Genomic DNA, 56188 nt, shown 5'->3' on the forward strand with positions numbered 1-56188 from the left:
GCTTTACCTTCGTTCGCGTTCCGGCCGAACGGGCGGGCGCCACGCGGCTGGAGCTGCGTGCCGGCGACGCCAGCGCTTCCCCGCATCTGCTGATGGCGGCCATGCTCCACGCTGCCTCCGACGGCATTCGGCGCGAGCTGACCCCGGATCCCATCGGCCAGCCGCTGCCGCGCAGCTTGGCCGAGTCCATCGATGCCCTGGAGAAGAACGAGGTCATGCGCGCGGGATTCGGCGACGAGTTCACGTCCATCTACGCCGCCCTCAAGCGCCGCGAAGTGCAGGCGTTCGAGTCGCACGTGACCGACTGGGAATGGAATCTCTACCGCCATCACGTCTAACCCGTACCCACACGCGCCGGAGCCTCTTGTCCCGGCGCGAGCATACTCTCCCGGGAGCCTCACGAGCTCCTGCCCCGCCCTGCCCCTGATTCGAGAGGTGATCGCTTTGCCAACGCCTGCTTCCACCCTGCCCGCCAGACTGATGTCCCCGACCGATACCGCGGACGTCGGGCGGCTCACTATCAAGTGCCCGGACCAACCAGGGATCGTCGCCAATGTCGCCGACCTGCTCAGGAGGCACGGGGCCAACATCGTGTCTCTGGACCAATTCACGACGGGCGTCGAGGACGGCACCCTGTATCAGCGCACGGTTTTTCACCTGCCGGGCTTCGAAGCCAAACGGGACCGGCTTGGCGCGGAAGTCGAGGCTGAACTGGCCGTTCCGTGGGGAATGGAATGGCAGTTGACCGCTGCCGGAAAACGCAAGCGGGTGGCCATCTTTGCATCCAAGACCGATCATTGTCTGCTGGACCTGTTGTGGCGTCACCGCCGGGGCGAAATCCCCATGGAGATCGTCATGGTCGTCTCGAACCACGCCGATCTCGCCCACCAGGTCCGCCCCTTCGACATACCGTACTTCCACGTTCCGGTTGCGGGTGACAAGAAGGATGCCGAGCAACGGCACCTGGAGTTGCTGCGGGGGAACGTGGACTTGGTGGTACTCGCCCGCTACATGCAGATCATCTCCGCCGAATTTCTCGACGAGGTCGGCGTTCCCGTCATCAACATCCACCATTCATTCCTGCCTGCCTTCATCGGCGCCGGCCCCTATCAAAAGGCCAAGGACCGGGGCGTGAAGCTGATTGGGGCGACGGCGCACTACGTGACCAAGGACCTGGACGAGGGCCCCATCATTGAACAGGACGTCATCCGGGTTTCCCACCGGGACAGCACCGCGGAGCTCATGCGCTTTGGGGCCGACGTCGAACGGAGCGTGCTCTCGCGTGCGGTCACGTGGCACTGCGAAGACCGCGTGATGCGCGACGGCAACACCACGGTCGTCTTTTGATGCGCAAGGGCCCGCAGTAGGGCGTTGGCTGCCCGGGATGGCGACCCCCGGTCGATGAGAAGGGCAGAGCGGCCCCGGCTGATCCAGCCGGGGCTGCTCTGCCCTTGGACCTATTGGCGTTCGTTAAAAGCTGCGGCCCGGGGGAAAGTATGCACGATCCACACAGAAGCGTCGCCGCCCTCCGCTTGCCACCGGTGCGTTCTGTCCGCAGCGTAGGTCGCGTAGTCCCCCTCCCCCAGGAGGACCTCATGGCCGACTGGCCCCAACCGGATTTTGCCGGAGCGCACGAAGACATGCTCGCGGGCACCGGCGCCGTGCGAAGGCGACACCTCGTCGGCACCCTGCTTGAAGGATTGGGCGTGGATTTCCAACGTGCCGGCTCCGATAACCTGGCTTCGCAGAATGTGCCCCAGCGAAGCCGAGTCCGAAATATCTTCGCCCTCGCCATCGTGAACCACCTCGACCGGAGCGCGCTCGGGCAGTGCGATCAGGTCGGGCAGCGGCACGTCAAACGTGCGGGCGATAGCCAGCATGGTTTCCAGCGTCGGATTGGTCTGTCCCCGCTCGACCTTGAACAGGGTCGCCTTTGCCACTCCGGAGCGTTCGCCTAGCTCGGTCAGCGAAAGACCATGGGTTTCCCGCAGGCGCCGCACGTTGGCCGAAAGCGCCTCTATATGGTCGTTCATCTGTCCATCCTCGATCCCGCTGGGTTTCGCTGCCGCAATATCAAGCTCTGATGAGAGTAACTTTATCCTCCTGAAGTCGCCGGGATTTCGGACCTTTGAGCAGAAACGAGTAGCGCTTCCCCCGCGCTTGGCCCGGCGATGGTGCCCATGAGCACGCTCACAACCGACGTAAGCACGTGCGCGCGCTGCCATGCAGCCCCGACGCCGGGCATCCCGCAGCCCGCCCCTTGTGTTTTTTAGAAGGCTTTATATACTCTTAAAGTAACCAAACGCCCCATATCTACCGGAGGTCTCCCATGACTCAGGCAATCCGTTTTGCAACAAGCGCCGGCGAGGTTCGGCTTGGACGCCTAGACGGCGAAACCATTGTTGACGCAGGCGCCGCACCGGCTGTTGGCTTCGACGGCTCGGCTGAAGCTTGGAACACCATCAACAATGCGTCCGGGGCGAAGCATTCGCTGCAGGATGTCAAGGTTCTCGCGCCGACCAACCCCGGCAAGCTGATCGCCATTGGCTTGAACTACCAGTCGCACGTCGAGGAAACCAACCTCAAGCACCCGGATGCACCCGTGGTCTTCGCCAAATTCCCTTCTTCCATCACCGGACCCAACGACACCATCGTGATTCCCCGCGAGGAAACCCGCCCCGACTTTGAAGGCGAAGTCGGCATCGTCATTTCCAAGCGCGGCTACCGCGTGGCGAAGGAGGATGCCTGGGACTACGTCGGCGGCTTCACCGCCCTGAACGATGTGTCCGGCCGCCGTGCCCAGCTTGAGACCCCCATGAAGCAGTTCACCTTGGGCAAGAGCTTTGACACCTTCACTCCCCTCGGCCCGGTTGTGGCGAGCGTGGACTCCGTGGACAAGGACGCCCTGGACGTTCAGACCGTCATCAACGGCGAGACCATGCAAAAGGGCAACTCCCGGGACCTGATCTTCGACATCCCGACCCTGATCGAGTACCTGTCCCGCGGGATGACCCTGGAGCCGGGCGACGTCATCGCTACCGGCACCCCTGGCGGAGTCGGCGACGAGCGCAAGCCTCCGCGTTACCTGCGCGACGGCGACGTCGTCGAGGTGACTGTTGCCGGTGTCGGCACGATCAGCAACCCTGTTCGCGCCGAGGCATAATGCCATGAAACTCATCGCCTCAGGAAACAAGGACTACGTCTACGGCGGGAAGTTCACCGGGCCGGTGCAGCTGGAGATGATCCTCGAAGCCGCCCAAGACGGTGATCCCGACATCGCCCGCGTGCATTTCAACGACGGCGCGGTGACAAACTGGCATTCCCACCCCGGCGGGCAGCTGCTCTATCTGGTCAGCGGCACCGGCAGGGTGGGAAATAACGACGGCGAACACACCGGCATCGCCCCGGGAACCCTGATTGAAACCCCGGTCGATGAGAACCATTGGCACGGCGCGGACGAAGGCGCCGACGCCGTCTGGCTAGCAACCACTTGGGGAGTCACCTGCTGGCACGACCTTTCCCCGCTGGAGCATGCCACGCTGGGGGCGTCGTGAACGGCACCCCTCCGGTGATCCTGGTCGTGGCGGACCGCAAGTCCGTCACGTCCGGAGCCTGGTCGGACATCCCGAACGATGCCCTGCCGCACACGTATATCCATGCCGTGGAGCAGTCGGGCGGCATGCCACTGCTGCTGCCGCCCACCGAAGTGCTGCGGGACAACGCCGAACGGCTGCTGGAGCTGGCCGACGGCGTCTTCCTCGCCGGCGGCCGGGATCTCGACGCCGGCCTGTACGGTCGCTCGAACCACCCGCTTAACGACAAGCCGCTGCGGGTCCGTGACGAACTCGAAATCGCGTTGGTCCGCGGAGCACGCCGGCGAGGCATGCCGGTGTTTGGCGCCTGCCGCGGCATGCAGGTGTTGAATGTTGCCTGCGGCGGCACCTTGGAACAGCATCTGGCCGACCGGCTGGACATGACCCCGCACCGCAACGTCGTGGGCGAATTCACTTCCCACTCGGTGTCCGTGGTCCCCTGCACCCTGCTGGAGAATGTCTTGGATTCGGCTACCTTCGACATTGCCTCGCACCACCACCAGGCGGTGGAAACTCTCGGAGACGGACTCGTCGCTTCGGCGCATTTCGACGACGGCGTCATCGAAGCCATCGAGGCTCCCGGCGATGCCTTCACGCTGGGGGTGCAGTGGCACCCCGAGGAACGTCTCGACCCGGAAGGCCTCAAGCTGCTTACGGCTCTTGTCCGAGCAGCTGACCGCTTCCGGCAGCACCGCCAGGAACCAGCGACCGCGCTTCAACACTGACAGGTCCGCGGGCAATGCGTCCGGCGATGCCCGTCCGCCAGACCGCTTTCACATCGAAAAGGATCCCATGACCCACACAGCTACCGCTGCCACGAAGAACAGTTTCGCAGTAACCAACCCGGCCACGGGAGAGGTTTTGCAGAGCGTGCCTACCGTATCGGACGCGGAAGTGGTGGCGGCAATTGCGGCGGCCCATGAGGCATACCTGCAGTGGCGGGACGTGCCGGTGGCCGAAAGGGCACGCAGGGTGAAGCGCGCGGGCGAACTCTTTGCGGAGCGCACCGACGAGCTGGCAGCCATCATCACCCAAGAGATGGGCAAGCGTCTGGTGGAGGCGAAAGGCGAGTTGTCCATTGTCGCCAGTATCTTCGACTACTACGGGACCGAAGGCCCGGCGCTGCTGGCTGACCAGGAGTACCTCCCCCGCAGCGGGGGCCGGGCGCTGATTAAGAAGCGGCCGATAGGTGCCTTGTTGGGCATCATGCCGTGGAACTACCCGCTGTACCAGGTGGCGCGCTTCGCGGCGCCGAACCTGGTGCTGGGCAACACCCTGCTGGTCAAACACGCGTCCAGCTGCCCCGCCTCCGCCCAAGCGATTGAAGAAGTCCTGCTGGATGCGGGGCTTCCGGCCGGCGTGTACAGCAATCTCTACGCCGCCACGACCCAAACCGAACTGATCGTCGCCGACGACAGGATCCAAGGCGTCTCGCTGACCGGCAGCGAACGCGCCGGCGCCGCCGTCGCCGAAATCGCCGGACGCCACCTGAAGAAAGTGGTGCTGGAACTCGGCGGATCGGATCCACTGATTGTGCTGGAAAGCGACGACGTGGCGGCCACCGCCCGCAAAGCCTTCCGCGCCAGGCTCAGCAACGCGGGCCAGGCCTGTAACTCCCCCAAACGAATGATCGTCGCGGAGGGCATCTTCGACGATTTCGTGCGCGAGATCTCGGCCTTGGCCCGCGGCCTGGTGCCCGGGGACCCCTCCGACCCGGCGACGACGATCGCGCCGATGTCCTCGGCGGCAGCGGCAGACGAGCTGGCCGAACAGATTGCCGATGCGGTGGTGCAAGGAGCCACCCTGCACACCGGCGGCCGGCGATTGGAGGGCCCGGGGGCCTTCGTAGCGCCCGCCGTGCTGACCGGCGTCGTGGACGGCATGCGTGCTTTCCGTGAGGAACTCTTCGGCCCGGCCATCGTGGTCTATCCGGTGCGGGACGAAGACGAAGCCGTCGCTCTGGCCAACGACTCCCCCTACGGGTTGGGGGCCTCCATCTTCACCACCGATGAACAGCGGGCGCTGGATCTCGCGGAGCGGTTGGAGTGCGGCATGGTGTTCATCAACCAGGCCCCGGACTCCGAACCCGACCTGCCCTTCGGCGGGGTAAAGAAGTCTGGTTTTGGCCGTGAGCTGGGTCCGTGGGGCATGGACGAATTTGCCAACCTAAAACTGGTTCGCCTCTGACGTTTTCCCCACACCAGCGGGAAAACACGCAACATGACCCCCGGGCTCCGGCAGCACCATTGATCGCGCCGGCTGCTATTCGATAGCAATGGCAGCCGGCGCCGTCGTTGGTGGAGTACTTCATTCCGATACATCTTCTGCCTGGGACAACAAGGAGCCATGAAACCCGACCTGAGCGCCAACCTCGCCCGCAACGTCCGCCAATTGCGCGAGCGGCACAGCTGTCGGAGCGTTCGGACATCGGGAAGGCCACGCTGTCGCAGATAGAGTCAGGCTCCGGCAACCCGACCCTGAGTACGCTCCGGGATCTGGCCGCGGCTCAAGGACCACTCCAGACAACGGCCCTCCACCGTCTAGCTCGGCTCAAGCGCGATTCCAAAGGTCTGGTCCCGCCAGCTCATGTGCTGACGGGACCAAGCCGTTTCCGATCGCCCTTGAACAGTCAGGCGGCGACGATACGTCCGATGGACTGCCGATGGTAGACCATGGGCGGCTGGTCTGCGGTGCCCAGGTGATGCACCGAAAACAAGACGAGGGTGTGGTCTCCAGCCGGAATCTCTTGATGGATGGAACACTCCATCCAGGCGGCTGCGCCATCGATAAAGAGGGCACTGCCCGAGGAAGCCCGGGTCTGCACTCCGTCGAAACGGTCCCGGCTCCGTGATGACAACTGCCAAGCCAGCGGACCCTGGTCTTCTGACAGGATGGAAATCCCGATCCGTTCACTGGACCGCAAAGCATTCCAGGTGTTGTTGTCGTTCTGGACGCAAATGGAAACCAAGGCTGGGTCCCAGGACACCGCCTGGAAGGATGAAGCGGCGAAGCCGGCGTTGCCCCCCTCGAGGACCGCGCAGACGGCCACTACGCCGCTGGGGAACTGGGCAAAGACCTGCTTCGCGTCCGCCCTCAAGGCATCCTGTCGGAAGTTAATGCTCTGATCGGTCATGCTAGCTGTCATGGTTTACTCCTGCTCCTCTGACTGAGGGACGTGCTTGCTTGTTATCTCAAGTTTGTACTTGGCGGCTATGCCAAGCGATGTAGCCTTCGACAGATAAACCCCTGATCGTTGTGCCCCGTGCACAAGCTCAGAAACCCTGGGGGTTATAGCCCATTGATGTGTGGCCGGTAGCGCCTGCTTCCCGTGCCGGTGCGGCTAAATCCGGTTTGGCATACTCCGGGTCCGGGCCACCGTCCACTCCAGCTCGACGGGATCTGCCTCTCCGGCGGCTGGTGCTGCTTGATCGCGATCGCCGGCGGTCATGTGATCGGCTGGCAGTGGTGCGACACCGAGAAAGCCGCAGCCTGGACTGCACTTTTGGAAAAGTGTCCAGCACCGCGCGCCGTGATCGTCGATGGAGGCACCGGCCTTGCTTCAGCACTGAAACGGACCTGGCCCGAAACCAGGGTCCAGCGTTGTCTGGTGCATGTCCCGCTTTCGTCCGCGTGCTGCTGACGTTGCGTCCGCGGAATCGGTCCCGCGCCCCGGCACGCCTCGACGAACCAAACCTGGTGGTATACCCACTACCGGCTCCGCCGCGCCTACCAGTTGATGGCCCGCTGCGTCCGCCAGGAAGTGCTTTTCACCTACCTGCACGCCGACCCGGCCACCCTGCAGATCGCTTCCACCACCAACCGCGTCGGGGGCGGCATCAACGCCGGAACCCGCCACCTGCTGCGCAACCACCGCGGCCTGCCGGCAGAGCACCGTAAACGCGCCGTCGAGTGGTACCTCTACCAGCGCAGCGAGAACCCTGGACCGCCCTGGAAACTGATCCGGCCGAAACGAACCGGTGACAACCACAATGGGAGAAATCGAAGAACGACCGCTCGGACCGGCCCTATTCGATACCGCGGCCATTGCGGAAGAAGGCCTCCGTGCACGCTCAGGATGAGCCATCAGAACATGACACACCCGAGCCCGACACACTTTTTGGCCTATAACCCAAACTTAGGATGACCGGTCAGTCAGCCCGTTAAACGCGTCTTGTCCCGCCCAAGGAGCAGGGGCGGGACAAGACAAAAGTTGGCTGGGCTGGTCAGGCGCGGAGGTGCGAGGTGCCCGTGTTGACGGAGAACAACTCGAAGGTGTCGGTGCGGGTTCTGGTGGTCAGTATGTCCCGGAAGTAGCGCTGCAACGGGGCGCCATCCGCGCTGTTCTGACTGCCGGCATTGCGCAACATCAGTTCGACGGCCTTCCAGACCAACTCCTCAACCACGAAGTACACGCCGTTCAGCCTCATCGAACGTGATTCATCAAATGCTTCGATGCCGGCGGCCGACCGTGCAGCATATTCCTCGTATAGCCGGGAGCTGTTGACCAGAATGGACTGCGCCCCGTCGACGTACGAGATGGCCATACCCAGGACGCGCTGCCATTCCTCATAATCTCCGCGTATGGACCCGTCTTTGATCCACGGATGCCGGGTCTTCATGATGATTTTTTCGAACTCGTCGACCGCCGCGTAGCCCAGCCCGACGGACGTGGAGGCGACCTCACCCTCGGCAAACCCGAAGAACGTCCCGGCATAGACCGGGTTGTTGTGCAGCTTCGACCCGGCGGTTTCGCCCAGGTTGGAGGCGGTCCACTTTTCCTCCGAGATGCAGTAATCGGGGACGAAGGCTTTCTCCGCCTTGATGCTGTTCGATCCCGAACCGCGCATTCCGATGACACGGCCCCAGTCGTCCTGGACTTCGTAGTCCTCTCTCCGCAGAATCATCCAGACCCGTCGTTCGGGGTCGTCAGGCTGCAAGCCGGGAAGGAAGGCCGTGGCCATGAAGTGGGTGGAGTACGGCGCCCCGGAGCAGTACCGCCAGAACCCGGTGACTTCCCAGCCGCCGTCCACGCGCTCCACTGTTGTGTTCTGACTGTTGCCGCTGGCCGGACAGATGATGTGTCCGTGGGCGCCGAACACCTCGCGCTGAGCCCGCTCTTCGAAGAATGATCCCAGAGTCAGAGCATGGCCCGAGGACAACGAGAGGCACCAAGCAGTTGAAGGGCAGCCACGCGCTACCTCGGCGATCACCTGGTAGAAGGCCGAAACCCCCAACTCCAAGCCCCCGAACATTTGTGGCTGGAGCATCCGATAGAAACCATGCTCCAGAAAGTACTCATGCACTTCCTGCGAGTATTGTCCATCGACTTCCGTTTGGGCCTGCGCTTCCCGCAGCTTTGAGCGAATCTCACGGGCGCGTTCAAGGAGCCGTTCGAGCTCGTACCGAATCCGCGGGTCTTTCTCTGTTGGAACTTGAAGGCTGAACGGTCCGGCCAAGCCCGGCTCGACCGATGCTCCGGTGGCCACTGCTAGTTTGGCAGCTGTTTGCTCCGATGCCGACTGGGCGGGGGCTGTGGCGACAAATGCTCGTGTCATAGCGATCTCCTTGCGCATCACGGGATGTGACTTTCCCTCAAGTCTGGGAGTGCGCGACGTCACAAACAATGTCCGGCGCTGACAATCATTGACTCCGAGATGGTGCCTGAAGCACAATTTGTTCGACGAGGTGCTGCCCTGGCAGTGCGTGGAACACAGAAGATGGATGCGTCGGTGTCTGGAAAAACTGAAGACCCTCCTGCTGACCTAGGCCAACATGCCGTGCGTCCTGCCCAGCAGGCGAGTACAGCTTTGGACCAAGGCGCGGGCGAATCCGGCGTCTGGACTCTGATCCGTGCCGCGCGTCAGGGCGGACTGCAAAGCATCGTCGCGGCGCTGCGGCAGGCCCTGGGTGCCGACAGTGCGCTGTTCGATATCAACGGCAACACCCTGGCTGCTTCACCGTCACGTACCATCTGGAATTACCCCCTGGTGTTGGAGGCGAGCCTCGGTCCCGATTCCGCCCTGCCGGTCGCAGCGGCGCGTGTCTTCGTGGACAATGAGGCAGTCGCGATTCTTGCCGTCCACGAGCCAACACCCCCGAGACGACTCCTGGCAGCGGCCGTTGACCTGGTGACCCTGGAGATTGGCCGGTTGCGCGCCCGCCAGGACGGGAAACGCGAACTCACGCAGCATGTCATTGACGACCTGATCCAGCACCGCGTCTCGGAAGCGGAAGCCCGGAGCCGGCTCCGCAGCATTGGTTTTGATCCCGAATCCCGTTACCGCGTGCTACTGGGCCAAGCGAACATGCGCCGCGAACGACTGCTCTCCGTGCCCTGGAACATACATACTCTGCTGAGTAACCAGCATGAGCCCTTTGTTCGGGTCGTCGTCGACGGTCGCATCCTCATGCTCGTACCCGAAGATCCCATGGTGGACCGGATTGCCGCGTCATTATTAAGCCACATGCAGGAGGTGGGCTCCGACGGGTCCGTGGGAGTCAGTTCTGTCCATACCGGCGCTGCAGGCATCCGGGCAGGCTACTTCGAGGCTTTGTCGGCAGCGTCCGGTGGAACGGGAGTCCGGCGGCCCGAGATCGTGGACCTTGGCCAACTGCTCGTGCTGACCAACACCACACTCCCGTTGTCGGATTTAGCCGCGTCCTCGCTAAAACCATTGATCGACTACGACACCGGTCATGGAACGCAACTGGTAGCCACGCTGCAGGCCTTCCTGTCCTCGAACCGTTCCTTTGCGGAGACTGCTGAGGCGTTATTCATACACCGCAACACGCTTCGGTACCGCTTAAGGCAGATCCATGACCTGCTGGGTTACGACGTCGCGTCGACTCGCCACATCACCAACCTGTGGCTTGCGCTTCAGGCCCTGACCGGCCTGCAGGAACTGTAGTCCCTACCCAAGCCCGCCCAAGTCGACAAAGTCGTCAAGCAAACCCCTGATACCCCCAGCTTCCACCGTCACCGGGATCCTGTCATCGGGCTCGTAGTAGCGGCTGAGCCCGAACGTCTGGCCAAAGGGATCGCGTAGCACCGCATAGCGGTTCATCGTGCTGTTGTTGGCGGGCACAATGATCCGGGCACCTGCCTCAACCGCCCTTGCGACGGCGAGGTCCACATCGGCAACATCGAAGTAGACGAGCCAGCCCGATTCTCCCGCCTCCATGAAGTAGCCGCCGAACTGTACGAAACCTGCCACGATCCGACGGTCATCGTAAAGCAGTCGGAAGTCGTAAGGATCATCGACCACGTCCAACCGGTCCACACCCAGAACAGACTGGTAGTAGTCGGCGGCTGACCGTGTGTTTTTCGTCGAGTAATCCACGTTCGTTTGGCCGACGCCCGACCCGCTCACTGAACCGGCGTCTGCAATACCCGTCCACACCTGCTGGCCGTCCACCACGTAGGTACGCTCATCGCCGCCGGGAAGAACGATGCTTCGCACCGCTCCCCCGGCTGCGGCGGAGCGGCTTCCTGCCGCTACGGCGTCAGCCAAGTGAAAGAAGGGGATCCAACCGGAGTTCGGTCCGTCCGCATGCTGCTCCGTCACAGCGAAGATGCCACGCCCCCGCAGCATTGCGGCCGCGTCCCACGCACCGGCATCGACGTCCGTTGAACCGATCAGCCAGGCATAGAAATCAGAACTGGCGGCCGGGTCGGAGCTGACCAACTCCAGCCCCGCCAATCGGCAGGTTGAGATCTTTGTGTGCACAGTTCGAGTATGCCGCATCTTGATCCGGCTCCGCAGAAGTGGGCCTGGACTAGGAACCGGCATCTAAGTTTTCGCTGGGCAAGGACCGCATGATGTTCTGCACCGTCGCGGCGTCGGAAGGACCGCGTGATGGTCTGCGCCTCCCGTGGCGGCGTCGGAAGGACCGTACTGGACGCCTTGGTCAGGGGCGTCGCCGACCGGCGGCCCAGCCTCCAGCAGCAGCGACGAGCGTGCAGGCGAGCAGGCCGACACCCAGCGAAATCTGCAAGTCGTCTCCGCCGAGGCCCACGAGCGGAGCAGCCGCCGCGCCAATTGAGTATTCCGCTGCTCCGATGACCGCCATCGCCGTACCCGCAGCGTGCGGGATCTGTTCGACCGCGAGCGCCGTGGCGTTGCCCAACACAAGTCCCAGGCTGCTCACGACGAGGAAAAACAGCAGCACCGTGGCCCAAAGACCCGAGCTGCCGGTGAGCGCCAGGAAGGCATAGATCATCGACCCTCCCAGCATGAGCGCCAGCCCCAGCAGCATAACCGTGGCAGGGCTGAACCGGCTGACAAGTTTGGCACTTATGAGGCTTGCCAGGGCAAGACCACCGGAATTGGCGGCGAAAATGATGGAGAACCAGCCCGCGCCGAGCCCGAACGTCTCCTGGAGTATAAACGGCGACGCGGCGATGTAGCAGAACAAGGCACCCAAGCCACAGCCCACGGCAAGGCAATACCCCATGTAGGCGCGGTTCTGCATGACTGTTTTAATCAGCGACACCAACTCGCTTACGCCTCCGGCCCGCCGCTGCTCGAGCGGCAGGCTCTCTCGGATGAACAGCAACGCCAGCAGCCACAGCACCACGGTGAGGACCGTGAGGATCCAGAACACTCCACGCCAACCAAGGACCGGGACTACCGCTCCCCCCGCCAACGGCGCAACGATCGGGGCCAGACCTTGGATGGCCATCATCAGGGAAAATAGCCGGGCGGCTTGGCGCCCGGAAGAACGGTCTGCCAGTACAGCCCTGGCCAGGACGACGCCTGCCGCTCCGGACACCCCTTGCAGAAACCGTGCGGCGATCAGCAACTCGACGGTGGGTGCCAGGGCGCACATCGCCGTCGCCAGCGCACAGACTGCCGAGCCTGCCAGCAATAATGATCGTCGACCGAACTGGTCGGACAGAGAACCAATGATCAGCTGTCCGCCGGCCAAACCAATCAGGAAAGCCGTGAGTGTCAGTTGCACGGCAAACGGCGCCGCATCCAGCTCCCGGGCCAGCTCGGGAAACCCGGGAAGATACATGTCGATCGCCAGCTGGGGCACGGCGGAGACTGCGGCCAACACAACCACGAGGAACGGGGTCGGCGGAAACGTAAGGGACCCGGCCGTGGTTCTTCCAACGTCCGGGCTACCAGGCGCCACCTCCCGCGCGGGTTCGCCGACTGCAGGAAGCTGCGGGTTTTTGGGCACGACTGATCGTCCTTTCTGCTCGTAAAACACCGACGGCGGTGCCGCGGCCGGGGTGAAATTCCCTCGGCGGCACCGCCGTCTTCGCATCCGCTGTCATGCCTCTTGCGGCCGGGGCCGGAGGAGGCAGCTGGCTCAGCGCTGGCTGATGAAGTTCACATCATTGGGCGAGAAGAGCTTGTCGCTGGTCCAACCATTGAGGTCGTACTGGTCCATGCACCTCTCTACGAGTGAACGCGCATGATCGAGCGTGCCGTCTTGCTGTGCCGACTCGTTGAGTGTCAGGTGGCAGAGCTCGGGCTGGCCCCAGTAGTTGTGCTCATAAAGTTCGTGCCGGGCGCCAAACTCCGAGCCGATCGAATCCCACAGCAGCTTCATGGTCTTGGAACGGTCCAAGGCGGTCTTCCCGTTGGAGCCGCGCAGGTAGCGGTCCAGGTACGGGCGCATCTCGGGGGTCTGGAAGTCCACCGCGTTTGAGTTCAGGTAAATCAGACCGGAGGCAACCACCGTCTCGATGATTTCGCGGATGCGCCGGTTCATGGAGGACGCCATGGAGGCGTAGGCCCACCCGTATGCCCGGTTGGGAACAAGGTCATCGCCCCAGCCCTGGGTGGCGTTCTCGATCATGCCATCGCGCAGGGCGTTGACGGCATGGCGGTAACCGATCACTTCGCCCAGGGCAGCCTGCACGCCGCGGAATTGACCGGCGCCGGTGATTTCCAGCGCCTTGCTCAGTGCGCCGACGAAGAAGTCGAGCTTGACGCCGAAGCGGGTGGAGGCCTGAAGGACGGCCCGGCCTTCCCAGCCGGAGACGGTGTCGAACTCGGCCATCCGCTGCGTGTCGTAGATCAACACGTTCTCCCAGGGGATCAGCGCCTGGTCAAAGATGAGTACGGCGTCGTTCTCATCCAGCCGGGAGGACAGCGGGTAGTCGAAGGGGCTCGCGGCCCGGGCCGCCGTTGATTCGTAGGAGGCGCGGGAAAACATCTTGATTCCCTTGCCGTTGGTCGGTGCGAGGAAGGTGATGGCGAGGGATTTGTCCTTCAGCGGGGCCCCGGCGTGGGAGACGTAGACATACTGCGTGGTCGGGGATCCGGTAGCCACCACCTTGGCCCCGCTGACAATGATGCCTTGGTCGGTTTCCCGTTCCACGTGGACGTAGACGTCCTTGACTTCCTCGGCGGGGCGGGAGCGGTCTACCGGCGGATTCACGATGGCGTGGCCGATGTGCAGCACGCGTTCCTGGGTTTCCTTGTACCAGTAGCGGGCGTTGTCGGCGAACTCGCCGAAGTACTCGGGGTTGGCGCCCAGCCCGGTGATCAGCGAGGCCTTGTAGTCCGGCGTGCGGCCCATCCAGCCAAAGACCAGTTCCTGCCAGGTCCGGATGGCCTCGCGGCTGGCGCGCAGGTCATCCTTGGTGCGGGCGTACTTGAAGAAGGGGTGCGTAAGTCCCCCGTTTCCAGTGTCTGTCGGCGCGGTGGTGCGGTCGCGGGTCTCGGGGTCATGCAGTGCATCGAACAGTGAAGCCAGCGACCGCGCCGAGTTCCGAAAGGCCGGGTGGGTGGTGACGTCGTCGACACGCTCGCCATAGATCCAGACCTCGCGTCCGTCGCGGAGGCTTTCGAGGAACTCGTCGCCCGTCTGCATCCGTCCTGTCGAGGCCGGAGCGACGGCGGCGGTTTCGGTGGATTCGTTGACGATGGTCATGAAGTGGGTCCTTTCGCGAGGGCGCCGAACTGGCCGGCATGGAAGGTGAGGGGGGCGCCGCCGTTGTGGCTGTGTCGATGGACGTGCCCGATGAACAGGGTGTGGTCGCCGGCTCGGTGACGGTCCACGATGCTGCAGGACAAGTAGCCAACGGCTCCGTCAACCAGGGCCATGCCGTCTTCCCATGTGAACTGCGGCAGCGTCTTCCCGGGTTTGCCGGCGAAGTGGGAGGCAATATCCAACTGGTCTTCCGCCAGCACGCTGATGCCGTAGCGCGGGCGGTGGTTAAGGTGCCCATGCATCTTGGCTCTTTCTCCCACTGACACCAGCACCAGCGGTGGGTCGAGTGAAACTGACACGAAGCCGTTAGCGGTCATGCCGTGGACTTCACCGTCCTCAGTGACCGTGGTGACGACTACAACACCACTGGCGAAGCTCCCCAGCGTGCGGCGGAATTCCATCGGGTCCAAGACTTTTTCCCTGATTAGCGTTTGCGTACCTTTGTACATACTTGAAGATGTTAGGCACCTCACAGAGTTAATACAAGAGGTTTGGGATTTATTTTAAGGAACGCGTAATGATGCAGATTACTGGGCCGGATGGTCAGCTAGAGAACCCGGAAACGGTCCGTCATCTCGCCAGTTGCTTGTACACACTTTCCGGAATGCGCGTGATTCTCCGACGTAGGGGGCGCAGGTATGTACAGTTACCATGTGACTGTTTCTTCGACCACGGGGCGACGCCGCCCCAATGACCCCGCGCGACGGCAGCGAATCATAGAAGCCGCGGCCCGGGTCGTCGCCGAGCACGGCGTGGACGCACTGACCTTCCGAGCGGTTGCCGATACAGCGAAAGTCCCTCTGGGGTCCACTACGTATTACTTCACCGATAAGGACGACCTGCTGGTCTCGACCATCCGGGTGATCCGCGAGCGCAACGAGCGGTCTTTCCACGAGATCCTCAAACCCCTTGTCGGGGCGCACGGACTCGCAGGCGGATTGGCTCGCCTTATAGAGGAAGTCACCGTCCGGCAGCATCAGCAGCTGGTGCTGGAGTACGGACTGTACCTGAGCACGCTGCACCGTGCGGCACTGCGGCCGGAAATCCGGGAGTGGCGGATGGACCAGGTCGTTGCCCCGTACTGCGACCGGCAGACGGCGGCATTGCTGGGTTACACACTGGAAGGCATCCTGCTGCAGTCGGTCATGGAGGACGCCATGTTCTTTGCCTCTGACGTGGAGCCACTTCTGCGCCGGATCATCGCCCCGGCTTAAGCGGCAAGCACCGCCGGAAGCCGCGCAGACGCGCTCCCGGCGTTGCCGGCCACCCAATCTCGGGCGGGGTCGCTCTACTAACCGGCCGACGCTTGGAAGGCCAGCGGGGCCCGAAACCTCAGGATTGGCAACTTCTCCGCGCGCAGATATCCGGCCGGAGCGGAAAGAACATCGGGGACCCGGCTTAGCGCAATGCCTGCAGTGCATGCCACCCCGGGCAGTGGGCTGATTCGGAGCGCGATGGGCTCGGCCAGCAAGGGAGCGTGTACGGTGGCCAGCGCATACTCCTCGTCTCCCGCTTCGAACACCTTCCCGATTAAGCGGACTTCGATGTCAACACCGGCAACAGTGGCAACGGCAGTCTTTTCCAGTGATCCACTGACCACCCCGGCCGGGAAGTCGCCCCCCAGCGCTGCTACTCTCATCGGCGAAGCCGCAACTGTCGGTTCCACGGAGATACTCTCGGTCACCACCTCCGTACCGATGACGCCGGCAATCATGTGGGCACACTGTCGGGAAATGACGTCCTGGCCACCACCGGTCCCCGGCTTGAAATCAGCCGGGTCGACTCCGATTTGCAGGAAGGACAGCAGTTCAGCTCCGAAAGCTCCAAAGTCGCCTACGCACTCGACTTCTATCTGGTTTACGCCCGGAACGATGCCCGCCAACATCGCCGGTATCTGAGCCATCGCGACTTCATTGACACCAGTGCCGACCAGGGTGGCGTTCCCAGCGATGGCTGCGGCGTCGAGCTCGGCGGCCGTGGCTGCGTCAAAGTCCCACGGGTACATTGCATCTTCAGCGATGGTCAGCACGTTGATGCCGCTGGCCAAGCACTCTTTCGCCGGGCCGAGCAGGTCGGTGAGCGCCGTCGTCGTAAAGAACAACGCGATGTCAGCCATGCCGGGCACTGCCCGGAAGTCCCCCGCCGCTTGCACCCGCACGCCGCAGGGCGGCATTCCAAGGACTTCGGCCACGTCCTCCCCCACATGGCTGGCGCGCGTGAAGGCACCAACAATTTCGGCCCCATCCCGAAGAAGTGAGCTCACTGCTTCTGTGCCGACGGCCCCGAGGCCGAAAACGAGATAGCGAGGATTGTCCACTGCGTCCATCCAATCAGTCGATATTCAGTCGGTCATGCTCAGCGCCGGGACAAGGACGTCTCACATCTCATTAGCTCCGGAGCACAACCGTGCTGAGGGTTGCAAGCACTTTAGGCAATCGGTGCGGCACGCCATATGTCCATCGGAGCCAGAAATCGCTGATTCTTCTGTGCTCGGTGCACTAGTACTGCAGGCCCCGGCGAGGAGCAGACTAAAGCGTGCGGCTTACCCCTATACACTTTACGAGCACCTGTGTCATATTAAAACGAAGGATGATGCCCGATCATTGGATTGGGTTGATCGAAAGCAGTCGCACCAACCTTCTGAAAAGGAACGTAAGCCATGATGACCGACAACCTCCGCCGCACGGCGTTCAGCCCGCTGTACGAAGAGGACGTGACCGAGTGGGAAGAGGTCATGGGCTACAGGATGCCAACGGCGGTCGCAGGCCTGGACACCGAGTACCGTGCGCTCCGGAACACCGTCGTCGCGCAGGACTACTCCATGCTTTACAAGTGGTTCGTCGAGGGCCCCGAGGCGCGTACCGTTGTCGACTCGCTCTTTTCCCGCGATGCGCACGCGATCGGTGTGGGCCGGGTTGCCTACGGCGTCATCGTGGCCGATGACGGCGGCATGGTGGATGACGTAACTGTGAGCGTGCTCGACGCTGACAGAGTCGTGGTCATGGGCGGCAACCCGGACGTCACCGACGCACTCCGGGCTGCCGCACCGGCGGGGACCACCGTGCGGGAACGGAGGGAGGACTTCGCCGTCCTCTCGGTCCAGGGGCCCAACAGCCGTGCGCTGCTCCAGCGGCTCACCGACTCTGACCTGAGCAACGAGGCACTCCCTTACTACTCCCTGTTGTCGGACGCTAAGGTGGCAGGCGTTCCGGTCGACATCTTCCGCTTGGGTTTCACCGCCGAACTCGGCTATGAGGTGATGGTCTCCGCCGAAAACGCGGAGACGTTGTATGAGGCTGTGTTTGCCCAGACAGATCTGGGGGTTGTGCCTTTTGCGGGCGAGACGCTCATGGTGGCCCGAATCGAGGCCGGCCTTATGCTGGCCGGCGTCGACTATAACCCGGACATCACGCCGTTCGAGTGCCGGTTGGGATGGACTGTTGACCTCGATAAGTCGCCTTTCCGCGGCCAGGAAGCATTGCGGGAGCGGAAGAAGACTGCACCCCTGCGCGTGGTGAGCGTGGTGTCCGATGCCGCGCCGGAGGAATTGGACGGTGCAGCCCTGTACGCCGAGGAACAAGCCATCGGCAGCGTCAACATGGCGGTCTCTTCTCCTGCCTTGGGCGGAACCACGCTCGGCCTCGCCCGGCTGCCAAAGGACTTCGCCAAAGTCGGCACCCGCCTCACCATACGTGTCGGTGAGCGCAGGGTTGCCGTGGAAGTCCGCCCCACCCCCGTGCACGACCCGGAACGCGTGCGAGTCAGAAGCTAAGTGGAGGTAAAGGCCTTCGCTCCCGGTCAGTCACATCCATAAACCGTTTCCAACCCGTTCAAAGGAGGACAACGATGTCCATTCCCACCCACTCGGGCGAAGTGCCGCAAACAACGCACTCCGCAAAGCGGACGTTAACGTCCACGAAGATCATCGTCCTTATCGTCGCAGCCCTCACACCGTTGTCCGTCGTCGTCGGCACGCTCCCGCTGGGCTTGGCCTTCGGCGGACCCTCAACAGCGCTTTTGTACGTTGTCGCCGGACTGATCATCGGACTGTTCTGTGTGGGCTACGTCCAAATGGTCCGCAGAATCACGCGTCCCGGGGCGTTCTATAACTACATCGCCCGGGGGCTCGGCCGGCCTACAGGCGTGGGATCCGCGATGATTGCCGTAGTCACATATTCGACCTTGCTCATCGGCATCTACGCGGTGACCTCCGTTGTGAACCAGGAGATCCTGGCTGGCTTCGGCATCAATGCCCCGTGGCAGGTTTGGTTCGTTGCCCAACTTTTGATTGTCACCGTGTTGGCATACCGGAAGATCGACCTGAGCGCACGGGTTACTTTTGTAATTGTCGGCCTCGAACTGCTGATTCTGGCCGCCCTGGTGATTGCCATCGTCGCCAAGGAGGGCTTGCCCGGGGCGTTCCCGGCGGAAGCATTCTCCCCGAATGTCCTGAGCGTTGGGCAGTGGACGATCGCGTTCGTATTCGCCATGCTCTGCTTCCAGGCCTTCGAAGCCGGAGCCCTCTATGCCCCCGAAGCGAAGAACCCGGAACGCACCGTTCCCCGCGCTCTCTACGGGGCGCTGATCATCCTGGTCGCCTCATTCGCGCTCGTAGCCTGGGCCTTGACCGGCGTGACCGGCGTCGACGGATTGCAGGAGGCGGTGGGGGCCGACCTGGCCGGCTTCGTTTTCACCACGACGGCTGCGTACCTGGGCGAGGCTGGCGTGTGGGCGCTGAGCCTGCTGGCCCTGCTGGCACAACTGGCCTGCGCCCTCGCGACCACGAACTTTGTGGCCCGCTATCTCAACAGCCTGGCCCGCGAGGAACTGCTGCCGGCTATTCTTGGCCGGAAGAACCGCCACAACTCGCCCGGTTCGGCCATCCTCATCCTCGCAGCTCTTGCTGTTGTGATCATCCTTGGCTTCTCCGTCGTGGGAATCGACCCGTACACGGAGATTGCCCCCATTGGGTTTGGGTTGGGAGCGGTCGGAGCAACTACCTTGCAAGCCCTTGCGTCCGGCTCCGCCGTAGGTTTCTTCCTCCGGCTGCCAGCCTCCGAGCGCCATTGGTGGAAAACGACCGTCGCGCCGATCCTCGCCACTGTCTTGCTGGTGGCCGCCCTGATCATCGAGCTGAGCGCATTCAGCTACATCACGGGTAAGGACTCTCCGGAGATGCTCGCCGTGCCGTGGATCATCCCCGTGGCGGGCGCGGCCGGACTGGCCTTCGGTTTCTGGCTTCGCAAGAACCGGCCGCTCCACTACCGCAGCCTCGCCGCCGGAGACACCGCGGAAGAAGCAGAAGAACTCCAGGAGCTGCGTGACCACGAGCAATCCCTGAGCTCGAAATCCGCAACGATGGAGATTGCCCGGGAGAAGTAGCACCGGAACTTCCTCCCACTCGCAAGAGGTGCGGTCGATCGTCGAGCTCAGCGCGACAATCGGCCGCTCCTCCTGTTAAGACTCGAGTCTCGCGGAAACCGTCGGGCAGTGCGGCTCTTCGTACCTGCTGAGACAAACTCGCCCTTCACCGATATCATCGCCGTATGACGATGCAACGGGAACGGGCCGCGGGCCGAACAGGCGACTTGGCGCCAGCGGCCGCTTTGTTCCACAGCCTTTCGGACCCCACCCGGCTGACCATCCTGCAGCACCTGACCACAGGCGAGCACAAGGTCCGGGAGCTGACGGAACACCTCGGCCTTGCCCAGTCCACGGTCAGCGCCCACCTGTCGTGCCTGAGCGACTGCGGCCTGGTCACCTCGCGCCCGGTCGGGCGGGCGTCGATGTACTCGCTGACCACCGAGCCCGAACTGCTCGCCGCCCTGGCGTCAGCCGAGCAACTCTTGAAGGCCACCGGCTACGCCGTCGAGCTGTGTCCGACTGTGGCAGGGAGCCGGGGTGCCGTGGAGGAGCCTGCCGCGGAAGCGGCCCCAGCGGCGACTTCAGCGGAGGCGTCGGCGTGAGCGGACACCACCACCATGCCGGGCCCACGCACCGCGGCCGGCTGGCCATCGCCTTCGCCATCACCGCCTCCATCCTCGTCGCCATGGTGGTCGGCGCCTTCCTGACCGGGAGCCTTGCGCTGCTGGTGGACGCCGGACACATGCTGACCGACGCCGGCGGGCTGCTGATCGCCCTGCTCGCCGCTTCACTCATGGCCCGCCCGCACACGCCGCGCCGCACCTGGGGGTACCTCCGGATGGAAGTCCTGGCCGCCGGAGCCCAGGCCGCGGTCCTGCTCGCGGTCGGAATCTACGCGCTGGTCGAAGGTTTCCAGCGGCTGTTCCACCCGCCCGAAGTCAGTTCGGGCGGCCTGCTGGTCTTCGGCGTCATCGGCCTGCTGGGGAACATCGCTGCCATGCTGGTGCTCAGCGCCGGCCGGAATGCGAACCTCAACCTGCGGGCGGCTTTCCTGGAGGTGGTCAATGACGCCCTCGGGTCGGTGGCCGTCATCGCCAGCGCCGTCGTCATCGCCACCACCGGGTGGACCCAGGCCGACGCGCTGGCCGCGATGCTGATCGCCGTCCTGATCGTCCCGCGCACTGTCAAGATCCTCCGCGAGGCGGGCAGCATCCTGCTGGAAACCGTGCCGAAGGGCCTGGATCTCGAGGACGTTCGCCAACACATCCTGGAAGTGCCGCACGTGATCTCGGTCCACGACCTGCACGCCTCGCGGATTTCCTCCAACATCCCGGTACTCAGCGCGCACGTGGTGATCGAGGATTCCTGCTTTGTGGACGGTCACGCCCCGCAGGTCCTGGACCAACTCCAGCAGTGCGTGGCCGAACACTTCGAGCTGAGCGTGGAACACTCCACCTTCCAACTGGAGCCCGCGGGCCACGTGGAGCACGAGCACCCGGGCCACGACTGAGCGGCACGGCCGGCGCGGCACCGCCCTCACGCCGGCCGGGCCTTCCCGGACGGGGCGAGCTACTGCGCCGGGACGAACTCCCCTGCCACCACGCGGCCCATCAGCTCCGTCAGGAGATCCACGCCGGCGAGCAGATCGTCGTCGTGGGTCAGCTCCTTTTCATTGTGGGAGATGCCGTCCACGCTGGGCACAAACAGCATGATGGTGGGGACGACGTCCTTCAGGTTGGTCGAATCGTGCCCCGCGAGCGTGCGGACCGTTCCGTAGGTCAGGTCCAGCGCCTCCGCGCACTTGGCGGCCAGCCGCATGCCCGCCTTGTCGTAGGACTTCGCCGCCCAGACGTGTTCGGCGCCGCGTTCGATCCGCACACTTGCCCTTCGCTCGATCTCCGCGACCCGGCGGTGCAGTTCGGCATCGGCGGCGGCCAGCACATCGGGGTCCGTGCTGCGCACGTCCACGAGCAGCTCCACCCGGTTGGCCACCACCACCGGCGAGTTCGGGTAGACCGTGAACTCCCCGCAGGAGGTGATGACGGAATGCTCGTCCGTGCTGAACTCGTCTGCAACCTCCCGCGCTGCGACCACCAGCGAGGAGGCTCCGAGCAGCGCGTCGTGCCGGTCGGCAATCACCGTGGCGCCGGTGTGCGCCTGCTCGCCGTGCACGATGAACTCGTATTTGTTCGCGCCCCAGGTGGATTCGACCAAGCCGATGGTCAGCCCGGCGTCCTCCAGGGACCGGCCCTGCTCAATATGGATTTCCACGTACGCCGAGATATCCAGGGAAAAGTCGCCGATGGTGCCGATCGCTTCCAGCGCCTCGCGGACGGTGGTGCCGTTCGGATCGGTGGTGGCAAGGACCTTCTCGGCGGGCAGTTTGCCGGTGAACACGGAGCTGCCCATCATGGAGGGCTTGAACCGGCACCCTTCCTCGTTGAACCAGTTGACGACGGCGATGTTGAACGCCGGTTTGGTGCCCTCCGCCGCCAGCCGCTGCTTGAGCCGGATCGCCGCGTGGGCTCCGGCCAGCACGCCGTAGGCGCCGTCGAAGCGCCCGCCCAGTGGCTGCGAGTCCAGATGCGAGCCGACGGCGATATAGGGAGCACCGGGCACCAGCTCGAGCAGCGCGAATTGGTTCCCCACCGCGTCGTAGCGGACCTCGAAACCGTGCCCCTCGACCAGCCCGCGGAACCAGTTCCGGGTCTGCCCGTCCGCAACGGTCCCGGCCTGACGGTCCACTCCCCCGCCGGCCGTGGCGCCGAACGTACTCATGGAGCGGAAGTCGTGCAGGAAGGACCCGGCGTCGTCACTGGACTTGCCGGCCTGCTGCGGGGCAGTGATGGTCATGATGGCACTCCTAGGGTCTGATTGTTCAAGAGGTACTCAGCGGACGACGTCGGCGCCGGGCTCGGGGCACGGACGGCGGCGCGGCTGGGGGCCGGAACCGAGGCGTTGCCCGCAGGGTTCGGGGCCGGAAGCGAGGCGTTGCCCGCGCCGGGAGCCGTGCCCGCGTCCAAGGTGTCGTAGGTGAATTCGCCGCCGACGATCGTGGCAAGGACCTCGAGCGCGGAGATGTCGGCAGCGTCGAGCGGGGAGCCGGACAGCACCGCGAAGTCCGCCAACTTGCCCCTGCGCAGCGTGCCCTTCTCGTTGGCCGCGCCCGTGGCCCGGGCGGCCCAGTCGGTGTAGGTCCGCAGCGCTTCTTCGGCGGTGAGGCCCTCGGATGCCCCGCCGAGGATCCGTCCTTGTTCGGTGCGCCGGTCCACCCAGGACTGCATGGCGCGCAGCACGTTGTTATCGGCCACCGGCAGGTCGGAGCTGCCAGCCACCAGGATGCCCGCGTCCACCAGCGAGCGCCCCCGGTAGAGCCAGCCCTCGCGCTCGGGGCCCACCAAGGCGGCAAACTGGTCGCCCAGCGGGCCGATGAACGCGGCCTGCGGGGCGACCGCGATCCCGGCCGCGGCGACGGGCGCCAGCTGGTCGGGCCGCGAGATGCCGAAGTGCTCAATCCGGTTGGGCAGATGGTTCCGGCCGTAGCGCTCCTGGCAGCCGATGATGATGTCGGTGGCCAGATCGATGGCCGCGTCGCCGATGGCATGAAGCGCAATCGGCCAGCCGGCCCGGTAGGCCGCGTCCACGCGTTCACGGTAGGCCTCGGGTGAATCCAGCAGGTAGCCCCTGGTGTGCTGGTGGCCGCAGTAGTCCTCGGTCACGGCCGCCGTGACGCCCAGCAATGAGCCGTCCATAAAGACCTTTACCGGCCCCAGGGACACCCATTCGTCGCCGAAGCCCGCAACCGCCCCGAGGTCCAGGCCCCGTCCGTTGCCGCTGCCGTGCATGTCGGCGGCGTTGGCCTCAAGCGGCCGCAGCGAGTCGAGCGCGGGCATCAGCTGGGCGCGGGCGTGGAGCTTGCCGGCCTGCTTGGCCTTCAGGTACGCCTGCACTTCCACCGGGCTGTGCCCTATCCAGCCGCCCCCGATGCCTGCCTCGGTGAAACTGGTGATCCCTTCGGCCGCGTAACGCGTGGTCGCCGCGTCCAACGCCTCGACGATCCGCTCCACCGGATACGGCAGCAGCAGGTTCTGGATCAGCTGCTGCGCGGATTCTTCGACGACGCCGGTCGGGTAGCCGTCCGGGCCGCGGAGCACGGCGCCGCCGGTGGGGTCGCTGAAGCCGGGATCGAAGACGCCAGCCAGGCGCAAGGTGGCGGAGTTGGTGATAGACAGGTGCCCCGAGACATGCCGTAGGTACAGCGGCCGGTCGCCCGTGATCTCGTCCAACCGTCGGATGTCCGGAAAGGCCCCGCCGTGGTGCTTGTGGTTGAAGCCGGTGCCGTTGACCCAGGCGCCCGGCCGGTCCTCCAGCCGACGGACCTCGGCGTCCAGCAGCGCGTACAGTTCCTCAAGGCCGCGCGCCTGTTCCAGCTCGACGGCGCCCAGGCCCAGCCCCCACCAGGTGGTGTGGCAGTGCGCGTCAATGAAGCCGGGCACCACGGCGGCACCGTCCAGCGATACTTCGCGGGCGGCGGTGCAGCCGTCAAGCTCCTCATCGAAGCCGACAATCCGGCCATTCAACACTCCGACGGCGCCGGCGCGGGGACGCTCCGATTCCAGGGTGAGGATTTCGGCGCCGCGCAGGATGAGGTCCAGTTTCATCGTGTCCCCTCCACCGCCGCCGCCAGAGGCTTGGCCCCATCCTGCGCAGCCAGCCCGGGTGAAGCCAGGCCTGCGATTTCCTCCGACGCATTGGCCGTGCCCGGCGGCATCGTCTGCGGATCCGTGACCAGGTGCAGCAGCGCCAGCCGGCCGCTGGCCAGGGCACGCTCCAGCGCAGGCCCAAACTCGGAGGTCGCTTCGACGCGTTCCCCGTGCCCGCCGAAGCTGCGGATCCAGTCGGAGAAGTCGGGGTTGACCATTGAAGTGCCGGACGGCCGGTCCGGGTAATGCTTGCGCTGGTGTTGGACGATGGTGCCGTAGATGCCGTTGTCCACCACGATCACCAGCGGAGCAGCGCCGTGCGCCGCCGCCACGGCCAGTTCCTGCGCATTCATCATGAAGTCACCGTCGCCGCAGACGGCCACCACCTGCCGGTCCGGTTCTATCAGCGACGCGGCGACGGCCGCCGGGACGGCCAGTCCCATGGCGCCGTTGCGCGGTCCGATCAGCGACCCGGCGCCGTGGTGGGTCAGGTAGCGGTGGCCCCAGAGGGTGGCGTTACCGGCGCCGTACGTCACCACCTTGTCCGCCGGCAGCCGGTCTTCCAGCACGCCGAAGGCCACTCCCAGGTCAACCCCGGGGCTGTGGTCCGGACGAGGCGTGGCGAACCGGTGCTGGTCTGCGGCGAGCGCGTCCATCCAGCCGCTGCCCCGGGTGCCGCGGACCGCTGCGGCAGGAGGAAGCGCGCCAACGAAGGCCGACGGCGAGACCGCCAGATGCTGGTCAATCCGGCCGGAGTGCATGGCTGCATCCGGATCCGGCAGCACCAGCACCGTCGTGGCGTCGAAGCCCTTGGTGTAACCGTCGCTGAGCACATCGCTCCGGCCGCAACCGATGAACAGCAGCAGGTCTGCCTCGTCCAGTCTGGCGGCCAGGGTGTCCGCCCGGCCGTAGCCGAGCCAGCCGGACCAAGCCGGCGAACCGTGCGGAACCACGTCGTAAGCCCGCCAGTCGGCGGCCACCGGTACGTGGGCCTCGGCTGCCCAGGCAGCGAGCTTGCCGCCGTCGTCGCCCCAGCCCTCGCCGCCGGCAATGATCAGCGGGCGCACGGCAGCGGCCAGCCGGCCGGCCAGTTCCTGCATCGCGGCCGGAGGCGGGACGGCTGTTGCCGACGCACGCGGCTGGACTACCCCTGCGTTGGTCGCTCGGACCAGCACATCTTCAGGCAGGCCGATGACCACTGGTCCGGGCCGGCCGGACACCGCCAATTGCATCGCCTCGGCCACCGTTTCCGCGGCGCGGTGCTCGTCGTCGAGCACCACCACGCGCTTTGCCGTCGTCGCGAACCAACCCTCCAGGCTGAACTCCTGGAACGAGTCCCGCCCCCGGTCCGCCACCGGGATCAGGCCGACAAAGAGCACCAGCGGCGTCGCGTCCTGCCACGCGGTATGCACGGCAATCATCGCGTTCGCCGCGCCCGGTCCGCGGGTGACCATCGCGATGCCCGGGATGCCGGTCTTGCGCCCCTCCGCCAGCGCCATGAACCCGGCGCCGCCCTCCTGGCGGCACACCACGGTTGAGACCGGCGAGTCGTGCAGCCCGTCCAGGACATCGAGGAAGCTTTCGCCCGGTACCGAATACACGCGCCGGACGCCGTGCGCCTCAAGTTGTCGAACAATCAGGTGGCCTGCGGACATGGCCATAGGGTGGTGCTCCTTCGTCAGGAAATTCGTCGTCGAACGTTGGAATCAGTGCTTGAAGCCGGGCAGGTTCACGCTCATGCGCGGCGCCAGCGCACCGGCCACGGCGGTGAACAGGCTCAGGAACACCAGCAACGCGGCGGCCGGCCACCAATGGTTTCCGGCGGCGGCTACGGTACCGGTGGCCAGCAGCGGAACGAAGCCGGAGAGCATGCCGGCGGTGTTGGAGGCGAACCCCACTCCGGTGTAGCGGGTGCGTGCCGGGAACAGACCGGTCAGCACCGTGCCGGAAGCCGCGTACGGGAAGGAGAGCGTCGCCACGGCGAGCACCATGCCGGTGACCACAAGCGCGTGGTTGCCGCTGTCCACCAGCAGGAAGGACGGCACCGCGGCCACGGCGGAGGCGATGCCGCCGAAAAGGATGACCCGGCTGGCACCGAACCGCTCGCCCAGTCGGCCGCCCAGGATGAGCACGGGGATTTCGACGATGGCGGCAATGATGCCGCCCAGCAGCATCAGCTGGGCGGGGTAGCCCAGGATGTTCACGCCGTAGTAGACCACAAACGCGGTGACTAGATAGAAGCCGCCGACGCCGAGCAGGGCCGCGGCCATGCCGATGATGATGTGCTTCCAGGACTCTCTCAGGGTGGTGCGGATCGGGGCCTTCTCCACCTGGTCGTGCTCCAGTAGCTCGGCGAAGACCGGGGACTCTTCCAGCCTGCTGCGAATGTAGAGCGCGATCAGCAGCATCGGGATGGCGGCCAGGAAGGGGATGCGCCAGCCGAAGGAGTTGAAGGTTTCCTGCGAGAAAAACAGCGTCATCAGGAAGAAGCCACCGGAGGAGAGAATGGTGCCGATCGGTGAACCGATCTGTGGCAGCGCCGCGTAGCGGGCACGGCGCTCCAGCGGGGCGTTCTCCACCACAATCGTCATGGCGCCGGACCACTCGCCGCCCACAAACAGTCCCTGGGCCACGCGCAGCAGCACCAGCAGCACCGGAGCGGCAATGCCAATGGCGGCGTACGTCGGCAGCAGGCCGATGAAACCGGTCACCACGCCGATGCCCACAATGGTGACCATCAAGGTCTTGCGGCGGCCGATTCTATCGCCCATCGCCCCGAAGAACATGCCGCCCAGCGGACGTGCCACCAGTCCGACGCCGAAGGTGGCGAAGGAGGCCAGCGCCGCCGCCGTTGCGTTCTCGTTGGCGAAGTACTGGACATTGAACACCAGCGCCGCCGCCGCGCTGAACAGGAAGAAGTCGTACCACTCCATGGCGGTGCCGATGAGGGCACCGATGGAAACCTTCATCGCCTCCTTGTCCGTGATCTGCCGGGTTGCCCCGGCCTCGAGGTTCAAGGTTTCTGACATGGTTCCTCCGTGTTGGGTGTTCAGGTGTTCCGCTGTGCCGGACGCCACAACGCGCCGATGACGCACACCAGCCTCCCAGAGTGCGCCGCGTCACACCCGCACGAAACGTTGCGGCTTTTCGCGGCTACGATGTGCAAAAGCACACGATAGGGGTAAAAACGCCATGGAAGCACCGCTCATGGAAAGGCACGACGATGATGCCTCCGCAGCCCGCTGGAACTACCTGCTGGACCAGCTGTCCGTGGACAGGCTGACGGACCTCTTCATCGAACGCATCCTCCAACTCGACGACTACCGGGACGGGGTGCTGCCGGCCAGCGAGATCCGCCGCACGGGGGCGGCCTCGTTCAAGGCGCTGATTGAGAGCCTTCGCCCCGGCGACGACAGTGAGCGCCTTATCGCCGAGCGGCAAGGCATTTCATTGGATGTTGGTGTCTCCCGCGCGAGGACCGGCATCCCCGTGGAGTCCCTGATGACCGCAATCCGCATCGACTTCACCGTGATCTGGGGCGAACTCATGGCGCTGGCGGATCCGGGCGATGCCGAGTTACTGGTGCGCCGGGCCGAAACGGTGTGGCAGGTGGTGGATTCCTACGCGGCGGAAACCCAAGCCATTTATATGGCGGAGCGGCAGCGCATGGCCCAGGAGGAATCGTCGGTGCGGCAAGGACATGTCGCGACCATATTCGGGCAGGTCGACCCGCCGCCGGAAACGCTCACCCGCATCGCCGACGAGCTCGGCATCGATGAAGCTGCTCCCCTCGTTGTCGCGGCAGCCACAACTGACGACGCCGCCGCGCTTCGTGTGGAGGTTGCCTCGGCTTCCCGCCGTGGCACGGAAATATTCACGCATCCCCTGCCCGACGGACTGGTCGCCTTCTGGGCAGACGATGACCGCCCGGGCAGCGCCGCACGCGAAACCACCGAGCACATCAAGAACATCCGCTGCGGCCTTGTCGCTCAGGTTGGCGGCCTCACGGATTTACGCGTCGCCGCTCAAACCGCCCGCGCCCTGGCGTCCTTGGCCGAAGACAGAGATCGGCAGGCCCTCACGATGCAAAACGCCTGGGCCAGGCTGGCCCGGCACCGCCTCTCGGAAACCGGGGTTCCCATCGTCCCCGACGTGGACGCCGCGCTGGGCCGGTGCGGAACGGTGGAACGGGCCCGGCTGGTGGAAGCGGTACGGTCCTACCTTTCTACGGGCAGCATCGCCCAGTCCGCAGACCAGCTCTTCTGCCACCGGAATACCCTGATGAACCGGCTGCGTCGCTTCACGGAATTAGTCGGTGTCGACGTGACCATCCCCCAGCAGGCCGCCCGCCTCGTCGTCGCTTGGTCCTGATCGAGCGACACAGCCAATATCGTTGGCCGGGCGCGCGCCACGCCTGGGATACCTCCGGATGGCTGGAGCCCTCAGGCCACGTGGAGCACGAGCACCCGGGCCAAGGACTGAGCGGAACGGCCGACGCGGTTGGCGCAGCAGCGCTGCCGGCAGCTTAACCCTGTGCTGCTACAGGAGCGGTGTCTTGATCAGCTTCTTGATAACGATTCCGTCCATGCCGAAACGAGCAAGCTCGCGGCCGACGCCGGAGCGCTCGACCCGCCGAAGGGCAAGTCAGCTTGAGGGTCCGGAGTGGAGTTGATAAACATCAAAGGACGCCGGCACGGTCCTGCACCATAGTATTGCGCCATGGCTCGAAGGCGCGTGAGCACTCTTCACTGCCTCCGCGACATCCTCATCACTTGCAGCCGGTATTTCTAAGAGAACTTCGCCCGTTGTCGGATTGATTGTCCTGTAGTAGCTCTTAAAGATTGAGCATACCCATCATCGACTTCGGTATTCCAGCACTCCCCGCCAACCTCAACCATCGATCATTGCTGTCGCCAATTAATGTCATTCCTGAGTCGAGCGGGTAGAATATTAATGTTCGAGATCAGACCGGAGATCCCGGCGTCTCGATTGAATTTCTAGGAGAAGAACCCGTGGCTTCACCAATGGCGCTGCAGTCTCAAATCTATCGATCGCTGCCGGACATGGAACGATCGGAGGCCATCGTCCGCCGGATCTCTACGGCAATCTCCTTAGGCATGCTGCGGGTCGGGGAACGCCTTCCGGTTGAGGCTGAGCTGTCAGAGATGTTCGGCGTCGCTGGCGCGACCCTTCGGGATGCCTTGGCAGAGCTGCGGGACCAAGGTGTGGTCGAAACCCGGCGGGGGCGCAACGGCGGCACTTTCGTGGTGAAGTTCCCTGCCACGCAGGAGGAGAACCTGCGCCAGTACCTGCGCGAGACCTCCATCGCCGACCTTCGCGATCTGGGCGACGAACAAACAGCCGTTGCTGCCGCCGCCGCCCGGCTGGCCTGCGACCGGGCAGATCCCAAGGACCTGGACCGGTTGGAACAATTGGCCCGCGGGCTTGAGCAGGCGGCTACCCCCGAGGTCCAAGCGCGGGCCGACAGCCGCTTCCACATCGAATTGGCGGTGGTAGCCCAATCGCCGCGGCTGACCAGCCAGGAGATCAGGCTGCAATCGGAAGTCGGGCAACTACTGTGGACTCCGCTGGCAGGCGTGTTCGATGCCCAGGCCGCCGCGCGTGAGCACTTGGGAATCGTGGCCGCAGTGCGGGAGGACGACCCCGACAGGGCGCAGCGCTTGGTCTTGGAACACATCCGCCGTAACACCTACCACTTGATCGATACCAAGCTGACCCTCACCCATGCCGGCGAAGAACAGGAGATTTCATGACCGCGCCAGCAACTTCTCAGGCCGCCGAGAGTGCCGCCGCCATCGAGGCATGGCTTAACGGGCTTTACCAGGACCTCCACACGTCGTCCAAGAAGGTGGGACAGCGCCTAGAGGAAAAAGTCTCCCCCGGCAGCAAAATGTCGCCCACTAAAATTGTGGGCATCGGCGAGATGGCGGAATCTTTCCTAAATTCGCATGACATTGCTGTGGGCGCCGGCGAGATATTCTCCTTGTCCGCCATAAAGGACTCCCAAGGCGTCCTGGAATGGTGGATCCGAAACAATTCCGGAAACATTGAAAAATTCGGTTTCGACCTGGCCCCGGAAGGTGATCGTTTCTACGATTACGAGAAGCTACCCTGGTTCTCCATTGCCGCTAAAACGGGACAGCAATCGATCGCCGGACCCTACGTCGACTATCTGGGGTTCGACGAATACATCGTCACCTGTGCCGTTCCCACCTACGTCCATGGCACGTTCATCGGTGTCACGGGATGCGACATCCGGGTCCGGGACCTGGAAAACAAGCTGATCCCGATCGTCCGCCGCATTCCGGGCGATGCAGCCCTCCTCAACGACCAGAACCGCGTAATCCTGGGCAATTCGGGACGCTTCATTGTCGGTGAACGGATCAAGTCCGCGCCCGCAGGGTTCGGGTTCCTTCCGCTGGAGGTACCTAACCTGAACTTGCGGTTGATCTGCGCGACCGAGTAGCCGCGGAGATCAACGCTCAAGCATCTACTCGATCAGCCGATCGTCCGAGGGCTCTGGCACCTCCGTTCCGGCGCTGTTCGTGCCTGCTCTGGCGGACGAACTCGGCAAACAACGCCATCCGGTCATCGGCGTTGCCGCCCGAATCCTCCGGGTGCCACTGCACGCCAACCACCCAGGTCTTGCCCGGATGCTCGGTTCCTTCAACAACACCGTCGTCGGCAACGGCCGTCACCGTCAGTTCCGCGCCGACCTGCCCTACTGCTTGGTGATGCCCCGACCGGACCGTCAGCCGTTCACAGTCCATAATCGAGGCCACCTTTGAGCCGGGGAGCAATCGGATGGACTCATCCAAAAACATCGGTTGCCCTGGTCCCCCGCGGTGCAGGTGCCACGGGTCAAGATCGGGAATCAGGGTACCGCCGCAAGCCACGTTCAGCAGCTGCGAGCCGCGGCAGATGGCCAGCATCGGCTGGTCCCTCTCGAGTACTCCCTGGATCAGCTCCAGGCAGTACTCGTCCGCTCGGCGGTCCACGCCGTAGGAGTTCGGCACCGGATCATGGTGGCCGTACAGCTTGCCGTCCACGTCTCCGCCGCCCAGGAAGAGCACGCCGTCGAAGTCCGCCAGCTTCGCGGCCGGCATGAATTCCGTGGCCGCGCTGTCCACCAGCTCGGCGCGCGCACCGGCGGCCAGCAGCGTCTCGAAGGCTGTCCGGGTGAACCGCTCCATGAGTTCCAACGTCTGGTTCGTCATCCCGGGAAAAGTCAGGGAAACGACGACGCCGATGCGCGGCGCGTCCGCCGGCAAGTCGGCGAACCCGGCCGGCAGCACGGCCGCGGGGTCAACCCGGAGCTCCTCCCCGCTCACCGTGCACCCGCCCCGGTCAGTCCGCTCTCGGCGGTAGCACGGCGCCGTGCTGCCGCTTGAACCACCCAATGGAACAACGCGTGGTCGCTGGCATTGGTCTCCGCGATGTCCTCCGGATGCCACTGGACGGCCAGCATCGGCGCTCCTGCAACTTCCACCGCTTCCACCACACCGTCCGTTGCGGTGGCGGTGACGGTCAGTCCCTCGCCCAGTACTCCAATCGCCTGATGGTGGTAGGAGGAGACGTCCGCTGTCGCGCTCCCGACGACCTCGGCCAGCAGTGAACCTGCGGCGACCCGGACCGGATGGACCGTACCCTTGTGCTGCACCTCCCCGGGTGCGAGGTGCTGGATCAGAGTTCCGCCGCGACCGACGTTCAACAGCTGCAGGCCGCGGCAGATGGCGAGCAGCGGCACGTCCGTGGCGAGGCAGCCTTCGATGATCCCGGTTTCGTAGTCGTCCTGTCCGTCGTAGTCGGTGGGCCAGTAGTGCTCATCGGGCTCGGCACCATACAGGGACGGCGCCACGTCGGCTCCGCCGGGCAGTACGACCCCGTCCAGCCGGGCCAGCTGTTCCGCCGGGCTCTCGCCGGTACCCGGAAACATGATCAGCGGCTCGCCGCCGGCACGAACAATGCAGCGGAGCACCGCGGCGGCCACGGCGACGCCGTCGTAGCGCAGTCCGTGAACGGAATTGGACCACATGCCCGGCACTCCAATCAAAGGCCGTCTCATGCCGGCACCTCCGTGCTCAGCGGGAACGGCAGGTGCGGCATCCACTCGGTCCACACGGCCTCCAGCCTGCCGTCGGAGACGACAACGCCCAGTGCGCGGTTGAGTTCGGCCAGCAGCTGCGGGTTGTCCTTCGCCACGCCGATGCCCCAGCGGTTGCCGGTCCGGGCGGTGAAGGCCACGTCGTATGCCGGGTCCTCCCCCAGCGGAACGGTCACGACGTCGTCGTCCACCATGGCGTCCACCTCGCCGTTGCGCAGCGCCGCGAGCATGTCACCGAAGACGTCGTCGCTGGCGCCGAACGCTACCGGAATGATCCCTGGGAAAGTGGAGGCGAGCCGCATGTTTGCGCTGCCTTCGATGGCCGCGACCCGGTATCCGGAGAGTTCCTCCGGTGAACGTGCCGGATCGCCCTTCCGGACCAGGACGGTCTCGTCGAACACCGCGTACGGCTCGGTGAAGTCCACTATCGCCTGGCGTTCGGGGATGATTCCCTGACCGCACCAAACGGCGTCGACCCGGTGGTCCCGCACCGCCGGGAGCATGTCGTCCCAGGCCATGAACGCCCACTCCACCCGCAGGCCCATGGCGGAGGCGACCAGTTCGGCCGCTGCCGGTTCGTATCCGCGGCGGTTGCCCTCACTGTCCGCCAAATTGAACAGCGGCGGCGCCTCGGAGTCGATGCAGGCCAGGCGCAGGGTCCTCGGGGTCAACGTGCTGACGGCGCTCACGGGATGGTCTCCCAGTACATCTCGCGGTCCCACTCGGTGATGGCACCGCAGTAACGGGCCCATTCCTCCTGCTTCAGCTGCGTGTAGATCGCCACCAGGTCCTCGGGCAGCGCCGACGTGAGGTAGGTGTCGGACACGAACGCATCGATCGCGTCACCCAGCGTGAGCGGCAGTTGCCCGCCGACCGGGCCGCCGGCACCGCCGTCGGGCATTCCGGGATCAAGCTGGCGGTCCAGCCCGTCCTGCATGGCCGCGATCAGCAGTGTGTGGGACAGGTAGGGGTTCACGGCCGCATCCGGCACGCGGTACTCCATCCGGCCGTTCGAAGAGATGCGGATCAGGCAGCCGCGGCTGTCGAGTCCCCAGTTGGCCAAGCTCGGCGCGAACTGGCCGGCATCCCAGAACCGCTTGTAGGAGTTCACCGTGGAGGCCATGACGGCCATCGACCCCGGGGCGTGGGCGAGCATGCCGCCGATGGCGTGCCTGGCCGTCTGTGAGACGTGCAGTTCCACCCGGCCGGCGTCCTCGGTAACGTTTGTGTCGCCGTCCCACAGGCTCAGGTTGTGATGGCAGCCGTTACCCATCTGGCCGTTGTAGGGCTTGGGCATGAAGCTGGCGGTGACGCCGAATTCGCGGGCTACCTGCTTGCAGATCTGCCGGTAGGTCACCAGCCGGTCGGCGGTGTTTTCCACCCGGTCGTACATCCAGTTCAGCTCGAGCTGGCCGTCGTCCTCGTAGTCGCCTTCAATCATGTCCAAGCCCATGGCCTTGGCGTAGGTGACCAACTTTTTGTAAATGGGGCGCATCCGCTCCAGGTTCTCCACCTGGTAGGCGGGGCTGGTGCCGGGCTTCTTGACAACCTCCAGACCGGGTCCCTCCCACGTCATCTCCGGTTCGGTCCCGGAACGCACCTCGAAGCCGGTGCGGGCGGTGAACGCCTCGTGTGAGCGGATCAGCAGGGACCGGGTGTCGATCGGCATCAGGCGGCCACCGACCTCCGGAAGATGCGGAGGCTCGTAGGCGGTGCAGAAAATCCGGGCGACCGAGGTGTCCCAGGGCAGGACCACGAAAGTGTCCGGCTCCGGCAGCGCCCAGAACTCGCGGGCCTCGATGCCGCCGCCGATCAGGTTGCCGTGGCGGTCATTCTGCAGGTCCGACAGCGCGGTGCGGTGGAAGCAGATGCCCTTCTCCAAGTTGCGGCGGAAGTGATTGGCAGGAACCATTTTCGCTACCATGCGCGAGCCAATGGTCGGCAACGCATAGTAGACGTATTCAACACCGGCTTCTTCGATCTTGCGGCCAAGTTCGCGCACCGTTTCGGGGCGCAGGTTGCGCTCTTGGTGGCGGGCAAAGGCATCGCGGTCGCTCAAGACAGCCAGCATCTCGGTCGCGGCCTCGTCGGGGCGTACAGGGGTTAGTGTCATCTCAGTTTTCCTTCGGGTCTGTGGCCAGTCCGTTTTAGACGGCGGCGAGCTGGGAGGTGGCAGGCAGGCCGGCCTCGGTCACGAGCTTCCGGTAATGCAACTGGCGGTCGGCGGGCAGTGCGGAGGTAACGGCACCGATCAGCCGGCCGCCGAGGTAGTAGGCAAGGGCAGCACCGTCGGCGGGCCGGGACGGGTCCCCTTCAAGGACCTCGATCCGGTCTGCGACGGCTGGGCTGCCTACGCCCTGAACGCGGATACCGAAGATGTCCGTCCAGAAGGAGGGCAGCGGCACAGTCGGTTCCGGGGTTTCCATTCCGTTCAGTCCGGCAACCAAGGCCGGTGCGGCGATCTTGGCGGTGTCGGCAGGTGTGGCCCAGTGCTCAACGCGGCGTGGGCCGGTGCCGGCGCGGCGGTCCGGGTAGCGCGCCACGTCGCCGACCGCGACCACGTGCACGGCCCCGAACACCCGCAGGTGCTCGTCGCAGAGCACGCCGTCAGTCAGGTCCAGGCCGTTGCCAGCCAACCAGTCGACGTTTGGCTTGGAACCGACAGCCTCGATTACGGCATCGGCCGGCACCTCTCGTCCGCCGGTCAGGCGGACCCCGGTGCAACGCTGCGGCCCGTCGGCGCCGTCGTCGTGCCAGGTGAATGAGGAGACGCGTTCCCCTGAGACGCACTCGACGCCGCGTTCGGTCAGGAAGTTGCGCATGCCCTCGCTCAGCTCGCGGCCGAGCGTGTGCTGCATCGGCCCGCTGCTACCTTCGATCAACGTCACCCGGCAGCCCAGCAGCGTGGCCGTGGCAGCTGCCTCGCAGCCGATGAATCCTGCGCCGACCACCACAATCCGGGCATCCGGGCGTAATTCCCGGTGCAGGCCCAGCGCGTCCTCCAGCGTGCGGATGACGTGCCGGCCATACAGCGGCCCGGGAACCCGGACGCGTGCCGGCCGCAGCCCGGTGGCGATCACCAGTCCGTCGTAGCTCACGTGCTCGCCAGAAGCGAGGGCGAGGGTCCGGTGCGCGAGGTTTGCGCGAGTGACCGGTGCTCCGAGCTTCCAGTCAATGTCGGCGGCGGTGCGGCGCTGCCGCAGAGTCACGGACGCCAGGGCTTCCTGCATCGAGCCGGGCGACTTCAGCAGTTCCTTCGAGAGCGGCGGCCGGTTGTAGGGAGGATGGACTTCTTCGCCGATCACGAGGATCTCCTCCTCCCAGCCGGCCGACCGCAACTGTTCAGCGGCACGTAAACCTCCCATCGAGGCTCCGGCGATGGCGATTCTGCGGGCCATGATCAGTCCTTGAGGAAGATCGCTTGGACGGGGCAGACGTCGATGGCTTCTTCGACCTCGTCCAGAAGGGAATCGTCGAACGTCGGCTCGTACTCGAGGACGCCGTCCGGGTTCATACGGAATACTTCCGGCGCGGCGATAGCGCACTGGCCATGGTTGTCGCACAAGCTGCGGTCGACATCAACGGTCTTCATGGGGTCCTGCTTTCTGTTAGTGCTGAAGTGCTGGGTGGTGCTGAAGTGCTAGTGGTGCTGTCTACGGTTTAGGTGCGCTTGGTGAAGCCGATCGGCAGGCGGATGGGCCCGGTGTTGCCGGAATCGGGCAGCCACTCGTCCCCCCCGGCCAGGTACGGGGCAGCGATGCGGCTGGCCAGCAGCGGCAGGGCCTCGCTCATATCCGCTCGTGCAACGAAGTGGCCCAGACAGTGGTGCACGCCGCCGCCGAAGCCGTAATGCGGCGCATGCTCGCCGAGCAGATCCATCTCCGGGTTGGGGAAGGCCTTCGGGTCGGTGCCGGAAGACTGGGTGAAAAGGTGTACCGTCGTGCCCTTCTCAATGAAGAGGTCCTGATAGGTGAAGTCCTCCACCGCTTCCCGGGTGACCCAGGTGACCGTCGGGTTAATCCGCATGACCTCTTCGACGGCCTTAGCGCCCAGTTCCGGGCGCTCCGCCAGCAGCTCCCACTGCTCTGGGTTGCGGATGAAGGACTGCATCGCCAGTCCCAACTGGTTGCGGGTGGTGTCCATGCCGCCGAAAATCAGCAGCACCAGAGCGTTGCGCAGCTCTTCATCGCTAAGCCGGTCTCCGTCGCGGCTGGCAAGTACCAAACGGCTGACAAAGTCCTCGCCCGGGTTTGCCTGGCGATCCTTGATCAGCTCGTCGGCGTATTCGTAGAGCTCCGCGACTGCCGCCTCCACCTTGTCCAAGTCCCGCTTGAACGTCACGCCGAGGGCCAGTCCAACAGTGGAGGCCAGCCGGGCGATCGTCGGCCACTCGCTCTCCGGAATCCCAAGAAGGATGGTGAGCACCCGAGTGGCATAGGGCTCGGCGAAGTCGCGGATAAACTCGCACTCGCCCTTGTCGATAAACGCGTCGATCAGTTCGTTGGCTAGGGCCTGGAACCGCGGCACCAGGTCCTTGATCAGCCGGGGCGAGAATGCCGGGTTAAGCAGTCGGCGGATGCGGTGGTGGTCCTCGCCTTCCAGCACCAGCAAATTCTTGGTCCACCAGTCGTAAAACAAGCCGCCGTGGACCCCGTTGTGGGCCGGCCATTGGGCGCTGCCCTGCTTGAGCTTGGGGCTCTTGAGCAGCTTGCTCACCTCGTCGTACCGCAGCACGGCGATGCCGTAATTGGTCCTCGCGTACCAACTGGCCTCGCGTGCGTTGCGCAACTCTTCGGACTGCATAGCGAACGACGGATCCGAAATGTTCAGGTACGGGACGTCAACAGTGGGCGTACTCATGGATGGAACCTATTCCTCATCTTGCTATCGGTGAATTGCTGGGCTGGAAGGCCCGGGCTGTAGTGCTAGGCAGACAGGGCCGCGGAGGGTATGGCATCTCCCGCGGGTGCGTCCCCCTTCAGATATGGCTTCTTCCACGTCATGTAGAGCAGGCCGATAACCACGACCCCGACCGCCGAAATCAGCACAATGTAGTTGGCGAACCAGCCCGCTTCCGGAGTCCTTGGCCAGGCCATGTTGATCATGCCCAACACACCCCACGCGAGAGCCGCGATGTTGACCGGGATGCTCCAGACCCCGAGCCGGAAGGCCCCGTTGGGCTTCCACCCCTTCAGATGGGCCCGCAACGACGCCAGGACGACCATCTGGAAGCCCATGTACATACCCATCGCTGCGAACGAGATGATGGTGACCAGCGCGTCTTCGGAGACTTTGGAGCCAACCACGATGATCGCCGGGACCAGGCCGGCCAGCAGCAGAGCGTACGGCGGCACGTGCCGGGTCTCGCTGAACTTGCTGAGCAGTTTGCTGCCCGGCAGAATTCCGTCGCGGGCCATCGAGTAGGCCAGCCGTGAGGACGCTGCCTGCAGGCTCAGCGCGCAGGAGACAAAGGAGATCAGCACGACGGCGAGCACCACCTTGAAGCCAACCGGTCCGAAGGCACCCAGCAAGGCGCTACCGATAGGGTCGGAATTTTCCCCGGAGATCACGGCGCCGAAGTCCGGCACGGCCAATATCAGCGACAGACAGACGAACATGGCAGCGAAACCGCCAATGTAGATGGTCATGCGCATGGCCTTGGGGATCCGCACTCCGGGGTTCGGCACCTCTTCGGCCACGTCGCCGCAGGCTTCAAAACCGTAGTACTGGTAAATGCCGATCAACCCGGCAGCGGCGAAGGCGATGAAGTAGTTGCTGCCTTCACCCGCGCCGAAACTCTGGAACAGCACGCTGAGGTCGTGCTCTCGGGCTGTTGCCAAGAGCCAGACACCGACGATGAGAGCCCCGCCGAGTTCCGCCAACAGGCCCAGCATGGCTACCTTGCTCAACACCTTGGTCCCGCCGAGGTTTAACACGGTAGCCAAGGCAATGACCACCAGTGCCGAAACGATCACTGAGTCGACGGTGCTTTCCATCCCCAGCAGCAGGCTGAGGAACGGCCCGGCCCCATACGAGACGCTGGCGATGGTCGCCAGCAAAGCACAGAGGTAGACCCACCCGTTCATCCAGCCCCACTTGCGGCCCCACAGACGGCGAGACCACGGGTAGACGCCGCCTGCGACGGGGTAGTTGGAGACAACTTCCCCGAAAACCGTGGCAACCAGCAACTGGCCGATGCCTACGATCACCAGGGACCAGAACATCGGCGGGCCTGCCATCCCGAGAGATGCCGCGAACAATGAGTAAATCCCCACCACCGGGGACAGGTAGGTGAAGCCCAGGGAGACGTTCCCCCAGAACGTCATTTCGCGCTTAAATTGCTTCTCATACGAGTAGCCAAGGCTGGCAAGGTGCTCCGCGTCTTCATCGACGTCCGGGCCTCCAGCGGGTCTCGTCATTTCGGCTGACATTGCGCTCCTTCAAAAACGAATGGTCAGTGCGGTGAACGGGTCGTGAGAGCTGCCTCCGCCGCGGTGATCGACATCACAGTGAGGGCGATCACAAAAACCCTACAAATGAATGTTTTATTTGGCAAGCACTTGACCGAAAGTGATGCTGGAAGCCGCGCAGCCACGAAAAACGGCCCCCCAAAAAGGGCTCCAACCAATACATCCGGTAGCGAGAGATATCTCCCCGCGCGCGTACCGCACCCGGCAGCGGCTATGTTGTGCAGACCAACTTCCGCGAGGGGGCGCCGCCCGTTGTGTCGTGACCTAGGACCTGGTGTGTCCGACGTAACATCTAAAACATCTGAATTTTAACGTTTAATTCCCGCAAAGATCGTGAGTTCATGGTGCTTCAACCTGCCGCGGATGCCGAGACATCCCAGCCAATAACCCGGCCCCGAATTCTTGTCACCTGTTCCCTAAGCGGACCTAAGAACGACCAATGGTTGACCGAATCCTTAACCGACTACGCCCGGAACATCGGCCACGAACTGCACATGCAGGAGGCAGACTTCCTACTCCTCGACGTCGGGACTCCTGCTGCGCAGGCGATGGACGCGGCAGCCAGTCTCGACGGGTTTGATGGCCTACTGGTTCTTGGGGGCGGGGATATCCACCCCTCCCTCTACGGACAGCCACCAGCCGCAGCGCCGGGATATGGGGTGGATGCACGGGTCGATGAAGCAGAGATTGCGCTGGTTCGAAGCGCGGCCGCTTCGGGGCGGCCGGTGATGGGGATTTGCCGAGGCCTGCAGGTCATCAACGTTGCCTTCGGCGGCAGTTTGATTCAGGATCTGGGCCCGGATTCCATTCATCAGGTACACACGGAAGCTCCAGGCATGATCGGCCATGACGTCAAGGTCAAGCCGGATACCCTGCTCGCCACCGCCTTGGGCGCGGAAAGCATACCGGTCCTCTCCGGCCATCATCAGGCAGTTCAAAATCTCGGCACCGGGATGGTCACCGCTGCAGAGGCCCCAGACGGGATAATTGAAGCCATTGAACACCGGGAGCACTGGATACTGGGAGTGCAGTGGCACCCCGAAGACCCCGGGACGATCTCGGGGCAACTCGCCTCACTGCTGCGCCTATTCATAGATCGGTGCCGGAGCGGCTTGCCGCCAGCGCCCGAGCCGGGCGGGCACACACTCGTCGCCTGAAGTCCTCGCCTTAAAAACACCACTCCCTCTCCTTGAGGTATCGAAAGGTGAAGATCGTTGAAGCGATCCGAATCTAGAGAATGACGAATGCGTACTCGGGCCGTTCGGACTGCCGCGGCCCGAGTACGGACACGAAAGCGCAGGCCCTGCTCATCGGCCTCGCTCCTTCCGACGGCCTTGTCCTCTCGATGTTGCGGGAAACGTGACGGATCTCTCCGCTTTTGACTTGCCACACCCGACCTGATGCTATTGAGGAAGGCCAACCGGTGTTATTGGATCTTCGGTTGGCCGCTCCGAATCGCTCGCGCAGGCATCCTCGCCTGCCCGCGGACACGGTGCCCGTCTCCCCCTCGGGATTGATTATTCAGGGCCCGGCGCCTTCCTGCGCCGCCAGTGTCATACCGCTGCGCACCTAGCGCCTTTGTGCACCGCCACCGGTGCGCCGATACGGCCGTTCCGTGGATTCGGAGTGTCGAGCCTGACGGAAAGATCCAATGAATGAGGAGATGCATTTAATATGCGAGTCGGAATCATTGGTGCAGGACCCAGCGGCATGGCCCAACTGCGCGCGTTCGAATCAGCCCGCAAACTCGGAGCCGAAATCCCGGACATTGTGTGCTTCGAAAAGCAGTCCGATTGGGGCGGACAGTGGAACAGCAGTTGGCGCACCGGCCTCGATGCCGCCGGTGAGCCCGTGCACAGCAGCATGTACCGGCACCTGTGGTCGAACGGGCCCAAGGAAGTCCTCGAGTTTTCCGACTACACCTTTGATGAGCACTTCGGCCGACCCATTTCCTCTTTCCCGCCGCGGGAAGTCTTGTTCGACTACATCGCCGGACGCGTGGAGAAATCCGACGTCCGCAAGTACGTCCGGTTCAACACCGTGGCCCGCTGGGTCTCCTACGACGAGGAGTCCCAGGAATTCACAGTCACGGTCGAGGACCTCGCGGCGCACCGCACCGAAACGCACGTTTTCGACAAGCTCGTAGTCTCCACCGGCCACTTCTCCTACCCGAACGTGCCGGCGTTCAAGGGCATCAACAGCTTCCCGGGTGAAGTACTCCACGCCCACGACTTCCGCGGCGCCGAGCGGTTCGCCGGCAAGAACCTCCTCATGATCGGCAGCAGCTACTCCGCCGAGGACATCGGCATGCAGGCCCACAAGATGGGGGCAAAGTCCGTCACGTTCAGCTACCGCAGCGGCCCGATGGGCTTCGACTGGCCGGAGTCGGCGGTCGAGCGCCCGCTCGTGACCCGCTTCGAGGGCAGCACCGCGCACTTCAGCGACGGCACTGACGGCGAGTTCGACGCCGTGATCCTGTGCACCGGCTACCTGCACAAGTACCCGTTCCTGCCCACCGAACTGTCGCTGCAGTCGCCGAACCTGCTCTACCCCGGCAACCTCTACAAGGGCGTGGTCTGGCAGCAGAACACCAACCTGTTCTATCTGGGCGCGCAGGACCAGTACTACACGTTCAACATGTTCGACGCGCAGGCATGGTTCGCCCGCGACGTGATGCTCGGCCGAATTGAACTGCCGTCGCTGCAGGAACGCCAAGCGGACATCCAGGCCTGGCTGGACCGTCAGGACGCACTCCCCGACCACGAGGCCGAGGCCGATTTCCAGACCGACTACCTGCGCGACCTGATCGCCCTGACGGACTACCCCGAGTTCGACCTGGACGCCGTCGCGGTGCTGCTCAAGCAGTGGATGAAGGACAAAGAAGAGAACATCCTCGGCTACCGGGACATGATCCACCGTTCCGTCATGACCGGAACCATGGCCGCCCGGCACCACACCCGCTGGATCAACGCCATGGACGACAGCATGGCGCGCTACCTCAGCGGCCCCTCCGAGGACATGGACACCGGAGCGCTGGCAGCCCTAACCGGGGACACCAGGCAAGCCGCCGGCAGGTAAGACCCGCCAATAACCGCGGACGACGGCGGGTGGCCCGGGAGCGTTGCTCCCCGTCACCCGCCGTCGTCACCTCCAGTGCCCCCACTAAACCCGGGGCACAAGTGTTCACCCCGGTGGCCCAGCGCCTAGGGCCCGTTCCCGCCTGTTCCGTAGATGAACTCCTCGGCGTGGGCCACGGCCTTCTTGAACGAGTCGTTGCGTAACGCCGCCTGTTCCGGGCCGCCGTTGACGCTTTCGGTGTAGTTCGTGAAGCCCGGCCGCAGCGCCCAGATGCCGCCGGCCGGCGGCAGGTAGAACACGGCGAACGAGCGGTGTTCGCCGTCGTCGTCTTCCCACACCGGGACGACGGCGACGGCGGCGCCGGTATCGACGTTGATCCACTGCGCGCGCGGCCGCGGCTGGCCTTCCTCGAAGACGCTCGGGTCCAAGAACGGCGCGGTCCCCGGCCCCCAGCGCTCCTCGAACCGTTCATGGAAAACGGGAAACAGGTGATGGTCGTACCGACGCCAGCTGGAAACAGGCATTGATCCTCGCTTTATCGAAAGGGAAATAGCAGCCACTCAGGCCACACGGTATCCTCGGGCTCCGGTCGTGGGAAGCCGAGGTAGACCGGATCCGCCACCTCGGTGGCCGGGCGCACTCGCGGGACAGGGCGCGGACGCGTCCTGGGCGTCGGCGGCCGTCCAGGCGAAGCCGCCTGCCCGGCGCCGGGCGAAGCCGCCGTTGGGTCGCCGCGGCGGCCGCCGGACGACGCAGACGCCGTTTGCCCGCGTCCGCTGCCCACCCGGCGTCCGCGGTCGTAATCCGCGCGGCGGCCCACGTCACCCAGGACGGAGTAGGCCTGCAGGATGGTCCCCATCGCCAAGCCGTCAGCACGCGACCGCGGCGCATCGCCGTCGTGGTTCAAATCAGGATGATGCAGGCGGAGCAAGGCCCGGTAGGCACGCCGGATGTCCGCATCGCTGGCGTCGGGCGCCACACCCAAGATGGCGTAGAAGTCGGCGTCACCCATGCTGGCCTCCCTCCTGCTGCCGGAAGCGTTCGCCGCTCATGGCCAGCCGGTGGCTCCGCCCGCGCCCGGGCGTCACCACCGGCTGCGATCCCACAGGTCAGGCGTCGATCATCTGCTTGGTGTCTCCGCCTTTGATCTCGATCTTACGCGGCTTGGCCTGCTCGCGGATGGGGATCCGGAGGGCCAGCACGCCGGCTTCGTAGTTCGCCGTGACCTTGTCCGTATCCAGCGTGTCGCCCAGGATCAGTTGGCGGCTAAACGTGCCGCTTGCCCGTTCGGCGGCAACGACTTCCTTGCCGTCCTCGATCTTGGACTTGCGCTCCGCAGCAACCGTGAGGACATTGCGTTCAACGTCCAGGTCAATGGTGGACGGATCGACGCCGGGCAGGTCGAGTTCGACGACGAACTCCTCGCCCTCGCGCCATGCATCCATCGGCATCGCCACCGGGCGAGCCTGGTTTCCGAAGACCTGCTGGGTCAGGCGGTCCAGCTCACGGAAGGGATCAGTTCTCATCAACATGGCAGCCTCCTTCAGTTCTTCTTCTCGGCGCTCACTAAATCTATGTTCGAGCGCATAGATATTATGACTCTGCGCTACTATGTTTGCAAGTCGGTTTTGGGAGGAATTTTGGCACGCGAGAAGAAGCAGCAGCCGCGGACGGACAAGGGCGTCTACGGCATCTCCGTGGTCTCCGACATCGTGGGCGTGGGCGAGCAGACCCTGCGCCTGTACGAACGGCGCGGCCTGCTGGAACCGGAGCGCACGGCGGGCGGCACGCGGCGGTACAGCCAGGACGACGTTGACCGCCTCCGCCGGATCGGCGAACTCGTGGACGACGGCGTGAACCTGGCCGGCGTCGGCAAGGTCCTGGAGCTGGAAGAGGACAACGCTTCGCTGCACCGGCAGCTCAAAGCCGCCAAGGAACGTGCGGCCGGACAGGAGCAGCCCGAGGAGCCGGAGGAAACCACGCGGCCGGCCTGAACGCCTCCCCTCCGCCGGGCACCCGGAGTAGGGTCGACACCGGGGACTACTGCGGAGCAGAACCGAACAAAGGACCACGCTCATGGGACTGCGAAGCGCGCTGTTCGCCGCGCAATACGATGCTGCCATTCGCCGCGAGCCGGCGGAGCTCGCGGCGCACCGCAAGGCCTTGCTGTCCGGCGTGAGTGGGATTGTGTACGACGTCGGTGCCGGCACCGGCGCGAACCTGCCCTACTTCCCGCCGGGGTGCTCCGTGACGTTGGTGGAACCGGACCCGAACATGCGCAAGCGGCTGGAGTCCAGGGTGGAGTCCCACTCGGCAGCGGTGCGCGTCGTCAATGCGTTGGCCGAGGACCTGCCGGCCGAGGACGCGAGTGTGGATGCGGTGGTGTTCACCCTGGTGCTGTGCAGCGTCCCCGACCAGGCCGCGGCCCTGGCCGAAACCAAGCGCGTGCTTAAGCCAGACGGCAAGCTCCTCTTCCTGGAGCATGTCCGCGGCCCGGGCGCGCACGGCAAGGTGCAGGATTTGCTGCGGCCGGTGTGGTCGTTTGCTGCACAGGGCTGCGAGCCCAACCGGAATACCGCGGCGGCGATCACTGCCGCGGGCTTCAGCGTGGCGATGCAGGATAAGTTCGCCGTCGGCCCGGCCTGGCTCCCTATAAATCCAATGGTGGCGGGCACGGCAACGCCCGGAGCCATCCGCTAGGGAGTCTCCGGGCGCAGCGCGGCGCAGCCGCTTAGGCGGAAGATTGGTTACCCGAAGCCGCCGAGCTTGTCCTTCATGCCGCCAAGCTTCTCGCCCAATCCCCCGGGGAGCTTGCCGAGGAGCGCGTCGACGTCGATGCCCAGCTTGGACAACAGCCCTGAGTCGCGCTCGGTGTCCACCTTCTGCGGCAGTTCGGCATCTGCCGCAACTGCCTGGTCCTCGTTTCCCTGCTGCTTGAGGAAATCGATGATCTGCTGCTTGTCGATCTGCATGGGTTTTTCCCTTCGCTAGCGTGTCAGCGTACTGTCCACTCTCCTCGCGGCGGGCAGGTGTGGCAAGGGCTCGAGACGGCAGCCAACGCCGGATGGCATACTGTTTGGACTCCATAGCGCCGTGGAAATCTCGTGGACAGGCACGCTAGACATGGCAGGGCATTTCGAAGTGATCAAGGCGCCCGACGGCGGCTACCGGGTCAGAATGCTGGACGGCAAGGGGAATCTCATGGCCGAATCGGTGACCTATCCGTCCCTCCAGCAGGCCAAGGACGGCATCGAGCTCGCACGGGAAATCGCCGGCACCGGCCGCGTGATCGACCGAACGGACGGCACAGCAAATACTTAGACGGCGCAGCTGACGGCTTCGTTGCTCACCGTGCCACCGCCCTCCCTGCCGCGTAAACGTCCGCGGGCATCGCCCTCTGCAGCTTCCAAGTGATCGCGATCGGCTTCTCACCCGAGTGCTGCACGTAGTCGACCTGGCCCAGACACGTGTAGGGCATAGTCATCCCGGCATCATCTTTTGCATGCTCTCGTGTAAACAGAACAACCTGTGACCCGTGCGCCTTGCGGTCGAGGTACCGCCGCCCGACCGGACTCGTGGTAGACGCCGAGTTCTGTGATTCCCAGTGGAACAAGTCCTCGCTTAGCGCGTAGTCCTTGTACATGGTGGTGGCCGAGTGATTCTTCTCGTCCTTGTTCAAAGTGACGAAAAAGGCGTCGGTAGCTATTTCCGGGCTCCAGGCAACACCCTCTCTGTGCTGCGCGTTCCTCCCGCCGAGCTTGGCGATGCCGAGGGCAGCCAGAACTTCTTCGCGGCGGTATGTGGCATGCGAGTACATAGGTAGGTGTTGCAGGCCTAGTCCGAGCCCCTTAGGCATGTGGCGAGCAGCTTGAACACCGAGCTTCATCAGTTGGCTAATCTCGGAGCAAGCGTAAGGATAGGCCCGCAACTGCTCGAAGGCGTCGTCGTACTCTTCGAAGTCTCCACCATCGGGCCAGAGGGTAAAGAAGAGCATCCGGGCCAGGGTCTTCTCTCGCTCCCCCAAGTCTTCGTAGGGCGCGGCGGCTGGGGAAACGAGCGCGGTGTATGTCTCAGCCCGTTCCGGATCATCGACATGCATCAGCGCGGTCATCTTTTTGAGTACAAGCTGCTCCTCGAAAAGTGACCCACCAGCGCGGTGGATGGCCGGCGGCATGCCGGCATCGATCAGCCCAGCCTCACGGATCAGCGACGTCCAAGAGTCACCGGTTCTGCGGTATACCTCCGTCGCATCCCTGCCGGACTCGCGCAGGTAGTCCTCCAGCAGGACCTCGGCGTGTGACCGTACGTCGGCGACCAGCTGACTGCGGTTGAACCTTAGCTGGGATCTGATGTTATCCAGCACAGTCCGCTGCGCCACCCGATGCAGGATGATCTGGCAGCCGGAGGGCAAGAGCGGAAACTCCTCCTCGATCTGTTTCACGAGGCCTGCTCTGGTGGTTCCGGTCAGTGCCCGGAACTTGGGAGCGAAGCGGAATTCGCGGCGCTGCTGGCCGATGAAGTCCAGAACTGTCAGGACGGCCTTATCCTCGGCTCGCCGGAGGCCGCGGCCGAGCTGCTGGAGGAAGATGGTCGAGCTTTGCGTCGGGCGCAGCAGCAGGATCGTGTCAACTTCCGGCACGTCCAGGCCTTCGTTGAAGAGGTCGACGGCGAAGATGCAGTTGATCTCCTTGCTCCGAAGACTGGAAAGGGCTGAGGCTCTGTCCTCGCTGGTCGTATCGCTGGAGACGGCCACCGAAGCGATCCCGGCGCCGTTGAAAACCTTGGCCATGTAACGTGCGTGCTGGACGGAGACGCAAAATCCTATGGCTCGCATCTCAGTGGTGCTGAGCACTTTATCGCGCAGTTCCTTAATCACCTTGGCCGCGCGGGCGTCGTTGCCCGTGTACAGGACGCTCAGTGCCTGGAGATCGTAGTTCCCCCGCTTCCATTCCACCTGGCTTAGGTCGACGTCGTCCGCCAGTCCGAAATAGTGGAATGGAACCAAAAGGTCGGCTTCCAGCGCGTCCCACAGGCGAAGTTCGCTTGCTGTGCGGCCGCCAAAGAACGCCTCCGCGACGTTGACGCCGTCGCCGCGCTCCGGCGTGGCGGTCAGGCCAAGCAGCTCCCGCGGGCGGAGGTGGTCAATGATCCGGCGGTAAGTCGGCGCTTCCACGTGGTGGAACTCGTCGATGACAACGACGTCAAAATGCTGGGGGGCGATCTGTTCGATGCCCTTGGACGCTAGAGACTGAACGCTGGCGAAGACGTGTTCCCATTGCGTCGGCTTATCCTCCCCGACGTAGAGTTCGCCAAATGTTCCGCTCTGCATAACCGCTCGGTAGGTGCGCAGGGCTTGCTCCAGAATTTCCTTCCGATGGGCGACGAACAGCAGAGTAAGCTGGCGGCCGGCTTGGTCGCAGAGCTGCTGGTAGTCCAAGGCAGCGACAACGGTTTTGCCCGTACCCGTAGCGGCCACGATCAGGTTTTGATGGTGGCCGTGGATCCCGCGGACCGTTTCAAGCTCCTCCAACATCTCAACCTGGTGAAGATGTGGCCGGACCTCCAGCCCAGTGGTACCCATGGGCTGCATCGCGGTGGTGCCGCCGTTGCGCAGCAGGGCGGCATTGAGCCTTTCGGCGTCGGAATCCGGGTCATAGGGGACGAAAGCCCGCTGCTCCCAATAGCTGTTAAACGTGACTTCGAACTTGTTCAGCAGTGCGGGTGTTGTGACAGACGATAAACGCACGTTCCATTCCAGACCGTCCAGGAGGGCTGGCCTGCTCAGGTTGGAGCTGCCGACGTAGGCCGTGTGGAATCCAGTGTTGCGGCGGAAAAGCCATGCCTTGGCGTGGAGTCTGGTGGCTTGGGTTTCGTAGCTGATCCGCACTTCTGCCCCGTGTCTGCGGACCAGTTCATCAACCGCACGGCGTTCGGTGGCGCCCATATAGGTAGTGGTGATAACGCGGAGGGGGACACCACGTTCTGCGAGCTCATCGAGTGCCCTCTCCAGAAGACGCAGACCACTCCACTTGATGAAAGCACTGAGCATGTAGACCGCATTGGCCGAGGCCATTTCGGCACGGAGCTCTGCGGCCAGATTCGGATCGTCCTTGCCATTCGTTAGAAGCGCAGACTCTGATAGTGCGGTGAGTGGACGACGAAGGTTTCGACGTCGCAGTTTCTCCGGTGCATGAAGCGAGAGAAGCTGCTGCGGGCCGTCTTTGATCGAATCTTCTGCCTGGATAACTTCTAACATCCTGTTGGCAAGGGTCAGCCGGTCCTCGGGCTTCGCCGCTACTAAAGCATTCCTTGCGGCGTCACCAATATGTCTTGAAAGGATCTCCGTGACGCCAGCCCCGTCTAGTGTCTCGAAGTTCGCCTGGTACTCCGGCAAGTCCTCCAGTCGACGGGCCAAAGATTCCGTGTGCAGGGCCTCATATAGACCCTCGTGCAGGGCTTCTGCCTCTCCCCCAATGAATGCGTTCACCTGACCAGGGTAATCGAACAACCCGGTAATCTATCTGGCCCGGAGTTGGCTTGCCAGTAAATCTAGCGGTGTGTACTCAGTGCAAGTAGTGCAGACCGAAGGTGCTCATTATTCCTCGTAACCCTTGTAAGCATTGTTTGCCGTTCAGATTCCGCGGCCAATGCGCCCAGGCAATGGCCGAGTCACGGTCGGTGTCAACGCGGCTGATCATCACGAGCTCCCCTGCGCCCGCGCATGGTCACGCCGGTAACGCGGCATCGGCAGGTGCCAACATATTGCTGAAGATAGCAAGCGCATGCCCCCGTTCGCACACCACCATAGGCCGTAAACTATGCGATCCAAGAGGGAGTGATTTCGAGCGATTCTTTGCTGTAGGTATTCACAAACCACGCTCCCTCCGCCGGGGCCGAACTTCGGCACAGAAAAGTCCTGATCTCAAACACCAGCGGTTTGGATGGAGCAAGGACAGGAACCGAGGCTTGCGCATAAGAGGCTCACGTGTCGGAGCTAGGTCGGCGGCCAGAACAGCCACCTGCAACTCCTCTGCTCGGACCGGATGATCCGCATTATGTATGCGTTACCTTTAGGGGCGTTCTCCCGCAACGCAGCCGCTACAGGAGAACACCCCCCCAATCAGTTCAGCTGGACAAGCTTACTACTCGCAAGCGACGCCATCGCCGTCGCGGTCGAGGTGTGAACCATAACCGGGGGCTCCACTGTAGACCGGAGCAGCTCCTGCAGCTCTAGCTGCAGCGCAGTTCGGGTAGTAGGCCGCAGGTGCCGGTGCTGGAACTGCGGGGACGTTTGCCTCGGCTTCCTCTGCGGCCCTCTGCTCAGCCGCCGCTGCTTCCTCAGCGGCTCTTTTTTCGGCCGCCGCTGCTTCCTCCGCGGCCCTCTTTTCAGCTGCCGCTTCTTCCTGAGCCTTCTTAGCGGCAGCAGCCTTCTTTTTAGCTGCTGCCTTTTCTGCGGCCGCCTTCTTTTCAGCTGCTGCCTTTTCTGCAGCCACCTTCTTTTCCTCTGCCGCCTTCTTCGCCGCAGCTTCCTTCTCTGCTTTTTCCGCGGCGAATGCTGCTGCTACCACTTCGTCGTGCGCATCCCTGTCCATCCACACAAGCTCACCGTTTTCATTTTCCGTGCAGAAATAGACCTCCCCTCTAACACCGCGTCGAGCATCCTCGACGTCACAGCCAGTGTTGGCGATCATGCTGGCGCTCGGCGAAGGAGTGGCCGTGACATTACCCGCAGCGGGCTCGAGTTTGTCGCTTCCGGTCGCAGAGGTACCCGTGACAACGAGACCCAGGACGAAGACCAGCACTCCGCCCAAGGCTGTAGATTTAGCTGCCTTCCCGTTCCTGAGCCCTATCCAGGACTGACGCCTGAACACGAGCGCGAATATGGCGGTTAGCAATGCGACAATCCCCAAGAGGACTAGATACGCGCCGAACCCGCCGGACGCCACGGAAAGTATCAGCAGCAGCAACAGAACAGCGGCAATAATCCAGAAGGACACACTGGGACGCCACTTGGGAGCCTGACTTTGGGCAGGTTGATCGTACGGATTGTGATACATGGGTTCCCCAACTTAGTGATGAAGCGTTTACGCACTGTTGGCAGAATAGCAGCCGAAGTTCGGTTCGCCCTAGAGTTCGACTCAAAGGGAGCGCGAATAATGACCCGAAATCAGGTCAGTCCCTGGTCACGATGGATTTGAACGACTCGAGCAATTGCTGCAGCCCGGAACTGCCGCCAATGCTGATAGGCATTACGTCGCCTGCCGCGCCCTTTCTGGTGAAAACTGCCTCATCAGCCGTCAGGAGGAGTGCAACGGGATCAACATCCCGCCACCGCACCCGCTCAAGTCTCGATCTATGGAATGAGCCAGCAAAGATGGGCGTCAAGAAGCCCGCGGGCGTTGCCGCCGCCGAGTCTTTCCTCATTACGACGACGCGAATCTCCGCGAGGGACGGCGCTACGGCCAGCCCCTCCTTCACCGTAGCCAGTACCGTCGATGCTAGTGCGCTGACATACAGCGCGTTGCGGTCCGCCCTGGTCCGCTTCTTGGTCGTAAGTTTCCCCAATGGGGTATAGGAGGGTGTCCTTTCCGGCACCATCTGTGCCGGTCCAAACAGGATGACCACGGTGGCGTAGTTCTCACCCTCTTCGACGCCCACATCAACACACGTCGCTTCGGATACGTTGTCACCAAACGCTTCCTCCAACGCCATCATGACCGTCTCCGGTTCATGCCGGAGGAGTTTCTCCCAGTTCTCCTGGGCAAGTTTGCACTGAACCTCGTAGCTTCGCTGCCATTCAGCTTCAAGTCGAGCCTTCTCAGCATGTGCCATTTGATCGGCTTGCGCCTTCGCCGCCTTGCGTTCGGCCAGCTGAAAACGACCTATTTCCGCGAGCACCTGCTGGGCCAACGCAGTCCGAATAAGCTCGTAGTTGGCCACCGGCGGCACTGGAACGTATGCCGGGGCCGCGCGCTCAAAGTCCTCGTGATGGAGTGTCACCAAGGACATCTCCAGCGCCGCGAGCTCCGCAATCTGCGCCTCGGCTGCGGCTGCTTTGTCGGCTCGCTCAAGCTGCGCGAGACTGGGACGTTTAAATTGGGAAGAACGGCCCTGCCGACGCTGCAGCGGCGAAGTAAGGCTCGACTGGCTCACCTGGATTCCGGCGACCTTAGCTGCCGAATAACTCCAGCCAGCGCCAGAGGAATCCTGCACGACGCTGTCTCCAAGGCTCGTCCGGATGCCTCGGCCGGACGCAGTGATGCGAACACCTGGCGCTATCTTGAAGCTCGCTCGTGCCATGACTTCTCCCCCGAAGAAACGATTGACTGGGCTTTAGCCTATCGGACGTACAGCGGCTAAAGCGCTGGCTCAACGATCGGGAAGTTGGTGACGCTTGCTGTGCTTGGGTAGACGGGTAGGGCTGGGCCACGTCGACCAGCTGACAACCTTGAGGGCCAAACTTCCCTGGGACCGCGGGCCTCATCAGGAAGCTACAGCCGGAAGCGTAGCGCGCCTGCCGGACGCGCGCCTCGAGTGCCCGGACCTTCCGGCGCGCCGGCGGATGAAGTACTCGGCGACCGCAAGGTTGTGCAGCCAGGCGGCCCCCATGAGCACCGCACGGCTCAGTTCGTTGGTCGGGGCGACCAGGAGAATCCACGGGATGGTCACCAGGGCCTGTGTTCCGGCGGCGATCCCGATGGCATAACCGCGGGCCATCCAGGCACCGTGGGCGGCGAAGTTGCGCCGCCGGATCGCGAGGACGCCCAGGATGATGCTCACCGTCATGGCCGTGCCGAACACCAGCCGAAGGACGAGCAGGATGACACCGTCGTCCGGCGGGAGGTCGTAGAAGACGGACATCCAGAGGCCCGAGAGGGCAGCGAGCAGGCCGGCCGGGATGAGAACAACCCCGGCGATGCGGTGCCAGCTGCGCCCGCCGCGCTTGCCGCGACGCAACGAGGGTACGAACTGGAAGGCCCCGACCAGGCTGTAGACGATGGCCGCGGGAATGTGGATCAGCACGGGAACGGGCGAGTCAAAGAACCGCTGGTTGGCCGGCGTCACCGCCGCTCCCCCGGTCAGCTCGGCCACCCGTATCGACCCGAAGATGACCGGGATGAGGCTGATAAAGATCAAGCCGGCGGGTATGAGCCAGCGGCCGCGGGGCCGGCGCCCGGAGCCCTTGGTCACGGCGATGGTTTCTGCAGCCATTGTTGATTCCCCCAGGTCTAGGGTGTACGGCGTACACCTTGTGATCTAAAGGTAGGTGTACGCTGTACACTTGTCAAGAGATATCTGCTGTCAGAAAGGGTGGTCCTGATGGCTCAGCAGGTGGAGTCGGCTCGCCGCACCCCGCTGAACAGGGAGCGGGTGTTGAGCGCCGCCGTCGTGCTTGCCGACGAAGCCGGCGTGGACGCGCTCAGCATGCGCAAGCTGGCGCAGGAACTGGGCGTGGTGCCGATGGCCCTCTACAAACACGTGGCGAACAAGGAAGAACTGCTCGACGGCATGGTCGACGTCATCGTTGGCGAGATCGAGACGCGACGCAGCGGGGCGGATTGGCGGAACGCCGTCCGTCAGCGGGTCTTGTCGGCCCGGGAGGTCCTGCTGCGCCACCCATGGGCCCGCCAGGTACTCGAGTCACGCACCAACAAAACGCCGGTTGTCCTGGACTACATGGACTCGGTGATCGGCATGTTCCGCGCGGGCGGATTCTCGGTCGACCTCACCCACCACGTGATGCACGCCCTGGGCAGCCGGATGTGGGGTTTCACCCAGGAGCTGTTCGACGACTCGCAGAGCGCGCCGGCGGACCTGCCGCCGGAGATGCTGCAGATGATGGCCGCACGGTACCCCCACATTGCCGAGGTTGCCATTGCGGGGGCGCACGACGACGGATCAGTGGTCGGCCAGGGCTGCGACGACCAGTTCGAGTTCGAGTTTGCCCTGGACCTGCTGCTGGACGGATTCGAAAGGCTCCACCAGCAGGGGTGGACCTCTGCCCCGCGCTAAGGCGGCGCGCCGCAGGATTACTGCATTTTGGCGGCCTGGACGAAATCGCGAATCAGCGCGACGTCCTTGACGCCGCGGCTGGATTCAACACCGCTGGAGACATCCACGCCGTTCGGCCGAAGCGTGGCGACCAGCCCGCCGACGTTGGCGGGAGTCAGCCCTCCGGCCAGCAGCCAGAATCCGCGCGGGGGTTGAGCCTGGATCGCGCTCGCGTCGAAGGTCACCCCGGCGCCGGGTTCAACTGCATCGAGCAGGATCCGCCCGGCCTCCCAGTCCGCCCTTTCCTCCGCCGGCAGGGCCTCGTAGGCATCGGCGGAGAAGGCCCGCAGAGTCCGGAACCCGGCGTCCTCGAGCAAGCGGATGTCGCCGCGCGGCTCGTCGCCGTGCAGCTGGACGGTGGTCACCGCCGCGGCCCGGGCTGTCTCGATGACTTCGCCGATGGGCTGGTTGCGGAACACGCCAACAGTTTCGACCCCAGCCGGCACGGCTTCGCCGAGCGCGCGTGCCAGCTGTGCCCCAACTGTGCGCCGGCCACCGGGGGCGAAGACAAACCCCACCGCGTCCGCGCCGGCGTCGACAGCGGCCGTGACCCCCTCTGGAGTCCGCAGTCCGCAGATCTTGACGTAAGTTTCAGCCATTATTCCTGCCCGTTCGTGCTGTGCGTGTACGTGTGCATCCGCTCGCTCTCGGGACCGAAACTGCTCAGGATTTCGACGCGAGGGCTTTGCCGTGGCCGCGGACTCCGCCAAGCACCTTCCGGGATGCACGCTCCGGCGAGCGCAACCGGCTCTGGAGCCCGCCACTCGTGAGGACACCATCGTAGCCGCCCGCAGGTGCACCGCATCCGGGTCGGCGGACGAGTTCCAATCAGGCCTTGCCCCGGACACGTAGGGTATGAGGGACGAGCGCCGGAAGCCGACCAGAGGAGGAAAATGCGCGCCTACGTCCTCCTCCTGCTGGTGGTCATCTTCTACGCCGGCAACATCTTGACCGGCAAGGCGCTCAGCGACCTGCCGCCCTTGACCATCGCGTTCTTCCGGGTCTTCATTGCCTTCCTGGTGCTGCTCCCGCTGGGATACCGCAGCGCCTGGCAGTCCCGCCGCCTGTTCCTCCAGCACCGCAAACCGCTGCTGCTGATGACGCTCACGGGAGTCGCGCTCTTCAATACGCTGATCTACACCGCCCTCCAATTGACCTCCGCCACCAACGCCTCCGTGCTGGAAGCCTCGGTGCCGGCTGTGACGGTGGCCCTCAGCTTCTGGCTGCTGCGCGAACGGCTCAGGGCGATCCAGTGGTTCGGCGTCGTGCTCTCCATGTGCGGGGCGCTGTGGGTGGTTACCAACGGGCAGCTGATGAGCCTCGCGGACCTGTCCTGGAACATCGGCGACGCCATCATGGCGGCGGCCGCGGCGTCCTGGGCGGTGTATTCGATCGCTGTGAAGAAGTATCTGCATCTGTTCCCGTCCTACGGGGCGGTCCTGGTGATGACCGGGCTGTCGGTCATGATCCTGCTGCCCGTCATGGCGGCGGAGTGGCTGGTCGTGGGAGTCCCGCGGATCGGCGGAGGCCACTGGTCCGGCCTCGTGTACCTCGGCGTCTTTCCGTCGGTGATTGCCCTGATGCTCTACAACCGGGCCGTTGCCGTCCTCGGGGCGTCCCAGACGTCCGTGTTCCTGAACTTCGTGCCGGTCTTTACCATGTTCGGTGCGTATCTGCTGCTGAACGAGAGCATCAGTGTCATGCAGATTCTCGGCGCAGCCCTGGTGATGTGCGGCGTGTTCTTCACCACCCGGGACAAAACAAGCGCCGGGCGCAAGGGCTCGCGGCCCGCCGTGGAACCCCGCAGGGATTCAGCCGCTGAGGAGATTCCTTAGCGTCCGTCCCTTTTGGAATGGGGGCCACTATCAGGCGTACGGTGGCTTTAAGGCGGCTGGAAGGGAAGGCGCAAGCGCGTCCGAGCATGCGCTGTGACCGTAAGCGGCGAGCGTGAAAACCAGCCGCGAACAGCAACCCGAGGGAAGGACGGACATGGAACCCGAGGATTTTGACCTGCTGGTGGTTGGCGGCGGGAAGGCCGGCAAGTCGCTGGCGATGGACCTGGCCAAGTCCGGCCAGAAGGTGGCGATGGTGGAGCGGGCGATGGTCGGCGGCACCTGCATCAACGTGGCGTGCATCCCCACCAAGACCCTCATCCAGTCCGGCCGGGTGCTGGACACCGTGCGCCGGGCGGCCGAGTTCGGCGTGGCGGGCGCGGAGGAGCCGCGGATGGACCTCGACCTGCTGCGCCGCCGCAAGGAGGACGTGGTGGACACCATGGTCGCCGGGCAGCAGAAGCTGTTCACGGGCTCGGGCATGGACTTTATCCTCGGCGAGGCCAAGTTCGTCGGCGAGAAGACCGTGGAGGTCGCGCTGAACGACGGCGGCACCCGCCTCCTGCGCGGCACCGACGTCGTTCTCAATCTAGGCACCGAACCGGCGCTGCCCACCATCGACGGCCTGGCCGAATCCGGGGTGCAGACCAGCAACACCCTGCTGCACCTGGAGCAGCTGCCGGGGAGCATGGTTATCCTGGGCGGCGGCTACATCGGCTGCGAGTTCGCCGACCTGCTGAACACCATCGGCGTGGAGGTCACGGTGATCCAGCGCGCCGGGCAGTTGCTGCCGCGGGAGGATGCCGACGTGGCCGGGCTGGTGGCCCGGAACTTCACCGACGCCGGGATCACGCTGAAGCTCGAGGCGTCCGCGGAGAAGATCGAGCGCGCCGCCGACGGGAGCGTCACCGTGACGCTGTCCACCGGGGAGACCGTCAGCGCGGACGACGTGCTGGTGGCGCTGGGACGGCGGCCGATGACGGACGGGATGGGGCTGGAGAAGGCCGGGGTGGAGCTGACG

The 56188-nt window shown here is 64.3% G+C and carries 54 protein-coding genes (2 of these 54 only partly in view); 25 read left to right on the plus strand and 29 right to left on the minus strand.

The features are described from left to right. Together AC5RVG_RS15370 and purU are read left to right on the plus strand one after the other, a co-directional pair. Positions 1-338, plus strand: partial view of a glutamine synthetase family protein gene (locus tag AC5RVG_RS15370; protein WP_494014512.1) — the 3' end only. The gene continues 985 nt to the left of window position 1, outside the view; 338 of the gene's 1323 nt are visible here — the last part of the coding sequence; its start codon lies off the left edge, out of view; its stop codon occupies positions 336-338. A gap of 142 nt (positions 339-480) precedes the next feature. Continuing rightward, positions 481-1347 (plus strand): formyltetrahydrofolate deformylase, encoded by an 867-nt coding sequence (gene purU, locus AC5RVG_RS15375; protein ID WP_494014513.1) that lies wholly within the window; start codon positions 481-483, stop codon positions 1345-1347. A 110-nt stretch (positions 1348-1457) separates the two neighbouring features. On the opposite strand, the gene AC5RVG_RS15380 is transcribed toward purU, so the two are convergent. Then, entirely contained in the window at positions 1458-2033 is a 576-nt protein-coding gene (locus AC5RVG_RS15380; protein ID WP_494014514.1) for a helix-turn-helix domain-containing protein, read from the minus strand. A 296-nt stretch (positions 2034-2329) separates the two neighbouring features. Between AC5RVG_RS15380 and AC5RVG_RS15385 the strand changes: the two genes are divergently transcribed. The 5 genes from AC5RVG_RS15385 (at position 2330) to AC5RVG_RS15405 (ending at position 6262) form a co-directional block, all read left to right on the plus strand. Continuing rightward, positions 2330-3163: a fumarylacetoacetate hydrolase family protein gene (locus AC5RVG_RS15385; RefSeq protein WP_494014515.1), complete on the plus strand. Its 834-nt coding sequence runs from the start codon at positions 2330-2332 to the stop codon at positions 3161-3163. Positions 3164-3167: 4 nt separating this feature from the next. Continuing rightward, complete coding sequence (locus tag AC5RVG_RS15390; RefSeq protein ID WP_494014516.1) at positions 3168-3554, plus strand: cupin domain-containing protein; 387 nt, start codon at positions 3168-3170, stop codon at positions 3552-3554. Then, positions 3551-4318, plus strand: a complete 768-nt coding sequence (locus AC5RVG_RS15395) for a gamma-glutamyl-gamma-aminobutyrate hydrolase family protein (RefSeq protein ID WP_494014517.1) — start codon at positions 3551-3553, stop codon at positions 4316-4318. The genes AC5RVG_RS15390 and AC5RVG_RS15395 overlap by 4 nt, the downstream gene beginning before the upstream one ends. 67 nt (positions 4319-4385) lie before the next feature. Beyond that, positions 4386-5780, plus strand: coding sequence for an NAD-dependent succinate-semialdehyde dehydrogenase (locus AC5RVG_RS15400; protein WP_494014518.1), 1395 nt, complete (start codon positions 4386-4388; stop codon positions 5778-5780). Between the two features lie 110 nt (positions 5781-5890). Beyond that, positions 5891-6262 carry a helix-turn-helix domain-containing protein gene (locus tag AC5RVG_RS15405; RefSeq protein WP_494014519.1) on the plus strand — a complete coding sequence of 124 codons (372 nt, stop codon included), beginning with the start codon at positions 5891-5893 and terminating at the stop codon, positions 6260-6262. Here the strand turns inward: AC5RVG_RS15405 and AC5RVG_RS15410 are convergent. Continuing rightward, complete coding sequence (locus AC5RVG_RS15410; protein ID WP_494014520.1) at positions 6223-6726, minus strand: flavin reductase family protein; 504 nt, start codon at positions 6724-6726, stop codon at positions 6223-6225. The two genes, AC5RVG_RS15405 and AC5RVG_RS15410, sit on opposite strands and share 40 nt — an antisense overlap. A gap of 315 nt (positions 6727-7041) precedes the next feature. Between AC5RVG_RS15410 and AC5RVG_RS15415 the strand changes: the two genes are divergently transcribed. Next, entirely contained in the window at positions 7042-7233 is a 192-nt protein-coding gene (locus AC5RVG_RS15415; RefSeq protein ID WP_494014577.1) for a transposase, read from the plus strand. Between the two features lie 583 nt (positions 7234-7816). Here AC5RVG_RS15415 and AC5RVG_RS15420 read toward each other — a convergent pair. Then, the gene (locus AC5RVG_RS15420; RefSeq protein ID WP_494014521.1) at positions 7817-9166 is read right to left on the minus strand and encodes an acyl-CoA dehydrogenase family protein; all 1350 of its coding nucleotides are present in this window, start codon (positions 9164-9166) and stop codon (positions 7817-7819) included. 633 nt (positions 9167-9799) lie between these two features. On the opposite strand from AC5RVG_RS15420, the gene AC5RVG_RS15425 reads away from it, so the two are divergent. Further along, on the plus strand, positions 9800-10501 hold the full coding sequence (locus tag AC5RVG_RS15425) for a PucR family transcriptional regulator (RefSeq protein WP_494014578.1): 702 nt from the start codon (positions 9800-9802) through the stop codon (positions 10499-10501). Positions 10502-10504: 3 nt separating this feature from the next. On the opposite strand, the gene AC5RVG_RS15430 is transcribed toward AC5RVG_RS15425, so the two are convergent. The 4 genes from AC5RVG_RS15430 to AC5RVG_RS15445 all read right to left on the minus strand — a co-directional run bounded on the left by AC5RVG_RS15430 (position 10505) and on the right by AC5RVG_RS15445 (position 14992). Continuing rightward, on the minus strand, positions 10505-11320 hold the full coding sequence (locus AC5RVG_RS15430) for a VOC family protein (RefSeq protein WP_494014522.1): 816 nt from the start codon (positions 11318-11320) through the stop codon (positions 10505-10507). 181 nt (positions 11321-11501) lie between these two features. Beyond that, on the minus strand, positions 11502-12866 hold the full coding sequence (locus AC5RVG_RS15435; RefSeq protein WP_494014523.1) for a multidrug effflux MFS transporter: 1365 nt from the start codon (positions 12864-12866) through the stop codon (positions 11502-11504). A 45-nt stretch (positions 12867-12911) separates the two neighbouring features. Next, positions 12912-14483 carry a 4-hydroxyphenylacetate 3-hydroxylase N-terminal domain-containing protein gene (locus AC5RVG_RS15440; RefSeq protein WP_494014524.1) on the minus strand — a complete coding sequence of 524 codons (1572 nt, stop codon included), beginning with the start codon at positions 14481-14483 and terminating at the stop codon, positions 12912-12914. Next, complete coding sequence (locus tag AC5RVG_RS15445; RefSeq protein WP_494014525.1) at positions 14480-14992, minus strand: flavin reductase family protein; 513 nt, start codon at positions 14990-14992, stop codon at positions 14480-14482. The genes AC5RVG_RS15440 and AC5RVG_RS15445 overlap by 4 nt, the downstream gene beginning before the upstream one ends. 204 nt (positions 14993-15196) lie before the next feature. Between AC5RVG_RS15445 and AC5RVG_RS15450 the strand changes: the two genes are divergently transcribed. Beyond that, positions 15197-15757 carry a TetR/AcrR family transcriptional regulator gene (locus tag AC5RVG_RS15450; RefSeq protein WP_494014526.1) on the plus strand — a complete coding sequence of 187 codons (561 nt, stop codon included), beginning with the start codon at positions 15197-15199 and terminating at the stop codon, positions 15755-15757. Between the two features lie 77 nt (positions 15758-15834). Here the strand turns inward: AC5RVG_RS15450 and AC5RVG_RS15455 are convergent, their stop codons facing one another. Then, on the minus strand, positions 15835-16869 hold the full coding sequence (locus AC5RVG_RS15455) for a hypothetical protein (RefSeq protein ID WP_494014527.1): 1035 nt from the start codon (positions 16867-16869) through the stop codon (positions 15835-15837). Positions 16870-17202: 333 nt separating this feature from the next. Here AC5RVG_RS15455 and AC5RVG_RS15460 point away from each other — a divergent pair, with 333 nt between their 5' ends. From AC5RVG_RS15460 to AC5RVG_RS15475, 4 genes are all read left to right on the plus strand, one after another. Beyond that, a complete protein-coding gene (locus AC5RVG_RS15460) occupies positions 17203-18315 on the plus strand; it encodes an aminomethyl transferase family protein (RefSeq protein ID WP_494014528.1) in 1113 nt (370 codons plus the stop codon). A gap of 74 nt (positions 18316-18389) precedes the next feature. Continuing rightward, positions 18390-19925 carry an APC family permease gene (locus tag AC5RVG_RS15465; protein ID WP_494014529.1) on the plus strand — a complete coding sequence of 512 codons (1536 nt, stop codon included), beginning with the start codon at positions 18390-18392 and terminating at the stop codon, positions 19923-19925. 164 nt (positions 19926-20089) lie between these two features. Further along, positions 20090-20509: an ArsR/SmtB family transcription factor gene (locus tag AC5RVG_RS15470; RefSeq protein WP_494014530.1), complete on the plus strand. Its 420-nt coding sequence runs from the start codon at positions 20090-20092 to the stop codon at positions 20507-20509. Then, a complete protein-coding gene (locus AC5RVG_RS15475; protein WP_494014531.1) occupies positions 20506-21417 on the plus strand; it encodes a cation diffusion facilitator family transporter in 912 nt (303 codons plus the stop codon). The genes AC5RVG_RS15470 and AC5RVG_RS15475 overlap by 4 nt, the downstream gene beginning before the upstream one ends. Positions 21418-21476: 59 nt before the next feature. Here AC5RVG_RS15475 and AC5RVG_RS15480 read toward each other — a convergent pair whose 3' ends face one another. The 4 genes from AC5RVG_RS15480 to AC5RVG_RS15495 are packed head-to-tail and all read right to left on the minus strand — an operon-like array spanning position 21477 to position 27639. Next, positions 21477-22760 carry a M20 family metallo-hydrolase gene (locus AC5RVG_RS15480; protein WP_494014532.1) on the minus strand — a complete coding sequence of 428 codons (1284 nt, stop codon included), beginning with the start codon at positions 22758-22760 and terminating at the stop codon, positions 21477-21479. Next, a complete protein-coding gene (locus AC5RVG_RS15485; RefSeq protein WP_494014533.1) occupies positions 22757-24568 on the minus strand; it encodes an amidohydrolase in 1812 nt (603 codons plus the stop codon). The genes AC5RVG_RS15480 and AC5RVG_RS15485 overlap by 4 nt, the downstream gene beginning before the upstream one ends. Further along, on the minus strand, positions 24565-26271 hold the full coding sequence (locus tag AC5RVG_RS15490) for a thiamine pyrophosphate-dependent enzyme (protein WP_494014534.1): 1707 nt from the start codon (positions 26269-26271) through the stop codon (positions 24565-24567). The genes AC5RVG_RS15485 and AC5RVG_RS15490 overlap by 4 nt, the downstream gene beginning before the upstream one ends. A gap of 45 nt (positions 26272-26316) precedes the next feature. Continuing rightward, positions 26317-27639, minus strand: a complete 1323-nt coding sequence (locus tag AC5RVG_RS15495; protein ID WP_494014535.1) for an MFS transporter — start codon at positions 27637-27639, stop codon at positions 26317-26319. Positions 27640-27802: 163 nt separating this feature from the next. On the opposite strand from AC5RVG_RS15495, the gene AC5RVG_RS15500 reads away from it, so the two are divergent. The 3 genes from AC5RVG_RS15500 to AC5RVG_RS15510 all read left to right on the plus strand — a co-directional run bounded on the left by AC5RVG_RS15500 (position 27803) and on the right by AC5RVG_RS15510 (position 31097). Further along, positions 27803-28981 carry an RsbRD N-terminal domain-containing protein gene (locus AC5RVG_RS15500; RefSeq protein ID WP_494014536.1) on the plus strand — a complete coding sequence of 393 codons (1179 nt, stop codon included), beginning with the start codon at positions 27803-27805 and terminating at the stop codon, positions 28979-28981. A gap of 641 nt (positions 28982-29622) precedes the next feature. Next, positions 29623-30384 carry a FadR/GntR family transcriptional regulator gene (locus tag AC5RVG_RS15505; protein ID WP_493968499.1) on the plus strand — a complete coding sequence of 254 codons (762 nt, stop codon included), beginning with the start codon at positions 29623-29625 and terminating at the stop codon, positions 30382-30384. Beyond that, complete coding sequence (locus AC5RVG_RS15510) at positions 30381-31097, plus strand: cache domain-containing protein (protein ID WP_494014537.1); 717 nt, start codon at positions 30381-30383, stop codon at positions 31095-31097. Before AC5RVG_RS15505 ends, AC5RVG_RS15510 begins: the two co-directional genes overlap by 4 nt. 16 nt (positions 31098-31113) lie before the next feature. On the opposite strand, the gene AC5RVG_RS15515 is transcribed toward AC5RVG_RS15510, so the two are convergent. The 8 genes from AC5RVG_RS15515 to AC5RVG_RS15550 all read right to left on the minus strand — a co-directional run bounded on the left by AC5RVG_RS15515 (position 31114) and on the right by AC5RVG_RS15550 (position 39166). Next, positions 31114-31962: a gamma-glutamyl-gamma-aminobutyrate hydrolase family protein gene (locus AC5RVG_RS15515; RefSeq protein ID WP_494014538.1), complete on the minus strand. Its 849-nt coding sequence runs from the start codon at positions 31960-31962 to the stop codon at positions 31114-31116. Continuing rightward, positions 31959-32696, minus strand: coding sequence for a gamma-glutamyl-gamma-aminobutyrate hydrolase family protein (locus tag AC5RVG_RS15520; protein WP_494014539.1), 738 nt, complete (start codon positions 32694-32696; stop codon positions 31959-31961). Before AC5RVG_RS15520 ends, AC5RVG_RS15515 begins: the two co-directional genes overlap by 4 nt. Beyond that, positions 32693-33424 (minus strand): ABC transporter substrate-binding protein, encoded by a 732-nt coding sequence (locus AC5RVG_RS15525; RefSeq protein ID WP_494014540.1) that lies wholly within the window; start codon positions 33422-33424, stop codon positions 32693-32695. The genes AC5RVG_RS15520 and AC5RVG_RS15525 overlap by 4 nt, the downstream gene beginning before the upstream one ends. Continuing rightward, on the minus strand, positions 33421-34848 hold the full coding sequence (locus tag AC5RVG_RS15530; protein ID WP_494014541.1) for a glutamine synthetase family protein: 1428 nt from the start codon (positions 34846-34848) through the stop codon (positions 33421-33423). Before AC5RVG_RS15530 ends, AC5RVG_RS15525 begins: the two co-directional genes overlap by 4 nt. Before the next feature lie 34 nt (positions 34849-34882). Then, on the minus strand, positions 34883-36133 hold the full coding sequence (locus tag AC5RVG_RS15535; protein ID WP_494014542.1) for an NAD(P)/FAD-dependent oxidoreductase: 1251 nt from the start codon (positions 36131-36133) through the stop codon (positions 34883-34885). Positions 36134-36135: 2 nt separating this feature from the next. Beyond that, entirely contained in the window at positions 36136-36327 is a 192-nt protein-coding gene (locus tag AC5RVG_RS15540) for a ferredoxin (RefSeq protein WP_493968506.1), read from the minus strand. A gap of 68 nt (positions 36328-36395) precedes the next feature. Continuing rightward, entirely contained in the window at positions 36396-37595 is a 1200-nt protein-coding gene (locus tag AC5RVG_RS15545) for a cytochrome P450 (protein ID WP_494014543.1), read from the minus strand. A 65-nt stretch (positions 37596-37660) separates the two neighbouring features. Continuing rightward, on the minus strand, positions 37661-39166 hold the full coding sequence (locus tag AC5RVG_RS15550) for an APC family permease (RefSeq protein ID WP_494014544.1): 1506 nt from the start codon (positions 39164-39166) through the stop codon (positions 37661-37663). Between the two features lie 482 nt (positions 39167-39648). On the opposite strand from AC5RVG_RS15550, the gene AC5RVG_RS15555 reads away from it, so the two are divergent. Both AC5RVG_RS15555 and AC5RVG_RS15560 read left to right on the plus strand, forming a co-directional pair. Continuing rightward, positions 39649-40362, plus strand: coding sequence for a gamma-glutamyl-gamma-aminobutyrate hydrolase family protein (locus tag AC5RVG_RS15555; RefSeq protein WP_494014545.1), 714 nt, complete (start codon positions 39649-39651; stop codon positions 40360-40362). A 517-nt stretch (positions 40363-40879) separates the two neighbouring features. Further along, on the plus strand, positions 40880-42283 hold the full coding sequence (locus AC5RVG_RS15560; protein ID WP_494014546.1) for a trimethylamine monooxygenase: 1404 nt from the start codon (positions 40880-40882) through the stop codon (positions 42281-42283). Positions 42284-42408: 125 nt separating this feature from the next. On the opposite strand, the gene AC5RVG_RS15565 is transcribed toward AC5RVG_RS15560, so the two are convergent. The 3 genes from AC5RVG_RS15565 to AC5RVG_RS15575 all read right to left on the minus strand — a co-directional run bounded on the left by AC5RVG_RS15565 (position 42409) and on the right by AC5RVG_RS15575 (position 43815). Then, complete coding sequence (locus AC5RVG_RS15565; RefSeq protein WP_494001623.1) at positions 42409-42807, minus strand: hypothetical protein; 399 nt, start codon at positions 42805-42807, stop codon at positions 42409-42411. 11 nt (positions 42808-42818) lie between these two features. Beyond that, positions 42819-43295, minus strand: coding sequence for a J domain-containing protein (locus AC5RVG_RS15570; RefSeq protein WP_494014547.1), 477 nt, complete (start codon positions 43293-43295; stop codon positions 42819-42821). Between the two features lie 97 nt (positions 43296-43392). Next, a complete protein-coding gene (locus tag AC5RVG_RS15575) occupies positions 43393-43815 on the minus strand; it encodes an Hsp20/alpha crystallin family protein (RefSeq protein ID WP_494014548.1) in 423 nt (140 codons plus the stop codon). Positions 43816-43923: 108 nt separating this feature from the next. Between AC5RVG_RS15575 and AC5RVG_RS15580 the strand changes: the two genes are divergently transcribed. Together AC5RVG_RS15580 and AC5RVG_RS15585 are read left to right on the plus strand one after the other, a co-directional pair. After that, positions 43924-44277 (plus strand): MerR family transcriptional regulator, encoded by a 354-nt coding sequence (locus tag AC5RVG_RS15580; RefSeq protein ID WP_494001625.1) that lies wholly within the window; start codon positions 43924-43926, stop codon positions 44275-44277. 82 nt (positions 44278-44359) lie between these two features. Then, on the plus strand, positions 44360-44983 hold the full coding sequence (locus tag AC5RVG_RS15585; protein ID WP_494014549.1) for a class I SAM-dependent methyltransferase: 624 nt from the start codon (positions 44360-44362) through the stop codon (positions 44981-44983). Positions 44984-45030: 47 nt separating this feature from the next. On the opposite strand, the gene AC5RVG_RS15590 is transcribed toward AC5RVG_RS15585, so the two are convergent. Then, positions 45031-45255, minus strand: a complete 225-nt coding sequence (locus AC5RVG_RS15590; RefSeq protein WP_494001627.1) for a hypothetical protein — start codon at positions 45253-45255, stop codon at positions 45031-45033. A 151-nt stretch (positions 45256-45406) separates the two neighbouring features. On the opposite strand from AC5RVG_RS15590, the gene AC5RVG_RS15595 reads away from it, so the two are divergent. Further along, positions 45407-45604 carry a YegP family protein gene (locus AC5RVG_RS15595; protein WP_494001628.1) on the plus strand — a complete coding sequence of 66 codons (198 nt, stop codon included), beginning with the start codon at positions 45407-45409 and terminating at the stop codon, positions 45602-45604. Between the two features lie 25 nt (positions 45605-45629). Here AC5RVG_RS15595 and AC5RVG_RS15600 read toward each other — a convergent pair whose 3' ends face one another. From AC5RVG_RS15600 to AC5RVG_RS15615, 4 genes are all read right to left on the minus strand, one after another. Next, entirely contained in the window at positions 45630-48737 is a 3108-nt protein-coding gene (locus tag AC5RVG_RS15600; protein ID WP_494014579.1) for a DEAD/DEAH box helicase, read from the minus strand. 688 nt (positions 48738-49425) lie between these two features. Beyond that, on the minus strand, positions 49426-50280 hold the full coding sequence (locus tag AC5RVG_RS15605; RefSeq protein ID WP_494001629.1) for an excalibur calcium-binding domain-containing protein: 855 nt from the start codon (positions 50278-50280) through the stop codon (positions 49426-49428). A gap of 175 nt (positions 50281-50455) precedes the next feature. After that, on the minus strand, positions 50456-51583 hold the full coding sequence (locus AC5RVG_RS15610) for a hypothetical protein (protein ID WP_494014550.1): 1128 nt from the start codon (positions 51581-51583) through the stop codon (positions 50456-50458). A gap of 183 nt (positions 51584-51766) precedes the next feature. Continuing rightward, positions 51767-52495 carry a DUF2306 domain-containing protein gene (locus tag AC5RVG_RS15615; RefSeq protein ID WP_494014551.1) on the minus strand — a complete coding sequence of 243 codons (729 nt, stop codon included), beginning with the start codon at positions 52493-52495 and terminating at the stop codon, positions 51767-51769. A 108-nt stretch (positions 52496-52603) separates the two neighbouring features. Here AC5RVG_RS15615 and AC5RVG_RS15620 point away from each other — a divergent pair, with 108 nt between their 5' ends. Further along, the gene (locus AC5RVG_RS15620; RefSeq protein ID WP_494014552.1) at positions 52604-53296 is read left to right on the plus strand and encodes a TetR/AcrR family transcriptional regulator; all 693 of its coding nucleotides are present in this window, start codon (positions 52604-52606) and stop codon (positions 53294-53296) included. Positions 53297-53313: 17 nt separating this feature from the next. Here the strand turns inward: AC5RVG_RS15620 and AC5RVG_RS15625 are convergent, their stop codons facing one another. Next, a complete protein-coding gene (locus tag AC5RVG_RS15625) occupies positions 53314-53934 on the minus strand; it encodes a phosphoribosylanthranilate isomerase (protein WP_494014553.1) in 621 nt (206 codons plus the stop codon). Between the two features lie 294 nt (positions 53935-54228). Here AC5RVG_RS15625 and AC5RVG_RS15630 point away from each other — a divergent pair, with 294 nt between their 5' ends. Further along, positions 54229-55170 carry a DMT family transporter gene (locus tag AC5RVG_RS15630; RefSeq protein ID WP_494014554.1) on the plus strand — a complete coding sequence of 314 codons (942 nt, stop codon included), beginning with the start codon at positions 54229-54231 and terminating at the stop codon, positions 55168-55170. A 154-nt stretch (positions 55171-55324) separates the two neighbouring features. Beyond that, positions 55325-56188, plus strand: partial view of a dihydrolipoyl dehydrogenase family protein gene (locus AC5RVG_RS15635; RefSeq protein WP_494014555.1) — the 5' portion only. The gene runs 537 nt beyond the window's last position; the window shows 864 of its 1401 coding nt (coding positions 1-864); it begins with the start codon at positions 55325-55327; its stop codon lies beyond the right edge, outside the window.

It is taken from the genome of Arthrobacter senegalensis, from assembly GCF_059091765.1.

Excerpts from the sequence above, each read along its gene's own strand:
- purU (WP_494014513.1), top strand. The coding sequence starts at position 481 with ATGTCCCCGACCGATACCGCGGACGTCGGGCGGCTCACTATCAAGTGC.
- AC5RVG_RS15380 (WP_494014514.1), bottom strand. The coding sequence starts at position 2,033 with ATGAACGACCATATAGAGGCGCTTTCGGCCAACGTGCGGCGCCTGCGG.
- AC5RVG_RS15385 (WP_494014515.1), top strand. The coding sequence starts at position 2,330 with ATGACTCAGGCAATCCGTTTTGCAACAAGCGCCGGCGAGGTTCGGCTT.
- AC5RVG_RS15390 (WP_494014516.1), top strand. The coding sequence starts at position 3,168 with ATGAAACTCATCGCCTCAGGAAACAAGGACTACGTCTACGGCGGGAAG.
- AC5RVG_RS15400 (WP_494014518.1), top strand. The coding sequence starts at position 4,386 with ATGACCCACACAGCTACCGCTGCCACGAAGAACAGTTTCGCAGTAACC.
- AC5RVG_RS15410 (WP_494014520.1), bottom strand. The coding sequence starts at position 6,726 with ATGACCGATCAGAGCATTAACTTCCGACAGGATGCCTTGAGGGCGGAC.
- AC5RVG_RS15420 (WP_494014521.1), bottom strand. The coding sequence starts at position 9,166 with ATGCGCAAGGAGATCGCTATGACACGAGCATTTGTCGCCACAGCCCCC.
- AC5RVG_RS15435 (WP_494014523.1), bottom strand. The coding sequence starts at position 12,866 with ATGCGAAGACGGCGGTGCCGCCGAGGGAATTTCACCCCGGCCGCGGCA.
- AC5RVG_RS15440 (WP_494014524.1), bottom strand. The coding sequence starts at position 14,483 with ATGACCATCGTCAACGAATCCACCGAAACCGCCGCCGTCGCTCCGGCC.
- AC5RVG_RS15445 (WP_494014525.1), bottom strand. The coding sequence starts at position 14,992 with ATGTACAAAGGTACGCAAACGCTAATCAGGGAAAAAGTCTTGGACCCG.
- AC5RVG_RS15455 (WP_494014527.1), bottom strand. The coding sequence starts at position 16,869 with ATGGACGCAGTGGACAATCCTCGCTATCTCGTTTTCGGCCTCGGGGCC.
- AC5RVG_RS15460 (WP_494014528.1), top strand. The coding sequence starts at position 17,203 with ATGATGACCGACAACCTCCGCCGCACGGCGTTCAGCCCGCTGTACGAA.
- AC5RVG_RS15465 (WP_494014529.1), top strand. The coding sequence starts at position 18,390 with ATGTCCATTCCCACCCACTCGGGCGAAGTGCCGCAAACAACGCACTCC.
- AC5RVG_RS15470 (WP_494014530.1), top strand. The coding sequence starts at position 20,090 with ATGACGATGCAACGGGAACGGGCCGCGGGCCGAACAGGCGACTTGGCG.
- AC5RVG_RS15480 (WP_494014532.1), bottom strand. The coding sequence starts at position 22,760 with ATGACCATCACTGCCCCGCAGCAGGCCGGCAAGTCCAGTGACGACGCC.
- AC5RVG_RS15485 (WP_494014533.1), bottom strand. The coding sequence starts at position 24,568 with ATGAAACTGGACCTCATCCTGCGCGGCGCCGAAATCCTCACCCTGGAA.
- AC5RVG_RS15490 (WP_494014534.1), bottom strand. The coding sequence starts at position 26,271 with ATGGCCATGTCCGCAGGCCACCTGATTGTTCGACAACTTGAGGCGCAC.
- AC5RVG_RS15495 (WP_494014535.1), bottom strand. The coding sequence starts at position 27,639 with ATGTCAGAAACCTTGAACCTCGAGGCCGGGGCAACCCGGCAGATCACG.
- AC5RVG_RS15500 (WP_494014536.1), top strand. The coding sequence starts at position 27,803 with ATGGAAGCACCGCTCATGGAAAGGCACGACGATGATGCCTCCGCAGCC.
- AC5RVG_RS15510 (WP_494014537.1), top strand. The coding sequence starts at position 30,381 with ATGACCGCGCCAGCAACTTCTCAGGCCGCCGAGAGTGCCGCCGCCATC.
- AC5RVG_RS15520 (WP_494014539.1), bottom strand. The coding sequence starts at position 32,696 with ATGAGACGGCCTTTGATTGGAGTGCCGGGCATGTGGTCCAATTCCGTT.
- AC5RVG_RS15530 (WP_494014541.1), bottom strand. The coding sequence starts at position 34,848 with ATGACACTAACCCCTGTACGCCCCGACGAGGCCGCGACCGAGATGCTG.
- AC5RVG_RS15535 (WP_494014542.1), bottom strand. The coding sequence starts at position 36,133 with ATGGCCCGCAGAATCGCCATCGCCGGAGCCTCGATGGGAGGTTTACGT.
- AC5RVG_RS15540 (WP_493968506.1), bottom strand. The coding sequence starts at position 36,327 with ATGAAGACCGTTGATGTCGACCGCAGCTTGTGCGACAACCATGGCCAG.
- AC5RVG_RS15545 (WP_494014543.1), bottom strand. The coding sequence starts at position 37,595 with ATGAGTACGCCCACTGTTGACGTCCCGTACCTGAACATTTCGGATCCG.
- AC5RVG_RS15550 (WP_494014544.1), bottom strand. The coding sequence starts at position 39,166 with ATGTCAGCCGAAATGACGAGACCCGCTGGAGGCCCGGACGTCGATGAA.
- AC5RVG_RS15560 (WP_494014546.1), top strand. The coding sequence starts at position 40,880 with ATGCGAGTCGGAATCATTGGTGCAGGACCCAGCGGCATGGCCCAACTG.
- AC5RVG_RS15565 (WP_494001623.1), bottom strand. The coding sequence starts at position 42,807 with ATGCCTGTTTCCAGCTGGCGTCGGTACGACCATCACCTGTTTCCCGTT.
- AC5RVG_RS15570 (WP_494014547.1), bottom strand. The coding sequence starts at position 43,295 with ATGGGTGACGCCGACTTCTACGCCATCTTGGGTGTGGCGCCCGACGCC.
- AC5RVG_RS15575 (WP_494014548.1), bottom strand. The coding sequence starts at position 43,815 with ATGTTGATGAGAACTGATCCCTTCCGTGAGCTGGACCGCCTGACCCAG.
- AC5RVG_RS15585 (WP_494014549.1), top strand. The coding sequence starts at position 44,360 with ATGGGACTGCGAAGCGCGCTGTTCGCCGCGCAATACGATGCTGCCATT.
- AC5RVG_RS15590 (WP_494001627.1), bottom strand. The coding sequence starts at position 45,255 with ATGCAGATCGACAAGCAGCAGATCATCGATTTCCTCAAGCAGCAGGGA.
- AC5RVG_RS15595 (WP_494001628.1), top strand. The coding sequence starts at position 45,407 with ATGGCAGGGCATTTCGAAGTGATCAAGGCGCCCGACGGCGGCTACCGG.
- AC5RVG_RS15610 (WP_494014550.1), bottom strand. The coding sequence starts at position 51,583 with ATGGCACGAGCGAGCTTCAAGATAGCGCCAGGTGTTCGCATCACTGCG.
- AC5RVG_RS15615 (WP_494014551.1), bottom strand. The coding sequence starts at position 52,495 with ATGGCTGCAGAAACCATCGCCGTGACCAAGGGCTCCGGGCGCCGGCCC.
- AC5RVG_RS15620 (WP_494014552.1), top strand. The coding sequence starts at position 52,604 with ATGGCTCAGCAGGTGGAGTCGGCTCGCCGCACCCCGCTGAACAGGGAG.
- AC5RVG_RS15625 (WP_494014553.1), bottom strand. The coding sequence starts at position 53,934 with ATGGCTGAAACTTACGTCAAGATCTGCGGACTGCGGACTCCAGAGGGG.
- AC5RVG_RS15630 (WP_494014554.1), top strand. The coding sequence starts at position 54,229 with ATGCGCGCCTACGTCCTCCTCCTGCTGGTGGTCATCTTCTACGCCGGC.